The sequence below is a fragment of the Aliirhizobium wenxiniae genome (genome assembly GCF_014201355.1).
In the GTDB taxonomy this organism is placed as follows: domain Bacteria; phylum Pseudomonadota; class Alphaproteobacteria; order Rhizobiales; family Rhizobiaceae; genus Neorhizobium; species Neorhizobium wenxiniae.
Genome location: NZ_JACHEG010000011.1, coordinates 57672 through 115342, shown reverse-complemented (window position 1 = coordinate 115342; position 57671 = coordinate 57672). Strand labels below are relative to the sequence as shown.

At 57.8% G+C, this 57671-nt stretch carries 48 protein-coding genes and 4 pseudogenes (2 of these 52 cut by a window edge); 7 read left to right on the top strand and 45 right to left on the bottom strand.

Annotated features, from left to right (window positions below; translation table 11 throughout):
• From HNQ72_RS27700 to HNQ72_RS27690, 3 genes are all read right to left on the bottom strand, one after another.
• A protein-coding gene (locus HNQ72_RS27700; RefSeq protein ID WP_210319738.1) for an ABC transporter substrate-binding protein crosses the window boundary here: on the bottom strand, positions 1-525 show its beginning. It extends 1020 nt beyond the left edge of the window; 525 of the gene's 1545 nt are visible here — the first part of the coding sequence; the start codon lies at positions 523-525; the stop codon falls past the left edge of the window.
• A gap of 57 nt (positions 526-582) precedes the next feature.
• Positions 583-1902, bottom strand: coding sequence for an NtaA/DmoA family FMN-dependent monooxygenase (locus HNQ72_RS27695; protein ID WP_183997443.1), 1320 nt, complete (start codon positions 1900-1902; stop codon positions 583-585).
• 103 nt (positions 1903-2005) lie between these two features.
• A complete protein-coding gene (locus HNQ72_RS27690) occupies positions 2006-2629 on the bottom strand; it encodes a glutathione S-transferase N-terminal domain-containing protein (RefSeq protein ID WP_183997441.1) in 624 nt (207 codons plus the stop codon).
• A 430-nt stretch (positions 2630-3059) separates the two neighbouring features.
• On the opposite strand from HNQ72_RS27690, the gene HNQ72_RS27685 reads away from it, so the two are divergent.
• Both HNQ72_RS27685 and HNQ72_RS31030 read left to right on the top strand, forming a co-directional pair.
• Entirely contained in the window at positions 3060-3932 is an 873-nt protein-coding gene (locus HNQ72_RS27685; RefSeq protein ID WP_244654613.1) for a LysR substrate-binding domain-containing protein, read from the top strand.
• The gene (locus HNQ72_RS31030) at positions 3923-4255 is read left to right on the top strand and encodes an aldo/keto reductase (protein WP_183997480.1); all 333 of its coding nucleotides are present in this window, start codon (positions 3923-3925) and stop codon (positions 4253-4255) included. The genes HNQ72_RS27685 and HNQ72_RS31030 overlap by 10 nt, the downstream gene beginning before the upstream one ends.
• Positions 4256-4360: 105 nt before the next feature.
• Here HNQ72_RS31030 and HNQ72_RS27675 read toward each other — a convergent pair whose 3' ends face one another.
• From HNQ72_RS27675 to HNQ72_RS27655, 5 genes are all read right to left on the bottom strand, one after another.
• The gene (locus HNQ72_RS27675; protein ID WP_183997437.1) at positions 4361-5791 is read right to left on the bottom strand and encodes a c-type cytochrome; all 1431 of its coding nucleotides are present in this window, start codon (positions 5789-5791) and stop codon (positions 4361-4363) included.
• A 1-nt stretch (position 5792) separates the two neighbouring features.
• Complete coding sequence (locus HNQ72_RS27670; protein ID WP_183997435.1) at positions 5793-7388, bottom strand: GMC family oxidoreductase; 1596 nt, start codon at positions 7386-7388, stop codon at positions 5793-5795.
• Between the two features lie 70 nt (positions 7389-7458).
• The gene (locus HNQ72_RS27665) at positions 7459-8001 is read right to left on the bottom strand and encodes a sorbitol dehydrogenase family protein (protein ID WP_183997433.1); all 543 of its coding nucleotides are present in this window, start codon (positions 7999-8001) and stop codon (positions 7459-7461) included.
• 237 nt (positions 8002-8238) lie between these two features.
• Entirely contained in the window at positions 8239-9234 is a 996-nt protein-coding gene (locus HNQ72_RS27660) for a LacI family DNA-binding transcriptional regulator (RefSeq protein ID WP_183997431.1), read from the bottom strand.
• Between the two features lie 52 nt (positions 9235-9286).
• Positions 9287-9655 (bottom strand): winged helix-turn-helix transcriptional regulator, encoded by a 369-nt coding sequence (locus tag HNQ72_RS27655; protein WP_183997429.1) that lies wholly within the window; start codon positions 9653-9655, stop codon positions 9287-9289.
• Positions 9656-9768: 113 nt separating this feature from the next.
• On the opposite strand from HNQ72_RS27655, the pseudogene HNQ72_RS27650 reads away from it, so the two are divergent.
• Positions 9769-10829: pseudogene (locus tag HNQ72_RS27650) on the top strand (SDR family oxidoreductase).
• Positions 10830-10903: 74 nt separating this feature from the next.
• Here the strand turns inward: HNQ72_RS27650 and HNQ72_RS27645 are convergent.
• From HNQ72_RS27645 to HNQ72_RS27625, 5 genes and pseudogenes are all read right to left on the bottom strand, one after another.
• Positions 10904-11860 carry a quinone oxidoreductase family protein gene (locus HNQ72_RS27645; RefSeq protein WP_183997427.1) on the bottom strand — a complete coding sequence of 319 codons (957 nt, stop codon included), beginning with the start codon at positions 11858-11860 and terminating at the stop codon, positions 10904-10906.
• 149 nt (positions 11861-12009) lie between these two features.
• Complete coding sequence (locus tag HNQ72_RS27640) at positions 12010-12702, bottom strand: type 1 glutamine amidotransferase domain-containing protein (protein WP_183997478.1); 693 nt, start codon at positions 12700-12702, stop codon at positions 12010-12012.
• A 262-nt stretch (positions 12703-12964) separates the two neighbouring features.
• Positions 12965-13087 (bottom strand): annotated as a pseudogene (locus HNQ72_RS27635) (PfkB family carbohydrate kinase); the annotation flags it as partial.
• Positions 13088-13495: 408 nt separating this feature from the next.
• Entirely contained in the window at positions 13496-14728 is a 1233-nt protein-coding gene (locus HNQ72_RS27630; protein ID WP_183997423.1) for a M24 family metallopeptidase, read from the bottom strand.
• 33 nt (positions 14729-14761) lie between these two features.
• Entirely contained in the window at positions 14762-14923 is a 162-nt protein-coding gene (locus tag HNQ72_RS27625) for a hypothetical protein (protein WP_183997421.1), read from the bottom strand.
• A gap of 628 nt (positions 14924-15551) precedes the next feature.
• On the opposite strand from HNQ72_RS27625, the gene HNQ72_RS27620 reads away from it, so the two are divergent.
• Positions 15552-16421, top strand: a complete 870-nt coding sequence (locus HNQ72_RS27620) for an IclR family transcriptional regulator (protein WP_210319737.1) — start codon at positions 15552-15554, stop codon at positions 16419-16421.
• Between the two features lie 57 nt (positions 16422-16478).
• Here HNQ72_RS27620 and HNQ72_RS27615 read toward each other — a convergent pair whose 3' ends face one another.
• The 22 genes and pseudogenes from HNQ72_RS27615 to HNQ72_RS27510 form a co-directional block, all read right to left on the bottom strand.
• A complete protein-coding gene (locus HNQ72_RS27615) occupies positions 16479-17432 on the bottom strand; it encodes a 2-hydroxyacid dehydrogenase (RefSeq protein ID WP_183997419.1) in 954 nt (317 codons plus the stop codon).
• 55 nt (positions 17433-17487) lie between these two features.
• Positions 17488-18138: a bifunctional 4-hydroxy-2-oxoglutarate aldolase/2-dehydro-3-deoxy-phosphogluconate aldolase gene (locus tag HNQ72_RS27610; protein ID WP_183997417.1), complete on the bottom strand. Its 651-nt coding sequence runs from the start codon at positions 18136-18138 to the stop codon at positions 17488-17490.
• A gap of 27 nt (positions 18139-18165) precedes the next feature.
• Positions 18166-19467 (bottom strand): MFS transporter, encoded by a 1302-nt coding sequence (locus HNQ72_RS27605; protein ID WP_183997415.1) that lies wholly within the window; start codon positions 19465-19467, stop codon positions 18166-18168.
• Between the two features lie 30 nt (positions 19468-19497).
• Entirely contained in the window at positions 19498-20490 is a 993-nt protein-coding gene (locus tag HNQ72_RS27600) for a 2-dehydro-3-deoxygalactonokinase (RefSeq protein WP_183997413.1), read from the bottom strand.
• Between the two features lie 537 nt (positions 20491-21027).
• Positions 21028-22383, bottom strand: coding sequence for an NADP-specific glutamate dehydrogenase (gene gdhA / locus HNQ72_RS27595; protein WP_183997411.1), 1356 nt, complete (start codon positions 22381-22383; stop codon positions 21028-21030).
• 343 nt (positions 22384-22726) lie between these two features.
• Entirely contained in the window at positions 22727-23128 is a 402-nt protein-coding gene (gene rnk, locus HNQ72_RS27590) for a nucleoside diphosphate kinase regulator (RefSeq protein ID WP_183997409.1), read from the bottom strand.
• 479 nt (positions 23129-23607) lie between these two features.
• Positions 23608-23745 (bottom strand): annotated as a pseudogene (locus HNQ72_RS27585) (twin-arginine translocase TatA/TatE family subunit); the annotation flags it as partial.
• A gap of 20 nt (positions 23746-23765) precedes the next feature.
• Positions 23766-24749, bottom strand: coding sequence for an FAD:protein FMN transferase (locus HNQ72_RS27580; protein WP_183997405.1), 984 nt, complete (start codon positions 24747-24749; stop codon positions 23766-23768).
• Entirely contained in the window at positions 24742-25302 is a 561-nt protein-coding gene (locus HNQ72_RS27575) for a nitrous oxide reductase accessory protein NosL (RefSeq protein WP_183997403.1), read from the bottom strand. Before HNQ72_RS27575 ends, HNQ72_RS27580 begins: the two co-directional genes overlap by 8 nt.
• The gene (locus HNQ72_RS27570) at positions 25299-26126 is read right to left on the bottom strand and encodes an ABC transporter permease (RefSeq protein WP_183997401.1); all 828 of its coding nucleotides are present in this window, start codon (positions 26124-26126) and stop codon (positions 25299-25301) included. Before HNQ72_RS27570 ends, HNQ72_RS27575 begins: the two co-directional genes overlap by 4 nt.
• Entirely contained in the window at positions 26123-27028 is a 906-nt protein-coding gene (locus HNQ72_RS27565; protein ID WP_183997399.1) for an ABC transporter ATP-binding protein, read from the bottom strand. The genes HNQ72_RS27570 and HNQ72_RS27565 overlap by 4 nt, the downstream gene beginning before the upstream one ends.
• Complete coding sequence (locus tag HNQ72_RS27560; protein ID WP_244654605.1) at positions 27025-28404, bottom strand: nitrous oxide reductase family maturation protein NosD; 1380 nt, start codon at positions 28402-28404, stop codon at positions 27025-27027. Before HNQ72_RS27560 ends, HNQ72_RS27565 begins: the two co-directional genes overlap by 4 nt.
• Positions 28401-30320 carry a TAT-dependent nitrous-oxide reductase gene (gene nosZ, locus HNQ72_RS27555; RefSeq protein WP_183997395.1) on the bottom strand — a complete coding sequence of 640 codons (1920 nt, stop codon included), beginning with the start codon at positions 30318-30320 and terminating at the stop codon, positions 28401-28403. Before nosZ ends, HNQ72_RS27560 begins: the two co-directional genes overlap by 4 nt.
• A gap of 31 nt (positions 30321-30351) precedes the next feature.
• Positions 30352-32655 (bottom strand): NosR/NirI family protein, encoded by a 2304-nt coding sequence (locus tag HNQ72_RS27550; protein ID WP_373289513.1) that lies wholly within the window; start codon positions 32653-32655, stop codon positions 30352-30354.
• Between the two features lie 270 nt (positions 32656-32925).
• Positions 32926-33354, bottom strand: coding sequence for an RrF2 family transcriptional regulator (locus tag HNQ72_RS27545; protein ID WP_183997393.1), 429 nt, complete (start codon positions 33352-33354; stop codon positions 32926-32928).
• Positions 33355-33463: 109 nt separating this feature from the next.
• Positions 33464-33721 carry a hypothetical protein gene (locus HNQ72_RS27540; RefSeq protein WP_183997391.1) on the bottom strand — a complete coding sequence of 86 codons (258 nt, stop codon included), beginning with the start codon at positions 33719-33721 and terminating at the stop codon, positions 33464-33466.
• 527 nt (positions 33722-34248) lie between these two features.
• Complete coding sequence (locus tag HNQ72_RS27535) at positions 34249-35016, bottom strand: SDR family oxidoreductase (protein ID WP_183997389.1); 768 nt, start codon at positions 35014-35016, stop codon at positions 34249-34251.
• Positions 35017-35030: 14 nt separating this feature from the next.
• Positions 35031-36230: a mandelate racemase/muconate lactonizing enzyme family protein gene (locus HNQ72_RS27530; protein ID WP_183997387.1), complete on the bottom strand. Its 1200-nt coding sequence runs from the start codon at positions 36228-36230 to the stop codon at positions 35031-35033.
• Positions 36231-36355: 125 nt separating this feature from the next.
• Entirely contained in the window at positions 36356-37393 is a 1038-nt protein-coding gene (locus HNQ72_RS27525; RefSeq protein ID WP_183997385.1) for an L-idonate 5-dehydrogenase, read from the bottom strand.
• 137 nt (positions 37394-37530) lie between these two features.
• Positions 37531-38484: a DUF4862 family protein gene (locus HNQ72_RS27520; protein ID WP_183997383.1), complete on the bottom strand. Its 954-nt coding sequence runs from the start codon at positions 38482-38484 to the stop codon at positions 37531-37533.
• Positions 38485-38555: 71 nt separating this feature from the next.
• Positions 38556-39935, bottom strand: coding sequence for an MFS transporter (locus HNQ72_RS27515; protein WP_183997381.1), 1380 nt, complete (start codon positions 39933-39935; stop codon positions 38556-38558).
• 164 nt (positions 39936-40099) lie between these two features.
• Positions 40100-41131, bottom strand: a complete 1032-nt coding sequence (locus tag HNQ72_RS27510) for a 2-hydroxyacid dehydrogenase (protein ID WP_210319736.1) — start codon at positions 41129-41131, stop codon at positions 40100-40102.
• Positions 41132-41686: 555 nt separating this feature from the next.
• On the opposite strand from HNQ72_RS27510, the gene HNQ72_RS27505 reads away from it, so the two are divergent.
• Positions 41687-42493, top strand: a complete 807-nt coding sequence (locus HNQ72_RS27505) for a FadR/GntR family transcriptional regulator (protein ID WP_183997379.1) — start codon at positions 41687-41689, stop codon at positions 42491-42493.
• 271 nt (positions 42494-42764) lie between these two features.
• Here the strand turns inward: HNQ72_RS27505 and rtcR are convergent.
• A pseudogene (gene rtcR, locus HNQ72_RS27500) lies at positions 42765-44348 on the bottom strand (RNA repair transcriptional activator RtcR); the annotation flags it as partial.
• A gap of 249 nt (positions 44349-44597) precedes the next feature.
• Between rtcR and HNQ72_RS27495 the strand changes: the two are divergent.
• Complete coding sequence (locus HNQ72_RS27495; RefSeq protein WP_183997376.1) at positions 44598-46016, top strand: RtcB family protein; 1419 nt, start codon at positions 44598-44600, stop codon at positions 46014-46016.
• A gap of 165 nt (positions 46017-46181) precedes the next feature.
• Here the strand turns inward: HNQ72_RS27495 and HNQ72_RS27490 are convergent, their stop codons facing one another.
• The 7 genes from HNQ72_RS27490 to HNQ72_RS27460 all read right to left on the bottom strand — a co-directional run bounded on the left by HNQ72_RS27490 (position 46182) and on the right by HNQ72_RS27460 (position 53015).
• Positions 46182-47015 carry an inositol monophosphatase family protein gene (locus HNQ72_RS27490; RefSeq protein WP_183997374.1) on the bottom strand — a complete coding sequence of 278 codons (834 nt, stop codon included), beginning with the start codon at positions 47013-47015 and terminating at the stop codon, positions 46182-46184.
• Entirely contained in the window at positions 47012-47842 is an 831-nt protein-coding gene (locus tag HNQ72_RS27485; RefSeq protein WP_183997372.1) for a glycerophosphodiester phosphodiesterase family protein, read from the bottom strand. The genes HNQ72_RS27490 and HNQ72_RS27485 overlap by 4 nt, the downstream gene beginning before the upstream one ends.
• Before the next feature lie 22 nt (positions 47843-47864).
• The gene (locus HNQ72_RS31190; protein ID WP_183997370.1) at positions 47865-48695 is read right to left on the bottom strand and encodes a glycerophosphodiester phosphodiesterase family protein; all 831 of its coding nucleotides are present in this window, start codon (positions 48693-48695) and stop codon (positions 47865-47867) included.
• Positions 48692-49816 (bottom strand): ABC transporter ATP-binding protein, encoded by a 1125-nt coding sequence (locus tag HNQ72_RS27475; RefSeq protein ID WP_183997368.1) that lies wholly within the window; start codon positions 49814-49816, stop codon positions 48692-48694. The genes HNQ72_RS31190 and HNQ72_RS27475 overlap by 4 nt, the downstream gene beginning before the upstream one ends.
• Positions 49817-49820: 4 nt before the next feature.
• Positions 49821-50738, bottom strand: coding sequence for an ABC transporter permease subunit (locus HNQ72_RS27470; RefSeq protein WP_183997366.1), 918 nt, complete (start codon positions 50736-50738; stop codon positions 49821-49823).
• A 3-nt stretch (positions 50739-50741) separates the two neighbouring features.
• A complete protein-coding gene (locus HNQ72_RS27465; RefSeq protein WP_183997364.1) occupies positions 50742-51632 on the bottom strand; it encodes a carbohydrate ABC transporter permease in 891 nt (296 codons plus the stop codon).
• A gap of 72 nt (positions 51633-51704) precedes the next feature.
• A complete protein-coding gene (locus HNQ72_RS27460) occupies positions 51705-53015 on the bottom strand; it encodes an extracellular solute-binding protein (protein WP_373289512.1) in 1311 nt (436 codons plus the stop codon).
• A 181-nt stretch (positions 53016-53196) separates the two neighbouring features.
• Between HNQ72_RS27460 and HNQ72_RS27455 the strand changes: the two genes are divergently transcribed.
• Positions 53197-54357 carry an ROK family transcriptional regulator gene (locus HNQ72_RS27455; RefSeq protein ID WP_183997360.1) on the top strand — a complete coding sequence of 387 codons (1161 nt, stop codon included), beginning with the start codon at positions 53197-53199 and terminating at the stop codon, positions 54355-54357.
• 363 nt (positions 54358-54720) lie between these two features.
• On the opposite strand, the gene HNQ72_RS27450 is transcribed toward HNQ72_RS27455, so the two are convergent.
• The gene (locus tag HNQ72_RS27450) at positions 54721-55521 is read right to left on the bottom strand and encodes a DeoR/GlpR family DNA-binding transcription regulator (protein ID WP_183997358.1); all 801 of its coding nucleotides are present in this window, start codon (positions 55519-55521) and stop codon (positions 54721-54723) included.
• Between the two features lie 144 nt (positions 55522-55665).
• Positions 55666-57671, bottom strand: the 3' portion of a protein-coding gene (locus HNQ72_RS27445; protein ID WP_244654604.1) for an autotransporter domain-containing protein. 1282 nt of this gene lie beyond the right edge of the window; 2006 of the gene's 3288 nt are visible here — the last part of the coding sequence; the start codon falls outside the window, past its right edge — the gene reads right to left on this strand; the stop codon is at positions 55666-55668.

Sequence of the window (57671 nt, the reverse complement as noted above, 5' to 3'; positions counted from 1 at the left end):
ACGACCGAGCAGCAGGGGTATCTGATGGTCGACCTGCGTCAGGTTCAGCGTGACGTCGGTATCACTGTCTGCGGTCACACTGCCGATCGACGTGAGGTCGCCGGCAAGCGCCGAATTTTTCTGGGTTTTCGCGCGCTCGAGATAGAGTTTCACTGCCTCGGCGTTCAACGGCTCGCCGTCCTGGAACTTCAAGCCGGGCCGCAGATGGAAGGTCACCTTGTCGCCAGCCTGATTGTAGGTCCAGCCTTGCGCCAGGCCTGGAGCAGCCTTGCCGTTCTCGTCGATTTCGGTAAGCGAGGCATAGGCAATGGCAGTCTGGTTGAAGTTGTAGCCACTTCCCTGGACGATCGGGTCCCAATGCGCGTTGAGAAGTGCCGCCCACCGCAGCACTTTCGGCTTTTGTGCCTGGGCCGAGGTCACCGTGCTGGTTCTGTTTTGACCGTTGCTGTACCAGACGAACGTTCCGCCGAGCGCCAGTGCGGCGAGGATCGGTACACCAATCAAGTATTTTGTGTTCTTGCCCAAGATTTGTTTCTCCTTCCTGCGCGCAGGATTTTGTTGTCGATCGGTAGTCAGGCTCGATCAGGGATTGGGCACTTTCTTCAGTCCGAGATTGCCGCGCAGGGTCGTGTCTTCGTATTCCCGGCGGAAGTATCCCTTGTCCTGAAGGATGGGCACGACTTCTTTCGCGAAGCGCGTGAAGTTTGCGGGATGGCTGAGACGCACATTAAATCCGTCAAGCGCATAAGCGTCGAACCAGCGGATTAATTCGTTGGCGACGGTCTCGGGCGATCCGACGAAAGGCCCATTCTTCGGCTGCCTGATGTGCTCTATGGTCTGGCGAAGCGAGAAGCCGCGTTCGACGGCCAGATCAGTTATGCGCTTCGCACCAGTAAAGAAGCTACTGCGCGCATATTCGAGCGCTTCCGCCGGGAAGGGTGCGTCGAGGTCGTACTGACGGAAGTCGTGCCATCCAAAAGCGCGACCGAATTCGGCAAGCGCCTGGTCGAAGCTGTGATCCGCAAAATGATAGGCTCGCTCGAGTTCGCGCGCATCGGCATCTGTATCGCCAACAACGATATCCGTGCTCGGCAGAATGACGATGTCTCCCGCTGCGCGACCGTAGGCTTTCGCCCGATCCTTAATATCTTTGTAGAAGTCCTGGCCTTCCTCAAGGCTCGCTGCGTGAGAGAAAATCCCCTCACCGATCCTGGCGCCGAGATCGCGTCCCTGCTCCGAATTGCCGGCTTGGAAGATGACCGGCTCGCCTTGCGGGGAGCGTTCGATGTTCAGCGGCCCTACAACGCGGAAGTGTTCGCCAACGTGATTGAGAGGGTGAAGCTTGGATTTGTCGAGAAATTCGGCTGTTTCGCGGTTTCGAACGAAAGCGCCATCGCGATAGGACTTCCACAGTCCGCGCGACACTTCGACATGTTCCAGCGCACGCCCGTAGCGCGTGTCGTAGTCGTAGTGTTCATCGCGTCCGTAGTTGCCGGCAGTGCCTGCATCGCCGCTGGTGACCACGTTCCACCCTGCCCGGCCGCGGCTGATGAGGTCGAGGGATGCGAGGCGCCGCGCGACGTTGTATGGCTCGTTGTAAGATGTCGTCAGGGTGCCGACCAGACCGATATGCGTGGTCCGCGTGGCAATTCCGGATAGCAGTGTCAGCGGTTCGAGCCGGTTCAGGTAATGCGGCGGAGAATTTTCGGTTATGAACTGGCTGTCGACGATAAAGATGAGGTCGAACTTCGCCTCCTCGGCCTGCCGGGCTACGTCGATATACCAGTCGATATTGACGCTGGAATCGAGCGGTATGTCCTTATCAAGCCACCGATTGTGATTCCCGGGACCACCTGCGCCCGTCGGTACGAGTCCCAGCTTGATCTGCCTTTTTGATGCCATTTACCAAAATCTCCATTCGGGAAGGCGCGGAACGATCAAACGAGCCGCATGTTGTTTGGGCTCAGGCGACGGGTCCATCTTGGACAGCGCCTGCGTAGTGTGTTCAGGCTGCTTTCGGCGCCGGTGCGGCGGTTCGCAACAGGAAGTCGTTTCGAGAGTAGGTCGTGAACCAGGTGTTCAGGTTCGGCCGGCCGTCTCGCCAAATGAAGTCGGGAAAACGCAGGTCGAGATACCCGAGCGCGGAGCCGAGCGTTATCGTCCCGATATCGACGGTTTGTTCAGTGAACGAATGTCCGCTTTCAAGCGCGTCCAGCGCCGAGAGGATCTTGTCGAACTGGCGCTCCTGCCAGAGCGGCCAGCGAAAGCCCTCCGGACGCGCCGTCAACTCGTAGCGGATCAGTAGCGCAGCATCTAGAATTCCATCACCTAGTGCCTGGAGCGTCAGCGCTTTCCAGCGAAGTTCATCGTCTTGCGGGATAACGCGCGCCGCGACGCTCTTTGCATCGAGGTATTCTGCGATCACACGGCTGTCGAAAATAGCCTGCCCATCCGAAGTAACGAGCGTCGGAACTTTTGCGAGCGGGTTACTTCCCACGATCGAAACATCGCGATCGATCGGATGAGGAGACGCTTCGACGAGATCAATCCTGTCGCGAAGGCCTGTTACGATCGAGACGGCTAGCACCTTGCGTGCAAACGGCGAAGTGGGAGAATAATAGAGCTTCAAAATTCTGTCCCTAGTATGCGCGCACTCGCCCAGCCGCCAGCGCGCTGGCCGCGGCTCAAAAGATGCGATCGCTGTTTCTGGGTTTTGGTTCGCCAGCCGAAACGCCCGAACGTTTTACTGGCGGCGGCTTTGGTTCAGTTGTGACGCTTTCGTTGCTTCAGTCGCCCCAAGCAAAAAAACCTCGCGTTAAAAGCCCGGGTGGATGAAGCATTCTGTCTTCCGAGAAGGATCTACACATCGACAATATCCCTTTTGACCGCAGTGCGGTGGGGCCAACCTAATGTCGATCAAGCTTATAGACTATTGCGAGGCGGGCACGCACAAAGTTTTCAAATATCAAACGATACGTGAAAAACATTTTGCATTTATAAAATTATTCGATGCGCTATGATCCGTCTTCCAAACGGATCGGGCTTCCAAGTTGAGCGGCATGACTAACAATTTTGATATCGATGTTTTGCGAACTTTCATCGAAAGCGTTCACCGCAGGAGCCTTTCAAGCGCCGCAAAACGACGGGACAAGAGCCCGTCGACCGTTACCCTGCAACTTCAGCGCTTGGAGCAGCAAGTTGGCGTAAAACTTTTTCAGAAGGTAGGACGGGGTTTGGCGCCGACGGAGCAGGCCTTGCGATTGTTGCCCTTTGCAGAACGCATAGTCTCGGCCAATGACGAAGGTATTCGAGCCATGAGACAAAGCTTGAATCAGGAGACGATCCGCTTGGTAGTGCCGGCGGATATCGCCGAAACATGGTTGCCGCAGCAGATTTCCGCCTTCTCACTCAGTCATCCAGATGTTTTGATCGAGGCTCAAGTCCTTCGAAACAGCGAAATCATCGAAAGCGTTGACATCGGAGAAGCTGACGTTGCGCTGCATTGGTGCCGACCCGATGATGCCAACACTGTGGATCCGGTGGCGACCTTCCCGATCGAATGGATGGCCTCGAGATCGTTCTCACCGGATCCATTGCGCGCACTGCCAATCGTGGTGCTCCAATCGCCTTGCCTCTTCCGGGATCTTGGTATCACCCTCTTGGAAAAAATGAACGCACCCCTGCGGATCACCATGGCAGCAACAGGTGTCACCGGATTGTGGTCCGCCGTTGGGGCGGGTCTTGGGATAACCTGTCGCGTGGCGCTCGGTGCTCCCGACGGCGTGGTCCGCTATCAGGACGAACAGCTGCCGAGCTTAGGCATGGTCGGACTCGTCGCGCGAACAAAAAGAGCCGCGACCCGTAGTTCGATCGAGTTGCATCTGCAGTTGATGACAGCCATCAGAGAGCTAGAGTTTCACGGATCGTCATAATCTCTGCTCTTGATGGGAGACGAAAGGTCGTATCCCGTACCGCGCTTTACGCAGTCGTTAGCAAATGGGCGCAGAGAAAAGAGGTCGCTCCCTCTCAGATCGCGCTTGCATGGCTGCTGGCGCAAAAGCCATGGATCGGACCGATCCCAGGTACGACCAAGATCGCGCATATGCAGCAGAATATTGCCGCCGCCTCGGTTGTCTTCTCCGCAGACGAACTGCGCGAAATCAATTGCGATGTCGCAGCCTTGAAAATCGCCGGCGCCCGCCTTCCGGCGAAGGAAGAAAACTCTGTCGGCGCCAACACGTCGCCCCGCACCTAAACAAGAAGCCCCTGACGACCAAACGTCAGGGGCTTTCAATCGTTTGAGGATCGCCGGCCTGTCTCATGAGCATTTCTGCTCCCCGAAACAGGCCGGTATTCCGCATCATGCGTGCTGCAAGGTATTTCTCTTGCCGCGACGCCAGAAGAAGACAGCGGCCAGCACAAGAACGAAAGCGGCAAGAACTGTACCACCCAGCATCAGCCACGGCGTCGCCTTTACCAGAAGAGGCACCTCGCCGCCGTTTTTCAGCTCCACGACATCCGCCTCGCTGACGCTGAGCGAAGCATTGCCAAACCGTTGCAGCACATAGTTGGACACGGCAGCGATCTGGGCGTTCGACAATTCGTCCTTGAATGCCGGCATCTGCACGGTGAAGTCGTTCGTCTTGCGATGAACACCTTCCACGACCGCCATGACCAGATTGTTCGGCGTCATGCCGCCGGTTGCCCGGTTGCTGGTCAGCGAGGGATAGAACTGGTCCTGCGTTCCTGCACCGTTCAGCTGGTGGCAGGTTGCACAGGCGCTGACATAGAGTTCCTCGCCATCGACAGACGTTCCGTTGACCATCGCCGCGGGGCTGCGGTCGATACCGTAGTCGAGTTTACCAATCCCGGCAGACTTTGCCTTGCTGTGTTCGTAGGCCGGCGCGGTCTGGGCTTCGCTGCGAATGGCGGGAACGGTCTTCAGATAGTTGGCGATCGCCTGCAAATCGTTATCCGGCATGTGGCGGAAACTGTGTTCGACAGCCTCGGCCATCGGGCCTGCGGCCTGCGACTTGCCGACGGCATTGCCATTTTTCAGATATGTCACCAGTTCCGCATCGCTCCAGCCGCCAATGCCGCTGACCGGGTCGGAGGTAATGTTCGGTGCGTGCCAGCCGCCGACATCGCCGCCGCCGAGATATTGAGAAGCGTCTTCAGCCATCAAGGTGTTGCGGGGCGTATGGCAGGCGCCGCAATGGGCCGGGCCATCGACAAGATATTTGCCGCGCTCCGTGCCAGCCGGCGCGGCCAGAGCATTGTCGAACGGCGTGGCGCGATTGAAGAACAGGTTCCAGCCGGCCATGGACAGGCGGATATTGAACGGGAAAGGCAGGTCCGTCTGCGCCTTCGGCGCCTCGTCGACCGGCTTCACGTCCTTCTGCAGATAGACGAACAATGCATGCAGGTCGTCATCGCTCATCGCCCGGTATGCGGTATAGGGCATGGCCGGATAGAGATGTCCCCGCGGCGCAACGCCATCGCGCATGGCCGCTTCGAACTGCGCTTCCGACCAGTTGCCGATTCCGAATTCCTTCGAGGGCGTGATGTTGGGCGCAACGATCGGTCCAAGCGGCGAAGAGATCGTGTAGCCACCGGCGAAAGGCTTGCCCTCTCCTTCCGGAGTGCGATGGCAGGCCATGCAGTCCGAGGCGATGGCCACAGAACGGCCGCGTTCGATCAGCGCGCTGGTGGCCGCATCCTGCGCAAGCACCGAAGATGCCGCAACCGTGGAGAACGCGAGGGCGGAAAAAGCAAATACCGTCTTGCGCATATCAGACCTCCTTCGCGATGATGTCGGCCGTGCGCAGACCGAGCGCGATGCCGGCAAGCGTCGGATTGAGAACGCTCGAGGACGGCAGCAAGCCAGTCGTTGCGAGGAAGAGGTTGTCGTGATCCCAGGTCCGGCCTTCATGGTTGGTGACCGAGGTCTTGGCATCGTCGCCCATCATCACCGTGCCCATGACGTGGGCGTGGTTCTGCCAGCCGGTCTTGTCGTTGATCACCTTGCCGCCCATGGCGCGAACGAAATTGCCATAGTCGTCCATGCACAGATCACGGGCCTTCTCGACATATTCGTCACCGTCGAGGTCGTAGTTGAACGACAGCGTCGGGATGCCGAGCGCATCCTTCTTGGTCGTCGACAGCGTGACGCGGTTGGTGGCACGCGGCAGCGTTTCGAACATGCTTTCGATCACCACCCAGCGGGCCGAGAGATGGCGGATCTGCTCGTCCAGTTCCGGGCCGACAACGCCCTGCTTGATCAGCATTTCCGCGACATCGCGGTTGGGAACGTTGTTATGCGGTGCATGCTTGATCGCAGAATGCTGGCCGCGCCAGTCACCATCGCGCCACTTGAAGATGGCGCCCTGCTGCACCTGGCCACGGCCGGGCCACAGAGGTTCGTCGGCGGTGAAGATGAGGCTGATTCCGGAATGGTCCATCAGGTGACGGCCGACCAGATCGTTGGAGTTGGCCACATCCGAGAACAGCAGAAGTTTCGGGGTTTCGATCCCGTTCGCGGCAACGATGAAAGCCTTTGCCGTCAGGCGCACATCGGCACCCTTGGACGACCGGTAGTGAACGGCGACGATCTTGCCGCCCTCCCCCTTTTCGAGATTGTAGGCCGTGGCATCGGTGATGATCTTGGCGCCGGCATTCTGCGCGTGGCGGGCATGGACATCGCCCGAATACATTGCACCAATCGGACAGACGGGCATGCAGTTATTGTTGCCGGAACAGGCCGGACGACCGTCATAGGGCTTGTTCGTGCGCCCGTTCGGCTCGTGGATGAAGTTGTAGCCTTCCCTGCCGATACGATCCTTCAGGCGCTGGAAGTAATAGGTCTCGCCTTCGGCGGTCACCGGATAGGGCTTGGAACGCGGGGGATGCGCCGCGCCGGCATGGCCGGACTGGTCATCGGTATCGCTGCCGGCGACGCCGAGATTATATTCGGCCAGATCGTACCACGGTTCGAGGTCGGAATATTCCATCGGCCAGTCATTGCTGACGCCATAGAGCGACTTCATCTTCATGTCGTTCGGCAGAAAACGCCAGGTCGCCGCCGCCCAGTGCCATGTCGTGCCGCCGACAAGCGAAAGCTGGTAAGGAACGTAATGGAAGTTGCCGGTATTCTCGATGTAATCGGGGTCGAACGAGGACATCGCCCAGGGGAAGGTCGGATAGGGATCGTTCAGATTGTTCTTTCGCGGCGAGGAGCGGAAGTTTTCGACGATTTTCCAGCGCGGGATCCACTCGCCGGTTTCCAGAATGATCACCGACTTGCCGCGCTGGGCAAGCAGATGCGCGGCATTGGAGCCGATAGCGCCGGAGCCGATGACGATAACATCGGCGTCAAATTCAGTAGCCATGACAATATCCTGCTGTGGCCGGTCCTCGGACGAGGACAGCCTTTCGACGGGTCGTGTGGGGGAGATGGGATTAGTCGGTCGCGAGCGTTGCCGGAGGATCGACCCAGTAGTTGGTGTGGCCCCGCGCATAGGTCGGGACAATGGTGACGTCCTTGGTCGGCTGGTACATCAGCGCGCCGGCGAAGGCGACGAAGCGGGCGTCATCGTGATTGGCTTCGCCCTCAGGGGTTCCCGTATAGCCGAGATACCAGGCCGAGATGATTTTTATGGCAGTCGGTGCAAGTTCGGGATTCGCTGCCGCGAATTGCTTGAACTCACGCATATCCACCAGGCCCGCCTGATCGAGCGCCGCAGTCAGGCGCATAGCGGCCGCGGGAAAGCCAGTATCTTCTGCGGTGAGAGCCGCGAAAGCACGGTCGGAAATCACCTTGTCGAGAATCGCGCGGCCGGTCAATCGCTGCGACAGGGCCTGAAACCCGGCCTGATCCATTGCCTCCTGGGCAACCGCCAGGGTGGGAAGACAGCCCAAAGATGCCACCAGTACGCCGCCAACGGAAAGGCCGATCAGTCTACGCCTGCTGATCAGGCCCTTGCGATCCAAGTTCTCAGTCATCTCATATCTCGTTCTGCTTCCTTCAGGGCAAAAGCAGGCATGCGACAGCCGCAAGGCTTCCGTTGAATGGCGCTGATTTTTGGCTTGCCTGAATGGGCGAGGTTCATTTCGGTGCGTGCGACAGTTTGTCTCTCGCGACCAAGTGACTAATACTTAGAAATGCGTTTTCGCAAGAATGACCTTGACGGGTTTCCATCAAATTGCCGACTTGCCGCAACGCTTTGTCCGTGGCAGCGCTTACAGATTCTCGCGACAATATATCCGCAGTTCCGGGCGTCTCTGGACGAGCGAGACGCCCCCCTCTACCTGATCGCGCGAAATAACTTCAAAAAGAGCGCGCGCAGCCTGTGCCTCCGGATCCTGGTCCAGAACAAAATCCAGCACGTCTTCTCTCAGATATTTCTGATGAACCTCACTTTTCTCATGGGCGATCCAGATCGGCCGATCGGGCCTGCGTTTCAACGTCTCACCGATTTCGATCGAGTTCTGCCCGGTGTCATAGATGCCGATGACGCCTTCCTGATCGAGAAGCCGGGTAACAAGGCTGGAAAGCCGGTGCGACAGGTCGTTGGTCGGATGCACCTGCACCTCGTAATCGGCCCCCACGATCTCGCGAAAGCCGGCGATGCGCTGGCTGTGCTCGACGCGGCGTTCGTGTGGTGGCAGAACGGCGAGAACGCCTTTCTTGCGCAAAAGTCCGCGCATCAGGCGACCGGCAGTGCGCCCGACCGCCATATTGTCGATGCCGGAATGGCTATGCCCTTGAAGCCCCGGCACTTCCGTTGTCAGCGTCACCACCGTTTCGCCGCGCGCCATGACCTGCGAAAGGATGGGCGCCATTTCGGCGCCGCCGTCGGCTGCAATGATCAGTGCGGATCGGGGCGCGGCGGGTTGCAGGATCGCCTTTTTCCAGACTTCCGGATCGTTTTCCTTCAGATGCGTCCGCTGCAGAATGAAATGTCGGGGCAGCGATGCCGCGTGTTTGAGGAAGGCCGTTTCGAGCGAGGCCCAGAACGGGGTGGCGTTCTTCGGCAAAATCAGCTCGATGCGTTTATGGGCATGCCAAAGTTCCGGCAGCTTCTTGCCGAAGCCAAGCGCGATGGCTGCCTCAACGACGCGGCGGCTTTTTTCCTCCGTCACGCTGCCGCGCTGGTTGAGAACACGGTCGACCGTGGCGATGCTGACTCCGGCCTGTTTTGCAATAAGCTCGTGAGTCGAACGCGTCTGCGGCATCGCCTGTTCTCTTTCCTTTTGCTGATCGCGGTCTCTGGCTGACCGGCGGCCGCTATCGCGATTTTCCGACCATCTCGTCAAGTGCATCCGCATTCGTTCTCGCCCAATCATAGAGCAATGTGATCGGCTCCACGAAGCGCCGGCCCAATGGCGTCAAGCTATATTCGACAGCAGGCGGCACAGTGCCGAAGACGCGGCGATCGATCAGCCTGGCAGCCTCCATATCGCGAAGTGTCTGAGTGAGCATTTTCTTCGAAATGCCGGGCAGGCTGCGTTGCAAAACGCCCGTCCGCGCGCATCCTCCAAGCCGGGTTTCCAGCACATGCAGGATCATGCTGGTCCATTTGCTCGAAAAAAGCTCGAGTACGCGGCGCGGCCCGCAATCCTCGCGCCATTCGTGGTCAGGAGATCCTGGCTGCATGGCCGACTTCCATTCGTGTGGTTACCTTAGGGTGCCTATGTCCCGTCCGGGTGCCTTCTGGCGCCGCTTCGCTATTCGCACTAGATGGCTCCCAGATCAACAGGAGACCAATCATGACCAATCACGCACTCGTGGTCGGAGCAACCGGAATAGCTGGAGCAGCGACAGTAGATCAGCTGGTGGCCAAGGGGTGGAAGGTCTCCGCTCTTGCGCGTAAACCCCAGGCACGGGCTGGCGTGATCGCCGTCGCGGCGGACCTTCTCGATCCTACTTCCCTCTCCTCGGCGCTGGCCGGCATCCCCCCACCCACGTCTTTTTCTCAAGCTGGCTTCGCCAGCCGACGGAAGCGGAAAACATTCGCGTCAACGCCGCAATGGTGCGCAATCTGCTCGACGCACTCCAGCCGCACAAATCCGTCCGCCATGTCGCATTGGTAACCGGCCTGAAACACTATCTCGGACCCTTCGAAGCCTATGGTAAGGGCAGCCTGCCGCAGACACCGTTCAGAGAGGAGCAGGGCCGGCTGGATATCGACAATTTCTATTATGCCCAGGAGGACGAAGTATTTGCCGCCGCCAAACGGGACGGTTTTAACTGGAGCATCCACCGGCCGCACACGATTATCGGCAAGACCATCGGCAATGCGATGAACATGGGCACGACACTCGCCGTCTATGCCAGCATCTGCAAGGAAACCGGCCGACCGTTCCGTTTCCCCGGTGTCAACGCCCAGTGGAACAGCCTTACCGACATGACAAGTGCCGACCTGCTCGCCCGCCATCTCTTCTGGGCCGCAACGGCGGCTGAGGCCGCCAACGAAGATTTCAACATCGTCAACGGCGATGTTTTTCGCTGGAAATGGATGTGGAAGCGGATTGCCGACTGGTTCGGCATTGATGCTGCCGAATTCGATGGCAGCGTCACGCCGCTTGAAGGCATCATGGCGAATGACGCTCCGGTGTGGAAGGATATCGCCGAGCGCCACGGTCTTGTCGAACATGATCTCACCCGGTTGGCTTCACCTTGGCACACGGATGCCGATCTCGGGCGGCCGATCGAAGTGGTGACGGACATGTCGAAAAGCCGCCGGCGGGGTTTTCTCGAATATCAGCCAACGGATGACGCCTTTTACGATCTGTTCGCGAAACTGCGTAGGGAACGGTTCATCCCCTGACCCTCAACCTTCGAAAACGCCGTTGTGGCCGCGACCGGAAAGGCGGCGGCCACAACGGCGTCAATCAGGCCTGCTCAGGGCACCATGAGCACCCGGCCGATGCGGCCGCGTTCTTCCGCTCTGCGATGCGCCGAAGCGGCTTCCGACAACGGAAAACGCGCATCGATCGGCACACGCAGATCGCCCTGCTTCGCCATTTCGAAAAGTTCGGAAATGAGACGGCGCGGCACCTCATCACCCATTTCCGGACCAAGAAGGCAACCGATCACGGTATGGCGGTGCTTCAGCAGACGTCCCGCATCAATCTTTGTTGCACGGCCGCCGAACACGCCGATCAGCACGGCATTGCCACCGTCTTTCAAAACGTCCAGGGCATCGACAAGAGCGTCACCACCGATCGTGTCGATGATGACATCGACCTTGTTGCCGCCCAGTAGCGCGCGGATCTGTTCGCTGGCCGGTCTTTCACCGACGACGATACCATCGTTCAGTCCGTATTCCCGTATCCTCTCAAGCGATTCAGGCCGGGTGCCGGTGCCGATCACACGAGCGCCGAGCTTGGCAGCAAGTTGCACAGTGGCAAGGCCGACGCCTCCGGCCGCACCGAGAACCAGCACCGTCTGTCCGGGTGCCAGCTTCGCCAGATGCAGCGCCCAGGCGGCAGTGCCGGGGCCGACTGGAATGGTCGAGGCAATACCGATGTCGAGACCATCCGGGATCAGAAAACTGTTGCGGGCGGGCGCCGCACGCAACTGTGCATGCGAGCCCTTCCAATGGAAGGTCGTGACTTTCTGGCCGAGGGAAAAGCCTTCGACATCCTTGCCCATCCCGACGATCTCACCGGCTGCGGAATATCCGGGAATCTCGTTCTTGCCCGGCGCCAAGTCACGACGGCCAACGAGATCGCCGCCTTCGATGCTGATGGCTTCGACACGGATCAGCAATTCATCGTCTGCGGGAACAGGGTCTGCAACATCTTCGTAATGCAACGTATCCGGACCGCCGGCCTCATGATAAAGCGCAGCCTTCATGAAATAATTCTCCTTCAGTATCGAAACCATTCCGCCTGCGGCCTTCTATAGAAGAGCATGGCAGGCAATTTATGGTCCGCAGGCGGCAAGGCCTGCGGACCATTGCTGATATGGGATTTTTTATCGTCGCTGCGAGCCAGAAGGCAGGCTCAAGCCTGCCTGGCCGCGGCGAGAGCCGCAACGAGTACGCCCGCGGTGGCTGTCGATGAACCCGGATTTTGACCGGTGATGAGATTGCCGTCCGTCACGACATGAGACTGCCAGTCACCGGTCTTCGAATAGATCCCGCCGTTTCCCTTCAGCATGTCCTCAACGAGAAAAGGTACGATATTGGTAAGCTGTACGGCTTCTTCTTCCGTGTTGGCGAAGCCGGTCACCTTCCTATCGGCAACAATCGACCTGCCACCAGGTGCCTTCACGTTCTTCAGAACGCCCGGTGCGTGGCAAACGAAGGCGACGGGCTTGCCGTCGGCATACATTGCCTCGATCAGCGCAATCGACGTCTTGTCCTCAGCGAGATCCCAGAGCGGGCCATGGCCACCCGGATAAAACACGGCATCGAAATCTCTCGGCGAAACGGTCGAGAGCCTGACTGTATTGGCCAGAACGGCCTGGGCAGCGGCATCCCGATTGAAGCGACGGGTTTCGTCCGTCTGGAAATCCGGCTCGTCGCTCTTGGGATCGAGCGGCGGCTGGCCGCCTTTTGGCGAAGCCACGACAATCTCGGCACCCGCTTCCACGAAGGCATAATAGGGAGCGGCAAACTCTTCCAGCCAGAAACCGGTCTTCTTGCCCGTGTTGCCGAGTTGGTCGTGGGAGGTGAGAACCATCAGGATTTTCATGTCGATCTCCTTGCCGCTGACGTCGCCCATCCATTCTCTATCGATATCGGATGTTCGCCATCAACGCGTTTGTTGTTGATGGCTCGTTATGCCTTGGGGGAAGAAATTCCAGAAATTTATTTATCTTATTTCAGATGTTCACAACGGCTATATCTGAAATCAGACATAAAAATCCGTGCCGCTGATACGGCACGGATCTGATGTGAATGCGTCTGGAGAAAATAACCCGTCAGCGTTCCGAGCTTACCAGAGCTGCGGCGGCCTAGTTTGCCTTACCGAGCGCTGCCTCGATCCCACGCCCCCACAACAGTTCCGCCGCCAGAACGCCGATGAATTCATCGCCTGCGCCATGTGTACTGACAAGCTTGACCACGATCGTTGCGATCACTGACAGCGAGGTTTCGCCACTTGTCTCCATCGCGGATAAGACGGCATTCGTGTCGACGGGAAGCCAGACTTTCTTTCACACTTTGGCACCTGCGCTGGCGATTTCGCAAGTGTTGTGCGGGCTCTTGGCCAATCGAGACCGATCGCCTTCGGTCGAGGCGCTCACGAATGCAGACCGATACCTCCAGCCACTCAACATCTATTCGACAACGATCCCGCGGCGGAAGATCTGATATTCATCAGAATAGCTGGGCCGGCCTCGATCTTGAGCGAAGTCGAACCATCGGTATGTGTAGGGGTTTTGCAAGTTGTCGATCAGGCGGAGATACGTCGCCGGCATGCGCTGACACACACAACCGGCACGCTGCAGACTTTTGACCCACCGGTTTTTCCGCGGCCGACTGATCTAGTGATTGCTCACATCGACCAAGGCGCGAGGCAAGCAATTCATGCACTCGGCCCCTGAACCGGTTACCAGAAACTGGTCCTCGATCATCAAAGCGCCAAGCCCCTGACCATAGAAAGGCGCTTCCAGGGCCACAACCATGTTCGGCTCGATGATCTCCTGATTATTTGCGGAGAAGAACGGCCATTCCTCGATGCCGACACTGCCGCCGACAGCGTGACCGAAATGGCCGCGATAATATTCTGAAAAGCCATCCTTGCGCATCGATTGAAGCATGGCAGCATGGACCGATCCGAAGGAATTACCGGGCCGGATCTGTTCCAGTCCAGCGTGAAATGCCGTCTCGAGCGCCTTGAAGACATCCAATGCGAGCCCGGACGGACGACCAAATGTATAGGTTCTTGCGCCGTCCGAAGAATAACCGTCCACGAGCGTGCCGACATCCGCCTTGATGAGATCGCCCGACGCCACGACGGCCGCCATGTCGGAAAGATCAGCGCCGACAGAGATGTAATCCCAATGCCCGCTGAGGGAGAAGCCGCCCTTGGCGGCGGCGGCCTGCGCACCGGCCTTCCATGTGGCCGATAGCGCCGGCAAGGCCACACCCGGCCGGATCGTCTGCGCCATAGCTTCCAACCCTGCCTCGGCCGCGTGAGACGCTCGACGCAACCGTTCTATCTCGACCGGCGTTTTCACCGCGCGCATTCGCCGTAGGACGGTGGAGCCATCCAGCCAATCGACTTGCGGCAATCTGTGCTTCAAAGCGTCAAAATCCGCGGCTGGCATAAATTCGAGATCGACACCAAGGCGTGCCCCTGCCAGGCCGCGCTCGTGAAGAAGATCTTTCAGAAGATCGAAAACCGCGGACCGATCGAAGGTTTCCGGGCGCGGCCCACCGGTTCCCGAACGTCGATAAGCTTCACCGATCTCCTGCACAGTCTTGGCGCCTGTCACGTCGAGCATGTCGATCCAGATACGATGGGTTCGCACCTCGACATCGGATGCCTTGCTGCGCACCGTCGCCGCCGCATGATCGCTGACGATGGCTGCAAGAGTTGCATCCGACTGCGCTGGCACCAGTGCGATGGCGCCCCCGGCCCTGCCCCACATCGTCGCTACGCCTGCCGGCGCACCGACCGCATAACGAAAAGATTCCGGCTGGAAAAGGACGAGCGCATCGATACCGGCCTCATCCATCAGCCTGGCCGCGCGGTTCCTGTCGATGTCGCTCATGTCCGGTTCCAATCTCTGATTCATGTGAAGGACTTAATCGGACTGACGACGAAGTTCCAAAGTCGAAATAGTTTCTCTTGTGCCTCGATCCAGAAGCACCGCATTCCCTTCAGGGAACGCATTTTCCACAATGATGATGGAAACATCGTCAACGAGATTGACGCTCTCGCCTTTGGCGCGGGCCGATACGATCACTCTCCTGCCTCCTTCGTTTATCGGCCTCTACGAGAAAATGGAAATTCTTGCAGCGCTCCCAGTCACTGTGATCGCCCGCCGCGATCTATTCGGCCTAATCTGGCGCGGAGATTCCGTGATCACCAGCGCGGTGAAAGCGGTTTTTCAATCACTTCGAACCATGTTGAGTAAAAGCCAGTCGACAACATCCCCTCAACCACTGGCCTGCAGTGACCTAACCTTGGAGTATTATTACTGCATTAGCCCACGCGAAACGATTTCTCCCGGTCATTCGCTCTTGAAAGGATCGAAACCACTGACCCGAATCCTGATCCGAGGAAGGTGGCGGGCGAATAGCTTCACCTCTTTGGTTACGCGGAGCTAACCCAAGCGCGCCAAACAACACGAGAGGGCAATTAGGCAAGAACGAGGCTGGAGACTTCAAAGACGCAGAGCGTCAAGAGACCGGGTTGCGACCCGTTGAGGGCACATCTATCCGGCCTACAATGCGCCAATTGGCCCCATATTAGTCGCCAAAGAACGTTGTGCTACACTACCTTTAACTGCCAGACTGTCATGGTCGTCATTCCTTGGCTTCGGTCTGATGAACATGGTAGCTGGTGTCAGCCTATCAAATTGGAGAGTGTTTTTGACGCGCCAGCCCACCCAGCATCGCCCCTCGCGCGTTGAAGAAAAAACTCCTCCGGCCGGCGGCAAGCCGCCCACAGGAACGCAGACCTTGCTTCGAGGACTGAACCTGCTGGAACATGTCGCGCAGGGCATTTGCGATGTGAAGCGACTGTCTGAGAGACTCGGCATGCCGCGCAGCACCACCCATAGGGTGCTGAGCAATCTCGTGGCCGAAGGCTACCTGCATCATGTTCCCTATCAGGGGTATACGCTCGGCTACAAACTCATCTATCTCGGCACCCGGGCCCGCGAGCAGCGACCTTTGACCCAGCTGGCGCGGCCATTTCTCGAAAAACTTGCCGATTTCTGCGGGGATACCATCCACCTTGGCCAGATCGAGGGTCCGCATGTGCTCTATCTCGACAAGTTGTCGGGGCAGCGTGGACTGGAAATGCGATCCCGGATCGGCCAACGCATGCCGTTGGCGTCGACCGGCGTCGGGCGTGCCTTGATGCTCGGCATGACGGAAGAGCGGTGGCAGGAGGTCTATGACGAGGCGGTCCTGCTACGAGAGCGAACCACCGGCGAACGTCCTCCCCTGCCCGCCTGGTCGGACTATCTCGCCGCCATGCGTGATTATCGCCAGCGTGGCTGGGTCATGGAGTTCGAGGAGAACGAGATCGGCATCCGCTGCGTGGGTGCGCCAATACGCGATGTGAATGGCGAGGTGATTGCGGCTGTTAGTATCGCAAGCGCCAGCTTTCATATGTCCGAAGAAAGGATGCTGGATCTGGGGCCGGTTGTGGCCGCCACCGCGCAATCGATATCACAGGCACTCGGCGAGGCACCGGCGGAGATTTCTTCCGGCCCCCTGTCCATGCGCGGATGACAGGAACCCGTCAATGGTGGGTTTCGGCCGAACATGCCCGGCCGAAACCATAACCTGTCAGTAAGGATTGACCGGATTCTTTAACGGCTGGCCAGAAAAATGGGCCGCAATATTCTCGAAAACGAGATCGCCCATCGCCTTGCGCGTTGCGTGAGTAGCGCTTGCCATGTGAGGCGTCACGACCACGTTTGGCCGGCCATGCAGCGCGGATGGGACATCCGGTTCGCATTCGAACACGTCGAGCCCCGCACCGGCGATGATCCCGGCATCGAGGGCCGCGATCAAAGCGGTCTCGTCGATCACCGTGCCTCGGGCGATATTTATCAGGATACCTTCCGGGCCAAGTGCCTTCAGGATTTCCGCATCGACCAGGGCGCGCGTCTTCTCGCCGCCGTTGACGCACATGATCAGGAAATCCACCTCGGCAGCCAGCGTCGCAAGATCGCCGACGAAGGTGTACGGCAAGCCGGGAATGGCCTGCCGGTCCGTATAGCTGATTTCCATCTCGAAACCGGCGGCACGGCGTGCAATGGCCTGACCGATACGGCCCATGCCGGCAATACCGAGCTTGCCACCCGATACTTTTTTGGTCCAGGTGAAGCCGCCCTTTGCCCAGTCGCCCCGCTCGATGAAGCGTTGCGCCTCGACGATCTGTCTCGATGTCGCCAGAAGCAGCCCCATCGCCATGTCCGCCACATCGTCGGTCAAAACGCCCGGTGTATTGCTGACGGCGATGCCGCGCGCATGGGCGGCTGCCACGTCGATACCGTCGTAACCGACGCCGAAATCGGCGATCAGTTCCAGCTTGGGAAACTGCGCGATGAACTCGGCAGTGACGATCGATTCACCGTTTACGGCAAGGACGCGGGCGTCTTCGGCCGCGGCCTTGCGCTCAGTTTCGTTCAGCAGGTCCCAGTCTGCAAGCGTGCAGGTTTCGTCCAGGCGCTTGGCAAGCGCCGGGGGAAGAAAGGCCGCCTTGACTACCTTTGCTTCGGTTTTGTCGAACGTCATGATCTTAACTCCAGTATTTACCGTTTCGTGACGGCGCGATCGGCAACCGGCGCGATTACGCGCTGGTCCGTCCGGCTGCAAAGGCAGCGACGAAGCGGCGCGCCTCGGCTGTCAGTTCCTGCCAGTTTCCGGCCGCGATCAGGTCGCGGCGGATGAGATTGCTGCCGACACCTGCAGCAAATGCGCCGGCGCGAGCAAAAGCCTCCAGATTGTCCAGGCCGACACCGCCGACCGGGATGAGAGCCGCTTCCGCAAACGGCCCTCTTAGATCCTTGATGTAGCCCGGGCCGAGACTGCCAGCCGGAAAAAGTTTCAGCAGATCGCAACCCAGCCGATAGGCTTTTACGACTTCGGTCGGTGTCGTAACCGAGGGGATCATCAACCGCTGCCGTTCATGGACGGCGGCGATGACGTCCGGCTCAAAATTCGGCGCGAGAGCGAAGTCAGCGCCGGCATCGAGTGCCAGTGTCGCGGAAACGGGATTGACGACGGTACCGGCGCCAATCCGCATGTCATTGCCGAGCGCCGATTTCAGCGCCCGGATGCCCTCATAGACCGAAGGGCTGTTGCAGGTGATCTCGAATACCTTGACGCCACCCTTCAGCAGCGCTTCGGCTGTCGGCACCACGTCTGCGGGAGAAAGCCCGCGGGCGATGGCAATAATGCCGCTTTCCCGAATGGTGGCGATAACCTCTTGTTTCAGCATTGGATCAACCTTTCTGGATAATGTTGGTCAGGCCTCTGCCGCGATCGGCTTGCGGACGATGAACCAGTAGCAAATGGCCGAGCAGGCAGCGATGAAACCGCCGCTGATGAAGGCCAGTGCATAGGAGCCGGTGGCATCGGCGATCATGCCGGTGACCAGCGGCGACAGCGAACCGGCGAAGTAACCGCCGAAATTCTGGATGCTACCGACCGAACCGACCATCGAGTTCGGGGCGACGTCACCAGGCAAAGCCCAGCCATTGGCCGACAGCGAAGACAGCATGGCCATGCCGATGGTCAGCAGTATCAGGGTGCCGCCGAGGCTGGTGAAGAACGGCGCGATCATCAGCGCGAAGCCGCCTGCCAGTGCCGAAACGGCGATGACGCCACGCTTCGCATTCAGCGGCGAAGCGATATTCTTGTCGACGAGCCATTTGGAAATGTAACCGCCGACGAAGGCGCCGACGATGCCGCCGAAGAAGGGGATCGAAGCCATGAAGCCCATCGTCTTCATGTCGAGATTCTGCGTCTTCAGGAGATAAAGCGGCACGAAATAGGTCAGGATGTTAAACATCCAGATGTAGCAGAACCAGCCGAGGATCATGCCCCAGACGGTGCGATAACGGAAAAGATCGCGCCAGCGAATGGGGTTCTTGCCCTCGCCCATGGCGTCTGCGGATCCACCGCCATCAGCCTTGATGTAATCGAGTTCGTCTTTCGACAACCAGGTGGTCTTTTCAGGCTGGTGGTAGACAACGATCAAAAGCAGGCCGAACAGAATGCCGAAACCGCCTGCAATATAGAAAAGCTCACGCCAGCCGAAGCTGACCATCAAAAAGACCAGGAGCGGCGGCGCGAGGGCCGGTCCCCATTTGGAGGCGGCGTCCCAGATGCCGGTTGCCAGTGCACGCTCCTTCTTGGGGAACCATGCGGCAGTGATCTTGGCCGCACTCGGCCAGCACGGAGCCTCGGTAATGCCGAGAACGCCGCGCGCAGCAATAAGTCCCGCCTTGGAGGAGCAGGCGCCGGTCAGCGCCGTCGCACCGCTCCACAGGATGACAGCCCCGGTATAGACGCGCTTGGCGCCGAACTTGTCGATCAGCCAGCCCGCAGGAAGCTGGAACAGGGCGTAGATCAGCGAGAATATCGTGCCGAGCAGACCGATATCGGAGTTGGTGAGCTCAAGCTCCTTCATCATTTCCGGCGCAGCAACGGACAGCGCCGTGCGGTCAATGAAGTTGACCATCCCCCCCAAAAGAAGGATCGCGACGATGATCCACCTGCGATTGCCGACCTTCTTGGCCGCCCCCGCAGCTTGTTGAATAGACATTTTCTCTTCCCTTTACTTCTTCCGAATTCGTCAGATCAGTCCGCGAATGCGCGCAATCTCCATGGCGCCCAGAGCGGAAATCGAATGTATGCCGTCCGGCACGGCCTCGATCGGGCCGGTGAAATACGGATCGGCGGCAAGCAGCGTCATCAGTGCGTCGCGCAAGCCGCCCTTGCCGGCAACGATGATGCGGCTTTCGGGAGCCACTTTCAGCGAGTGGCTGCTCTTGAGTGCGCTGATATCGCTGGCAAGAACCGCGCCGAGCAGAAAACTCGCCCGGCCATCACGGTCCAGATCGCCGAAGAGATCGAGAAGCCGCACCAAGAAAGCGGACCGGCCCACGCCAAGCCGCTCTCCAAGTTCGGCGCCTTTGAGCAAGGCTTCCGAATTGATCGTATCGGCGAAGCGGTGATCGACGGATCCGGCAATCAGCGTATGGCGGCTGATGACGTCGAGCAGTTCCCCGGAAATGGTCGTGATCGACCCGGTGATCCGTCCCTGCTCATCGATCCCGACGATTTTGGAATGCGAACCGGGAAGAATCAGCACGGCTGGCTCGGCAAGGCCAAGCGTGTGCAGCACGCCGATGGCTTCGGTTTCCTCCCCGCGCATGATGTCCATGTCATCGCAGTCATCTAAGGAAATTGCGCCTGCACGGTTCTTGATGCCGGGGATAAGCCAGATCGGATAATCGGCAACGCCTGGAAGCTCGACCGACTGCATGCCGGCGGCCAGTTCGGCCTTGCCGGCGGGTGCCGGCAGATGGGGGATTTCGCGCAACCCGTTATTGGAGGTGATCATCCCGGAACCGAGATAAAGGCTCTCCTCGCCCGGCGCGACATTCGCCCCGGCAAGCGCCTCCGAGAGTGCTTCGCCAACGGCGGCCTTCAATTTGTCTGTGCTGCCGGTGATGGCGGTGTCACGCACGCCGACGGGCCGCCCGGCCTCTGCAACAGGCAAGCCATTTCGCCATGCAACAACACGTGTATTTGTGGTGCCCGTATCCAAAGTCACGATCAGCATCGAAAACCCCTCCCGCGGTTCGGCTGTCAAAATTCTCAAGGCTTCGCGCCGGCAAAAGCGGTGGAAGCAACATATCGAAAGATATTATCTCAAATATTGAGATTATGATCCCATATTTAGATACACCCACAGCAAGTCCGGGTCAAAGGCAAAAATGCCGCATTGCAACATGAAAAAGGAAATGCCTCTCAGTCAAAACCGGCATCTCTGGATGGGATGGGTGAAATTATGTTGTGAGACCAGTAGGTCTCAACATTTTATGATACGAAGAAGCATGGTCCGTCGATTTTTTTGGCAGGACAATGCCAGGTCAATTCTATGTCGCAATCAATTTGCTGACGCTGCGAGCGCTGTGGCTCGAATTGGAAGTTGAACCGCCAGAGAATTGACACGTCATCTGCAGCTTTCGGACAAGACAAAATAGGTTCGGCTGCAACTTGAGCGGAATAGATTCCGTGACCCGCCAATTTCACCAGCGAACGGAATAAGACCCCGGGCTGCGCCCGAGGTCGTTACAATTCGGAAGCTGTCCGGGTGCTAGATCACGCCCTGCGCACGCATAGCCTCTGCCACGCGCGTGAAACCGGCGATGTTCGCTCCCAGCACGTAGTTACCCTTGGCACCATATTCCTCAGCGGTCTCGGCGCAACGGTCGTGAATGCCTTGCATGATTTGACCCAGTCGATCGCGCGCAGTTTCAAAACTCCAACTGTCACGGCTGGCATTCTGTTGCATCTCCAGAGCCGAAGTTGCCACCCCACCGGCATTCGCCGCTTTCCCCGGGCCGAACAATACATCTGCTTGCTGAAACGCACGAACGGCCTCGGGCGTTGATGGCATGTTCGCCCCTTCCGCCACGGCGACAACTCCATTTGCTATCAGGGTCTTCGCGTCGCGTCCGGAAAGCTCGTTCTGCGTGGCGCAGGGTAGCGCGACCTCGCAAGGTACATCCCAGATAGACCCCTTGTCTGCGGCAATGAAGTGCGCGCCCTTCGTCTTTATGCGAACATATTCCGAGAGCCGTTCGCGACGAACTTCCTTGATAGCCTTTACCAGTGCGAGATCGATGCCGTCCTCATCAAAGATGTATCCACTACTGTCGGAGCAAGCGACAACCTTTGCCCCGTATGCAATGGCTTGCTCCATGGCATATATCGCCACATTACCGGAGCCTGATATCGTCACGCGCTTGCCGTCGAAATCAGTGCCTTTGCTTTCAAGCATTGCCCTGGTGAAATATACGGCCCCGTAACCGGTAGCTTCCCTTCTCACAAGAGAACCGCCATAGCTGAGCCCCTTGCCGGTAAAGACACCGGCCTCAAACCTGTTGGTCAGCCGCTTGTATTGGCCGAACATCCAGCCGATCTCCCTCCCGCTGACGCCGATGTCTCCGGCAGGTACATCCGTGTGCTCTCCAAGGTGGCGATGCAGCTCGGTCATAAAAGACTGACAAAAACGCATAATCTCACCGTCCGAACGCCCCTTGGGATCGAAGTCGGATCCTCCTTTCCCGCCGCCGATCGGAAGACCTGTCAATGCGTTCTTGAACGTCTGTTCGAAGCCAAGGAATTTGATTATGCCGAGATTAACGGAGGGGTGGAACCGAAGTCCGCCCTTGTACGGTCCCAGGGCGGAATTGAACTGGACGCGAAAGCCGCGATTGATACGCACTTGGCCCACATCATCAACCCAAGGCACGCGAAATATAATCTGTCGCTCCGGTTCGCACAGTCGTTCGATCAGTGCATCCGCGAGATAGCCGGGATGTTTCGAAACGACAGATCCGAGGCTTTCTAGAACCTCACGGACGGCCTGGTGGAACTCCGGTTCGGCTGGATTACGTTGCAAGACCTGAGCCAGGATGGGTTCCAGTTTTTCATCTACAGTCGCCATACGACTCCTCCTTTATGCTTTTAGAAATAGGCGGGTATGATGGAATAGGGCTACCCCGCGCATGGGACATCGGCTCGCCGCTAAGTGTGGGTGAAGGGCAAAGCGATCGAGAGACTGAGTTGCCGTGTCCACATCACCGGAAAACGGCAAAGCAGCCCACGCGGCGGCCGGGAACTGGATCGTCAACCGATCGGACGCCTCAGACCTGGTGGAGATCTGGGCGGTGAAGCTGGAATGTTCTGACAATATGAACCTGAAAATACGATGAGGAACTGGCGGCCTAATCGACAATTGCCTGCGCAGCTTGGTCTGGCTTAAAGAACGACTTCCTCTAGGCGGCTACCTATGTTGCCACGACTTTCGTGATCGTTAGCGAATGTACAAGTCCATCCCGAGCGATCCAATTTATGGACTGATTTTCGGAAAGGCCAAGCAGTGCCACTCCTATAGGTGTCATTATCGATATCCGGCTGGTCTCGATGTTTGCTTCGCCAGGGTAAACGAGGGTGACTGTGCGCATGTGACCGGTTTCGGTCGTGTACGTCACCGTGGAGCCCATCTGTACGGTTTGCAAAGCTGCCGCATCATCGACAACCACCGCGGCCCTCTCCAATTCACCCATCAACTCCTCGCCTAAAGCGAGATCTTTATCCATGGATGCCTGTGCCAAGGCGGTAAGCCGCCCATAGTCAGAGCCTCGTACGATGATGTTTGGCTTGCCAGCAGAGATGGTTTCGCTGTTCACACGCGTTCTCCCGACACGAGGACTTTAATAAGCCTCTCGCTCTATAAAAATTGCTCGTGGAGTCGCGCAAAAAAACGAAAAACTGTCTTGCCCCGTGACCCGGGGCGCGACGGCAACCGGGTACGGGCTAATGTCCGTCCAGGGGACACATACGGTAGAGAATATCGAAGACGTTCTTGCTCATAAGGACAACATCGCTTTGGGTATCGAGCCTGTCAAGCCGGATCCTGATCAGACGGTACGCCGCGCATGGGGCTCAAACTGAAAATTGAAATCATCGCAGGAAACCATCAAGCCGACAGTTCACCGCAAATTAGCGCATCAACGCTTTTCCCGGGTTGCTTCAATTGAAAACGTTTCTGCGCTTAGTCACTCGCGGAGCTCCAAGGTATTGAAAGACCCCACTATTGCGACGCACTCGTCTGAGTGCCTCATCGCACCGATAGTCCGTAGCATGCCTTGTTTCACTCGATCGTCTAGTCATCCTTCACGCCGTTGCGAAACTCCCGGATACCCCTGCCGATATCGGACATCAGCTCGGGAATTTTACCGCGACCGAACAGGATGAGGACAATTGCCAGAATTATGATCCAATGCCAGATGCTAAGAGATCCCATGATTTGTGGTCCTTATCTCGTTACTTTGCGTGGCCGGATGATGCCCAATCCGCCTCTATGTCGGGGTGCCGCGCCAGCACGTTGCTTATTGCCGCCGTCTCCATCAGCGTAAACGCGGTCGAGAGCGCGTCTGCGCGCGTTGCATCGGGTGCGATGACAGTCATTCTGCCATAGCGCTGCACTGTGGGCACGCCTTGGGGAGAGATGATATGCCCCCAATGTCGTGCTTGGTCGAAGTGAAGTCCGTTGGAACTGGATGTCGCCACAGCCTTGTTGGTCACCAGCACCGAATGGTTAATGTCAGTATCGCTCTGGTTTTCCGAAATACCGACCTTCCAAGGCGTTCCATCCGGTTTTGCACCTATCGCGCGGACTTCTCCCATATCGACAAGGCTGCTTTCGACACCGCCAGCGCGCAGGAGAGCGACAATCCGATCTGTTATGTGACCCTGCGCGATGCCATTCAGCGTCAAGCCCATACCGCGTTGCGACAGAGCAATACGATGTGCGTTGAAACTGACGTGCTGGAAACCGACGAGTGTACGAGCGCTTTCAAGCGCAGATCGATCCGGGCCTGACGGGTTCGCCCCGCTCCGGGAGAAATGGTCGGCATACAGTTTCCACAAAGGCTGCACGGTGGGGTCGAACAATCCGCCTGTCGCTTCCCAGACGGACTGACAGACCGTCAGCAGATCCACGAGTTCCTGCGGCGGAAATGCCAGAGCGCCGGCCCGGTTGAGTTCGCACAACGCAGATGACGGGCGATAAAGGCTGAAGATATCCTCCAGCCTGTCCACCTCGGCAACCACCTGACGTACAAGGCCTCGCGCTTGATCAGAATCGGGGTAGTTAAGGATCAACGTCGTCGGAGCGCCGAGCGCCTGCCCTCGCCATATGACGGGTTCAGGGTGGGAAAACGCTTGTGTCGCATTCAGGACGAGCGGCAGACCGGCTCCAGCCGCCATGATTCGCAATGCCCTGCGACGTGTGATGGCTTCAGCCATGGTGATGCCCTCCTGCCCCATGGGGCTCAGCAGGTTGCCCTTCATCGGAAGGCTGACCTTGCGAACCCAGAATGTAGTTCTCGGGGATATCCTTGAAACCGACAACACGGCCGCCATTTTTCGACGCGAAAGCGCTGGCGTCCTGTTCCAGCGAAAATGGAACGGCCTCCGCCGCGCCCATGCCGCCAACGCGGGAGCTTTCGATCACGTAATGGGCCTTGCGGGCGTCGACCCAATTTTCAGCGCCGGGCTTTTCCCAACTTGGTGCCTTGCTCATGTCGGATACATAGATTGCCGCGATGTCGCGCGGTTCTTCAGGCAACATCGTAAAGGCAACGGTATCGCGGGCCGACGAGAACCAGATGACTTCCTCCGTTTGCTGCATGATCACCTGCCCCTTCGGCCCGTCATGTTCCATGACGTTCATGCCGCAATATCGCCCCATGGCCTCCGTGGTCATCGCAGCGGGAGCAGGCATGACTGCATGCTCTTTGGGGCTGCAGCTGGCGAGAAAGATGGAAGCCAGTGCCACGGTCGCAAATGATAACTTCATGCTTCTCTCCTTGCGAAAACGATATTGGCAACACCGAGCGGCACGATTGCCCAGAGCAGCAGCGCCAGTGTCAGGATCGGCGCAGATAGGCTGCTTCCCGCGGCAACACCGCCCATGCCGGACAGAGTACTGGCGGCACCTGACCCGAGATTGAGCAGACGATAGGCATCCGTTGGATTTGCCAGCAGCAGACCATCCAGCAGTAGTGCCGGCACCGCACGCCCTTGTGCCGCGACAAGACCGCCAAGCAGCGCCATGTCATAGATCAGAACGAAAAACAGCCAGATGCCGATGGCGACACCGCCCGCGGTGCTGCGCTCGCGCACCAGCGTGCTGATCAGATAACCGATCGACAGAAAGACCGCGCCGAGAAGGATGGAGGCTCCGAGCATGGTCGCGAAGGCACGCCAGCTTGCCGGAGAGATCACGGTTCCGGAGGCGACAAGCGCCACAGCAGCGGCACCAAAGCCGATTAGCGTCGAAAAAGCGAGAATGGAAAGATGGCCTAAAAACTTGCCGATCACGATCTCGCTGCGACCGACCGGGTAGCTGAGAAGCAGTATTAGCGTCCCGCGCTCGCTCTCGCCCACGATCGCGTCATGCGACAAAAGCAGGGCGATCAGCGGCAGCAGGAAGATGGCAAGGCTCGATAGGCTGACGATCACAACATCCAGCTGGTTGACACCCACATTGCCGGTCGGCGCGCTTCCCAGAAAAGTCAGCGTCAATGCGAGGCCGGCTAGAAGAAGCGTGGTTGCCAGAACCCAGCGGTTTCGCCGCCCTTCCTGAATTTCCTTTCTGGCGACAGTGAGAACATTCATCATTCGGCCGCCTGCCTTCCTAGAAAATGCGCATAGAGTTCATCGAGCGTCGGTTCTGCAAGCGTCAGGCTTTCAAGAAGTGACGGCTCTGCGGTCAGGCTTTTCAGAAGGTCGATCTTGTCGGCAGCATCGACGCCAATTTCCCACCCGCCACCGGATTGTCTGCACCAATCACCGGACCATTGTGGCGCGGCTTCCATATCCGACAGTTTTATCATCACCCGGGTCGGCAGACTGGCGATATGGCGCAATTCGTCGAGCGTACCGTCGGCAATCTTGACCCCACGGTCGACAATGATCACCCGGTCAGCACGATTTTCGAGTTCTGTCAGGGCGTGCGAAGACAACAGCACGGTCGTACCATCGGCGCGAAGCGCGCTGATGATATCGTAGAAATTTTGCCGCAGCGCCGGATCGAGGCCACTGGTCGGCTCATCCAGCAACAGAACCTGCGGTGTTCCGAGCAGAGCCTGCGCCAACCCCAAGCGCTGACGCATGCCTTTAGAATAGGTGCGCACCGGGCGATCAACGGCATCCGCGGACAGCCCTACCCGCTTGAACAGAAGCTCGGCATCGGAAAACTCGACGCGCTTGAGGCGAGCGTAAAAGGTAAGCGTCTCACGCCCCGTCAAAGCCATGTGGAACGACACGCTTTCGGGCAGATACCCCACGCTCTGCCGGACATGAAAATCACCACGAGCCGGATCGCCGCCAAGCATCGTCACCGATCCGCTTGTGGGGCGGATGAGCCCGAGCATCAGCTTGATAAGCGTCGTCTTGCCCGCGCCGTTATGGCCGACGAGCGCGATCGTTTCACCCGATTTCAGATCGAAGGAGACATCCCTGACCGCGGCAACTCTGCCATAGTGTTTTGAAACATTGCTGGTGATAACCGATGATGTCATTGGGTACTCCTCTCGACAGAGGTTGGCGTCATCAGTGGATGACTATCGACCACACCTCCGGGCAACAGCGCCGGAAACTGCGCCTGTGCCCAGCGAATGACCTGAACGGCCGGGCTGGTCATCAGCAGCTTTGCCTGGGGTGCAGTCCACAGGACCTGATCGATGAGGTCATTTGGCCGATAGGGATTGTCGGCAATTCCATCACCGTTCAGGTCAAAACCGGGATTGTCGCTCCAGTAATTGCCGCGGCCCTCATGGGACCAGTCGAGATAGCGTGTGCCGACATACTTGACCTGATTGCGGTTATTGATGAAGGCGTTACCGCTCATGCTGTTGCCTTCGGATCCGGCAGTGAAATGGATCCCTATGGCGCAGTTTTCGAAATGGTTGTCCATGAAGCGGTTGCGGTTGGCATTGTAGATGAAAACGCATTTTTCCGGGCCGAGGCGCTGACCCTCGGACAGCTTCGCCACATCGTCGGGATCACTCGCAGGCACGCCGTGTTCGGTGGAACGCGTGCCACCAGCCGTCCAGCGTTCTTCCGGCTGGAGATGTCCCAAGACCTTGTTTCCGGTAATGACAGAGTAATTCGCATAGTTGAGCAGCAGACCGTGATCGCGATCTCCATCCGACAGGTTGTTTCGGATGTTCAGCTTGTTGGAGAACATGATCGCGTAACCGACCGAATTGCCGATCGACACGTTGTCGCTGATCTCGCTGTCATGCGTGTACATGTAATGGATGGCGAAACGCAGATCCCTGAAGCGGTTACCGCTGAAGACGTTACGCTTGCTGGCGTTGGTGGCGATGCCGTCGCGCCCCAGGCTGATATCGTTGCCGTTTACCTTCGCGCCGGGTGAATTCCACAAGGAAACACCATTGCCGGTTAGGCTCATGTGAAGAGATGCCGTCCCGGTGATGATGTTGTCGCAGACACAGGAATCGTCCGCGCCGAACAACCATACGCCGTGCAAGTTCCCAACGATCCGGTTTCTCTCGATAACGGCGCGTTTGGCAGTTTCCTCGACAAAGATACCGGAATCCTGCGTATCGAGATCGCTGCCCGAACCACTGATGGTCAGACCGGTGACGATGACATCCGCGGCCTTGATCCTGATGACGCTGCCGATATCGTTGCCAACGATGCTCGCACCTTCTTCGCCACGCAGAGTGATGGAGCGATCGATGACGAGAGGGCCACGAAATTCTCCCGGCTCCAGCACCAGCGTATCGCCAGGCGCGGCGGCATCTATCGCCTGCTGCAATAAGGAATGGGAGGCGGCGGAAAGGCTGATTGTCTCAGCCCCGGCAAGGGTCGGGATGGTGGCGACGAGCGCCACCATCCACGATATTGCCGCACCGTAACGGTGGATCATGCCTTCTTCGGCTCCACCATCATGCGACCCTTCATCTCCATGTGCATCGCATGGCAGAACCACGAGCAGTAATACCACCATACACCGGGCTTATCAGCCTTGAAGGTGACCGACGCGGTGGACTGCGGCGCCACTTCCATGTTGATACCGTAGTTGATGATGGCAAAACCGTGAGTGAGATCTTCCACTTCATCGATATTGGTAACGTAGACGGTGACCTCGTCGCCCTGCTTCACGGTAAAGCTTTCCAGACCGAAGGCAGGTGCGGCCGACGTCATGTAGACGCGAACCTTGTTGCCGTCGCGGATGACTTCGCTGTCGATCAGGAGGTCGATGTTGTCCGCCTTAGCCTGCGCAACAGCATCTGCGAAGAACCGGTCTTCGCGGCTCCAGACGCTAACCGGATTGATCTTCGACGCATGGACGATGGCCGCATCATGCGGTTCGGCAAAGCTCGGGCTGTCGTGAACCAGAACCATCTCGTCGCCGGAAATGTCGATCAACTGGTCGTTTTCCGGCTTAAGTGGACCGACGTTGAGATAACGGTCCTTCGAGAACTTGCTGAGAACGATGAGCCATTTGCCGTCGGCTTCCTTGGTCTTGCCCATGGAAGAGTCGAGATGGCCTGGCTGGTAGTGCACATCGAGTTTCTGGCGAACCGGATTGACCTTCTCACCCTTGAAAGCGCGCTTGGCGTCTTCGATGTTCCACTTCACGACCTGACTGTCGATGAACAACGTCGTGTAGGCGTTGCCGCGACCGTCATAGGCAGTGTGAAGCGGGCCAAGACCCAATTCCGGTTCGGCTACGACCGTATCCCGCGGCTTGATCTTGTCGTCGAAAAGATCGTCGAACTTGCGAGTATCGAAAACGGTGACCGTCGGCGACAGCTTGCCGCTGACCGTCAGGTGGATACCATCGGGGGCGGAAATGATGCCGTGAGGGCTGTTGGCGACTGGGATATAGCGTGTGTAACGCGAGCCGTGGCGACCATCGAGAACCTTGACGCCGTTGATTTCCTTGAAATCACCGTTCTTGATGCCTTCTTCGATGCGCGGGATGTTGAAGATAACGATCCAGTCCTGATCCTTCGCCATCATCTGCTCGAGGTTGACACCTTCCTCGGAGTTGTAGCAGGTCGAATAGGCGTATTTACCGCTATAATCCGTATCGAGGATATCGAGGTTACCATCGACCATGACCTGCCATGCGACGGTCATTTCCTCGGCATTCACGCCGGTGAAGACGGCATGGTACTGCGAATTGTCATCGAGGATGCTGCCGTCGTTTGGAAGCGGCACGCGGTCTTCGCCGTTGCAGAAGACGTAGTTGGTCTTCGGATATTTCTGCAGGCAACGGCCATGAATGGCGTGTGCGTTGGGAATCTGCAGTATCTTGTCGGTCTTCATCACGTCGAGACGGACACGGGCGATACGTGTGTTCGCCTTGTCGTTGGCAAACAGGTAACGACCATCGAACGTTCCATCCGTATAGGACGGCGTGACGTGATGCAGGTCGCCGTTGAGATAGATCCCGCCCTTGTCGGCCAAGTACTCCTTGTTTTCCGGCAACAGTCCTTCCGTCAGCACTTTGCGGCTTTCGTTCGTCTGTCCCCAGCCGGTGGCGCTGCAACGGTTGAGCACCGGAATGCGCATCAGTTCGCGCATGGACGGCACGCCGACGACACGAACTTCGCCCGTCTGGCCGCTGGAAAAGAATGCGTAATATTCGTCCAACTCGCCCGGCTTAATTTCGTAATTGTTGCCGGAAGCCGGCTGTGCGGCAACTTCTGTTGCAGTGCCGCCGCTAAGGCTGAGCGCACCACCCACAGTGGCAGCCCCTGCCGCTGCGGCGAACGCCGTCGAGCCGAGAATTTGACGCCTGTTCAGGCGTAAGGAGTTATTCTCACTGGTCATTGTTTCCTCGTTTCCTCTCCTAGTTGATTGATTAGGCGGGATTTTCCGACGGTTCCCCGCCTTTCTGGATCGGGGCGCCGTTGTGGGTGACGACTGTCCTGGCCGGCACCTCGCCCCGGGACGCGGGAGATGAAAGGGCCATGAATTTTTCCCTTTTCCGGCGCACCTGGATCATGTGCGGACAGCGCTGATCATCGTGGTAGAGCTCTTGGCAATGCATGCAGTAAATGCATTCGTTGACATTGATCTTGCCCTCGGGATGGATCGCGTTGACGGGACATTCCTTGGCGCACAGGTGGCAGGGAGAACCGCATTCTCCCCATCGTTTGAGCCATTCGAACATGCGGATATGTCCAGGGATGGCGAGCGCTGCGCCAAGCGGGCAGAGATAGCGGCAATAAAAACGTTCGATGAACAGCCCGGCACTCAGCATGGTCAGGGCAAAGATGACGAAGGGCCATTCGCGCGCAAACTTCAGAATGATCACGGTCTTGAACGGCTCGACCTCGGCGAACATTTCAGCGAGCGCGACGGAATAGAGCGACAGTCCGAAGAGGCCGAGGAAGATTATGTATTTCAGCGGCCACAGACGTTCGTGCAAGCCCCATGGCAATTTCAACTGTGGCACTTTCAGCCATTGCGCGATGTTGTTGGTCAGTTCCTGCAGCGCTCCGAACGGACAGAGCCAACCGCAGAATGGCCCCCTCCCCCAGAACAGAAGACCGGCGGCCACCGCAGCCCACAGGATGAAAATCAGCGGCGCAGAAAGGAAAAATTCCCAATTGAAGCCGGTGACGAGCGAGTTGACGAAGGTGAGGACGTTGACGACCGACAACTGCGCATTAGCGTACCAACCTAGCCAGACCAATGCGAAAAGCAGATACCCCGCACGCAGCCACCGGAAAAATACGGGGCGTTTCATCAGCCAGTCCTGGAAGAAGAAGATCACCGTCAAGGTCAGCAGAGCGAAGACCGTGATACCGATCTTGATACGGTTCATATCCCATATCCGCATCCACAATGCCTGCTCATCGACAATCGCTACTTCCGGACGGATGTCGGCTGGCTGATCGATCGTGGCCTGCGCGGGAGCGGGCTGTGCGACTGCGGCCTTTTCGACTTTTTCGACGACCACGTAGCTGTCAGGCAGAACGTACGAAAGATTGTAGGGTATGATCGCCTTATCGCGCCCCTCGGTATTGCGCTGGACCAGCATCTGCAAATCGAACGGCTGGGTGACGTCGAATGTAAACTCTTGCGGCACCACAAAAAGCGCGATCTCACGAAGCCTTGGCGCCCCTTCGGCTGCCAATACCGGAATGCGGGTGTGATTTCGGTCACGGAAACGATATCCCTGACCTTCCTGCAGCAATTCGATGCGGTCGAAGATGCCGCCGCGCACATAACCCGAGCCCTTGAAGGAATAGGCACCGTCACCGGCAACAAGAATGGCAGACTGACCCGGCTTCAAACGAGACGCGAGACGCTCGTATGAAACATCACCCAGCAAGGAACGGCCGATTGACGGAACACTGACAGGGGCGAGATAGAGATCGATAAACCTGTCATTGGGATCATGCGTTTCTGGCTTGTCTGCGGCAACTGTCTTTCCTGCTTTTCGAAAATCTTCGGAAACTTCGCCAACGGTCATCCGCAGGCTGCGCACGGAGCCGTCGCCCACCAGCGTCTCCCAGTCGCGGACCTCCGATTTCGAAGGGTCGAGTTTGCGGATAAATGTCGGCTCTGCTGCAGTCACTGCGACATCGCCACCAAGCCGGCTGGACCGGATAAGCTGGACCGCCGCTCGCGAAATGCTGTCGCCCATGACAAGAACGGTGACCGTGGCGCCACTGACGATATCGACTTGCGGCGGCATTTCCGCGCCGGATGCGACCCGCCCAAGATCCTTGTTCAGGAGCGCATTCATGGAGGCGACAACCTTCGCCTCCGGGATGCCGATCAGGACGATCGGCTCGTCATGGTGAACGAGCTTGAACCCGCGGATCACTCCCTTCTGGTCAATGCCGACTACGATGTGGATAGGCTTGCCCGAATACCCGATGGAACTGGAGAAATCGGAATTGAGATAGGCGAAGCCGAGAACCTCGTCACCACGAAGGACAGGAGCGATGGGAGGCTCGCCCACGGGTGTCCCGAAACGATCCGCGTCCGCAAACAGTTCGCTCGGCTTCACCTCTTCCAGATAGGTTGGCAAGCGGTTTGCTGCATGGCCGGGAGCAGCCCAGGAGAGCGTTAGAACAAGACACGCGAACACCGCCAGCATGAAAGTTTGGACCGAGAAGTATTCCAGCGGATTTCGAGACTGCGCGCACATAAGGCTCTTCGCTTCCTCCACGTTGCCTTGGTGTTGCGAACGGGTTTAGAGCGGGCCTAGAGAAAGCTCGTTGATCCAAATCAAGTATTCTATATGCATCTTTTAGAGCGCTAACTGAAACAGCTTTTCTTCATCGGGGGATCAAAAAATCCTCCTACGAAACAACGGTATGGATCTCATTTACCGGGAACACGCATTTTCAGAATTTGATTATGATAATGCAACTACAGCGTTGATCCGCAGGTAAGGCAGGCAGTGATGCTGTGGGGGTCAGGCGACTCTAAGAAAATCGAAATCTTCCGATCGGGATACCATGTCGGCAAGCGTGTAACGATCAAGCACCTGCAGAAAAGCCTGCATCGCCTCCCCCAGTACGCCGCGCAAGCGGCAGACCTGCCCGATTTTACACCGGCCTCCCTCGCCGAAGCACTCGACGAGATCAAATCCCGTTTCAGTTGCCTGAACAAGGCTACCGAGTGATATCTCTTCAGCGGAGCGCGACAGAGTGAGGCCTCCGGTACGGCCTCGCGTGGCTTCCAGGAAACCTTCCCGCACCAGAAATTGCGCCACCTTCATCAGATGCGCTCGCGAGATATCGTAAGCGTTTGCGGCTTCCTCGATCGTGACGCGCCGCCCATTGGACATCGCGACATACATCATCAAACGAAGACTATAATCCGAAAAAAGCGTGAGCTGCATTTGCCTATGCTACCACATTGGTGTGTTTCAGCCAGGAGCCATTCGCCGCAACCCCACAACGTAAGCAAGACGCCTCGCTCCTTTTTACTACGACCATCGTCGCGTTTGCTTAAATGGATCTGTCTTTCGCCATTCTGTTTGATCTGGCACATGGAATAAACACAAATGCGCCGATCGCTAACGGCTCGGTGAGCGCGTCGAGTTCATGCCGGTTCTCGCATATACTCTCCATTGCCCGAGCGAGAACCGCGCGTGAACGCGAGCCACCCGGATTGCCGTAAAGTGCCGGATTCGGATCCTTGTCATTGCGGTAGAGTGGCGGTTGGATCGCGCCAAAGCCGAGGCTGCGTTCCAGGGCGGGCGTCAACCTCGTCGCCCGCGTCAGATCGCTTTGGTCGGATCCCCCAGAACCGGCGGACAACTTCGACTACGATCTCCTCGGCTGCCCTTCCCGCTATCAGCATCGCCAGCAGATCCTCGCAATACCGGAGCGTATCGCTGCTGGATGCCGTAAAGCCAATTTGGCTGTAACCATCACCTCCGGGAGTGTTGATGTTCAAACCATGGATCAGATCAAGCCGTGGATGCACGACAGCATTGCCTCTATCCTCGCGGCGATGATCCTGAAGAAGCGGTTCGAGGGCTTTAAGCGCTACGATTCGGCTAATTGGACACGAAGGCCAAACGAAAAAAGCCCTTCGACATCCATGCGGAGGAGCTTTCTATGAAGCGAGCAGCGGCGCCTGATTGCGTATCAAAACCAATAATTACAGCAGTCCAGAGTTTTCATACCGAGGTCGCCACGCCCATAATAAAGGCGGGCGACCCGTAATCGCATGGCTATTACACAAGTAGCCTTCTTTGTTTGTGCCTGCGTCGTGTCAGGTGTTCAGGTCAATAAACAGCCATGATACCACCATCAACGAAGATCAACTGCCCGTTGACAAAGCTTGAGGCGTCAGAGGACAGGAAGACGGCAGTGCCGACAAGATCGGCCGGGACACCCCATTTGCGCGCAGGGGTACGCTGCTTCACCCAGGAATCGAACTTCTCGTCTTCGACAAGAGGCTTGGTCATATCGGTTATCAGGTAGCCAGGACCGATCGCATTGATTTGGATGTTATGTTCGGCCCACTCCGCCGTCATCGCCTTGGTCAGCAGGCGAATGCCGCCCTTGGCCGCGGTGTAAGGCGCCGTCGTGACGCGGGCCTGCTCACTCGTCAACGAACCGATATTGACGATCTTGCCGCCACCATTCTTGACCATCCGCCGAGCGGCTTCGCGGCCGACCAGAAAGGCACTGGTGAGGTTCGTGTCGATGACCTTACGGAAATCGCCTGCAGGAAAATCGAGCAATGGACCGCGAATCTGGATACCCGCGTTGTTGACGAGGATGTCGACATGCAGGCCCTGTTCGTCGAACTTCGCGAATGCAGCAGCCACAGATTCTTCGTCTGTAACGTCAAGAACAGCTTCATGCACGGTGTATCCGTCCTTGCGCGCCTCCGCTGCGGCTTTGCCGAGACCCTCCGCATTGATATCGCTGAGGATAATGGCTGCGCCCGCATCGCCGAGTCCGCGCGCAATTGCGTTGCCAATACCCCGAGCAGATCCGGTTACCAGGGCCGTCTTGCCGGTCAGGTCGAACATTTTGGTGGTCATTTCAATATCCTTTCTTAGAGAGCAGTGCGCCGGACATGCAGGTCCGACCGTTCGAAGACCTGTGGCAGCAATTCAGTGCCGAGCCCCGGTCCCTGCATGGGCAGGACATGGCCGTTTTCGATGCGGGGAAGTTCGGTGACGAGCTCCTTGTACCAGCCGGTATAGAAGGCCCGGACAGACTCCTGGATCATCGTGTTTGGCTGGGAAAGCGAGGAGTGGACGGCCGCCACATAGGCAACCGGGCCGGTGCAATCGTGCGGCGCATAGGGCCTGTGGTAGGTGTCGGCGAGAGCGGCAATCTTGCGCCCTTCTGTCAAGCCGCCGGTCCAGACGAGGTCGGTCATGACGATGCCGATCGCACCGGCTTCCAGCATGTCCTTGTAGGGGAATCGTGAGCCCAGTGTCTCGGAGGCGCAGATCGGCACGGAGGTTGAACCCGCAAGTTCGGAGAGCGCCTGAATGGAGTTCATCCGGATCGGATCTTCGTACCAGGTCGGCTCATAAGCTTCGAGAACCCTGGCGATCTTCTTGATCGTCGGAAGGTTCCACAAGCAATGGAACTCCACCATGATCTGCATCTTGTCGCCGACGGCCTTGCGGATCTTTTCGAACGGCTCCACCGCGCGGCGCATCTGCTCGGCGGTGATGAAACGCCCGTCGTTCTCGATTGCAGCCGGGTCGAATGGCCAGATCTTCATGCCAGTGATACCCTGCTCCAGCAGGCTTTCAGCCAGCGCGCCCGCATCGGTCATGAAGCCGTTGAGGTCCTCGTAAGGGCCTTCTGCATCTTTGAAATTCCAGGTATCGACCGGCTTGATCTTGTTGGAGCGCACGTAACCGTAACCGGCGCAGGTATTGTATACCGGCACTTTGTCATGCGCGAGACCGCCGAGCATCTGGTGCACCGGCATATCGCAGACCTTGCCGAAGATGTCCCAGAGCGCGAGATCGATGGCAGATGCCGCACGATATTCGGCCCCCGTCGAAGACTGAGCCATGGGCAAGTTGACCAGTTCGCGCGCAAGCGCCTCGATGCGCAACGGGTCCTTGCCGAGCAGGCGGCCGGCCAGAACGTCGTGGATATGCGCCTCTACAGAGGCCGCACCGTAGAAGGTTTCACCAAGCCCGATAATGCCGGCATCGGTATGGACCTGTACCCAGACGACGTTGGAAAACTCGTCGGTGCGAAGTGTTTCTATACTCGTGATTTTCATGGGATATCCTGTCTGTCTAAAGAGCAAAAAACGTCCGGTGGCGAGGTCGCGGCGTAGGGTGTAAACCTTCTGCCGCATCTCATTCAGGTGGACTGCCGGCGGCGGGAGAGGCCGCCGGACAGTCTTCAGAACACGATCTGGACTTTCATGTTCTGCGATCGATCGTGTGCGGCCTCAAAAGCCTCATTCGCTTTTTCCATGGGGAAGCGGGCTGTGGCCAAAGGCGAAAGGTCGACGCTGCCGTCGGCCAGATTTGCGACTGCCCAGCCGAATTCCTCGTTGAAGCGGAACGATGTCTTGAGCGTTGCCTCCTTGGCGAGAAGGCGATTGATCGGGACCCCGGTCAGTCCCGGTGGCAACATGCCGACCTGCACCATCGTGCCGCCGGGACGTGTGCTCAGAACGCAGGTTTCCACTGCCTTGGCATTACCGGATGCTTCGAAAGTGACGTCGAACTGACCGCGATCGACCTGCCAGCTCGTCTGGATCTCGGTGTCCTTGGCAACATTCACCGTCTCATCCGCACCGATTTTGGCAGCGATCTTCAATGGCTGGTCGGCAACATCGGTAATCGCGATATATGCGGCACCGGCGCGTTTGGCAGCAACGGCGATCAGGCAACCGATCGGACCCGCCCCCGTGATCAGGACGCGTTGGCCAAGCAGGCTTCCGGCCTGTGCCACGGCATGCAGCGCGACGGCAAAGGGCTCTGCAAATACGATGTTTTCATGCGGCGTCTTCGGCGCAACCGGGTAGCATTGATAGTCGCGGACCACCAACGTTTCACGAAAACCGCCTTGAACATGCGGGAAGCGCGAGGCACTGCCGAAAAAGATCATGTTAGAGCACAAATGCTGCTGACCGCGCAGGCATTGCGGGCAGGATTGGCAAGGTTTTCCGGGATTGATCGCCACCCGGTCGCCGATGCGCGTAGACGTCACGCCGGCTGCAACCTCAATCACGTCGCCGCTGAACTCATGCCCCAGAATGAACGGTTCGCGGACGGCGAAATCTCCGACGCGCCCTTCAAAATAGTAATGGAGGTCAGACCCGCAAATACCGCCCATGGCGATCTTGACCCGGACTTCGCCGGCCTTCAGCTCGGGCTCTTCGAGCGTTTCAAGGCGCAAATCCTTTTGTCCGTGTAGAACGCATCCTCGCATTTGGTATCTCCTTTTGCATTGGGCTGATTGGGAGCTCAGCCGATTTTTGGATCTAGGGAATGAGGGCAGGCAGGAGCCTGGAGGAAGCAGCGAGTTCGGATCGTGGCCGAACCACGCTCAACTTCCCGAAACCATTGTTAAATTCTTCTGGGCGGCATCGCCGCGAGGGTATTCCGAACAATCCGGAGCCGTTGTTCGACAGTCGCATTCACAGGGCGAATTGCGATCTTCACGCCGTCGAACAGGAGGGTATCTCCGGCCAGTTCCGCCAGTGTCGCAACGTGCTTTCGGGTCATTGCAGATTCCGGCAAATCGTCACTGAGAGGCGGGTGGACATCCGCCCAGGCCGGTCCGTATTCGCTGTCTTTTGATGCCGCTCCCGAGAACATCAATCCGGCAAGCAGACCTCCGGCCTTCAGTGTCCGGGCATGACGTTCAGGCGCATCGACATCACGTTGCTCCAATGCTGATCGGCCCCAGTTGACTGCCATGGAGACTGGCCGGCCAGATTGTGCCAGCTCAGCGACGACCTCCATTTCCAGTTCGAGTGGCAGCAGCCCCTTCTGCCAGGGATGATCGCCGTTGCGCGCATCACAATGCTCAAGCACGACACATGTCGTGCCCCAATCCCAGTCAAGGATTTCAGCGAGCGACTGCCGTAGGGCCTTTTGGGCTTCCTGTGCGTTTTCGGCAGGCACCGAGGGATAGGAGTGAATTTCGACAGCAACGATGTGTTGCCCCTGATCAAGAAACCGGCTCAGATCGGCATGAACGAAACGCACGAGATCGATAGCGGCGCGGCGCCCGTCTTCGTTTGCGGAGGCCAGTCCGAAGGCGCCGTTCTGTGCAACCTGCTGGGCTTGGGCTCCGATAAGCGTCAAGACATGACGTCCAGCCTTGGCACGCGACCCGAATATGCCTTGAAGGATCGGAAGATCATCTTGCCAGGACGGCGATCCCCAAGACATTTCCAGACCGTCGATGTCTGGCTGTGCAAGGATCGCATCCAGATAGGCATGGCGGTCCTTTAGATCCGTGGGTTGGGCTGCATAGGCACCCACAATCCGAGCTGTGCCACTCTTCGACTTCATAGTCTTCTCCAAAAAGGTGTCAGGTGTGAGGGATCGGGGGCCGCCGGATAGGCGACCCCGGAATGCTGGGGTCAGGCTTTGCGACCTGCACCAAGCCTTGCTTCACCCCACTTCGCGTCTTCCGGAAGATTGAGGTCGCGATCTGCCGTCTCCGGCAATGAGTAGGTCACGATGAAGGAGACCAGCATTGTCAGGGACATGTAGATGGCGACAGGGATCCAGGAATTGGCGAACCAGCCGAGAAGTGCTGCGCACAACAATGGTGCGATGCCGCCACCAATGATCGACGAGAATTCGCGTCCCAGTGTCACACCGGCATAGCGGTACCGGCTGCCGAAAATTTCCGGGAAGAAGCTCATATGGACGCCGGTTACACCCTGGGCTGCGAACATGTAGCCGAAGACCAGGACGAAGGTGATCATTGCAGGCGAGCCGGTATTGAGGCCCGGGAAGGTCAGGAACGGCGTGACCACGAGAAGCCCGGTCAGAATAAGCGTCATCTTCCGGCGCCCGACATAGTCGGACAGGTAACCCATAGCGAAGGCCGCAAAAGCCGCGCAGATTGCCGCCGCCAATTGAACAGGCGGGACGAAATGCGTATCGACACCGACGACCGTCACCAGATAGGAAATCATGAACACCTGGTAGGTGTAGGACTGGGTGGAAACGCCCCAATTCATGAATATCACCTTGAGGACATTCTTGGTGCCATGTTTCGCGACCACCTTGAGAGGCGCCTGATCCTGACCGTGCCCCTTCTTCTTCAGTTCAACGAAGACCGGGCTTTCCGCCAGCTTTGCACGCATGATCATCGCAAAGATCGTGACGAAGATACTGCTCCAGAAAATGGCGCGCCAACCCCAGCTCATGATCGCTTCATCGGGAAGCTGCTGAGCGGCAATCCAGGCGATCGCTCCGAGCGCGGTACCGAGTGCCGCGCCTACCATGATGAAGGATGATAGCCGCCCTCGTTTGCCTAGAGGTGCGGTTTCCGTCAGCAGCGTCGCGCCGCCCGACTGCTCTGCCCCGGCACCGAAACCCTGGAGGAAGCGGCACAGAACGAGGAGGAGCGGAGCCCACATGCCCGCCGTTTCATAAGTTGGCAGGCAACCGATCGCAAAGGTCGCGCCGCCCATGAGGAAAAGCGTGGTGACCAGAACCCATTTGCGACCGAACTTCTCGCCATAATGCGAGAAAAACAGTCCGCCGAGAGGCCGGGCGAGAAAGCCGATGGCATAGGCGCCGAAGGCGGCAATCATGCCAGCTGTGGGAGAGTAAGATGGGAAAAACAACTTGCTGAAGACAAGCGCCGACGCCGTTCCATAAATGACGAAGTCATAGTTTTCGAGCATGGTTCCGACGAGGCCGGCAACGGCGGCTCGCTTGACATGCGCCGGATCTGCAGGAGGTGCGTCATCGACCTCAATCGCAGCATTGGTAAGCTCTGTCATGATGTTTGATCCTTGAATGGCCCCCGCCTGGACACAGGTGTCCCGCCATCTGCGATACGCGGACGGTTCGTTGGGCAGCGGCATGAACAGGGCGTGCAAACGCTCTCACGGAGCGTATGCGTCCGAGTTAAAAACCGATCGTAAGAAGCTGTGTGAAGACGGCGTTACTTCGTAAAAACGACGTTCTTCAATGGGGCCCCGGCCTGCAGGTTGCTGATGTTGGCCGCAATATCGCGTACACGCCCCTCGAAGGTCTGACGCGTGACACCGGAAATGTGCGGCGTCATCAACACGTTATCGAGCTCGCCAAACGGGAGGGCAGATGGCTGCGCCTCGGCGCCCTTCTGCGGATATTGATACCAGACGTCGATCACCGCGCCGCCGATCTGACGATCGCGCAAGGCAGAATAGAGAGCATCAGGATCGATCAAAGGTCCGCGGCTGACATTGACCAGAACGGCGGTGTCCTTCATCGATGCGAGCTGCTTTTCGCCGATCATGTGGCGTGTCTCGGGCAGAAGCGGCACGCAGAGTACGATGACATCGCTTTCAGCCAGCAACCGGTCGAGGCCACTCAGGTCTTCCGCCCAGGCCAACCCCTCCTGCTCAACATCGACGGCCTGTGCCGTAACTGCTACGCCTCGTGCGCCGAGGGCGCGCATGACCTTCCATGTCCGCGAACCGATATGTCCATAGCCGACGATACCAACTGTGGCACCATCGATAGCCCCCAACTGGGCCCGTTCCGGTTCATAGACGGAAGAAGCCCAATGTCCCTGTCGCAAGGCGCGATCCTGCTGCGCAAACTGGCGGCGGACAAAAACGGACGTTGCGGCAACATACTCCGCGATCGACGCTTCATGATTGAAGGTGTTCGCGCATATTGCACCCGCAGGCAGCGCGTCCATTTTGATGCCATCATATCCGGCCCCGCCCACATGAACCAGACGAAGGCTGTCGGCTGCCTTGCCCATGCCGGGCGTGAACTGCGGACCAACAAAAACGTTGCATCCCGGCAGATCCCTGATCGCAGCAGCTTCGTCAAAGCGCTCATGCCAAGTTACACTTGCTCCCGCGGGAAGGTTCGCCTCCAGAAGAGCACGATGCGGCAGCAGATTGGCGTCCGCCACGATGATCCGCAGCGCCGCATCCAATGCCTGGGCATTATTACGATTAGTTATTTCGACAGAATTCATTAAAAACTCCTCCTTGACGTAAATAGTCGGCCAAACAGCCGTCAGCCCTTGGCGTGATATCCGGACTGCACCCTCGGCACGCCGGACCCAATTGAAATTTCCTCTACGCGGGCATGAAACTTTTTGATCTACCGCAGCAACCTACGCGGCGCTCTCTGCTCTCCCCGCCTGGCGTTCACGAATGCGCCATACCTCCACCTCTGCAACCAGTTCCACGAACACCCAACTGGTAAATTGGTTCAATGCTCACCAATTAAATATTTTATTGCCGCAACGTCAAGACGCATGACCAAAGTGAATTGCTACATTCGGACGCATGCCGTGGATTCAGAGCATTGCAATTATCCCACAAAGAGCTGCGGCACCCTTCAGATATTGCAATTCCGGATGCACTTAAAAGGAGGTCGCTAGAGCTTGAGGGGCGACAGTTGGCCGGCGAACCAATAGCCATATCGCCATCTGTGCTTTATAATGGAGCGAATTCGAGCACCCAGTTGACGCATTAAACGACTGGTTTATTTTTGACCAATTTAGAAAGGCAAACAGGTATACGCCATGCAGGATGACGACGCCGATTTTTCTCAGCATTTGAAAAAAGTCCGAATTCGCCGGCCTGCAGACATAATCATCGAGCAGATCAGCAACCTAATTGCGCGGCGCATTATAAAAGCCGGCCAGAAATTGCCGTCAGAACGCACACTCGCCGAGCGGTTCGACGTCGGGCGCGGCCCGGTGCGCGAGGCATTGCGCAGACTGGAATTTTTCGGGATCGTAAAAACCTCGCCGCAAAGCGGCACAGTCGTGGAAAATCTCAGTGAACATGTTCTGATTGGTCTGATCAGCAATATTCTTCACGCAGACGACATGAGCCCGGAAATGCTGATCGAGGTGCGCGGCGCGCTGGAAGCTCTTTCTGCCAAGCTTGCGGCGGAGCGCGCGACGCCGGAACAGATCAGCGCGATCGAAAACGCCCATCGTCATATGAAGGAACAAGCAAATGCCGGCGCATTCACTCTCGAAGAAGACTTGCTGTTCCACCTCAAGATCGCAGAGGCCACCAACAATAACCTGCTGCGTTCACTGATTGCACTCATGGGTCCAGACGTCCTGCATTTCTCGCATCTTCATGCCACCTACAAGAATGGGCGCATGCACGAGGCTGCCGACGAGCATGACGAAATACTGAAGGTCATTTCGCAGCGAAGAGCAGGCGATGCGGAGGAACTGATGAAGAGGCACATTAGCAAGTCCTATGAACATTTTCGAGCAACCGGCGATCTCGATGGCCCACAACTGAAAAAAGAGGCAAAAGCCGACGCGCCGAAAAAGCGCGGCCGTAAGCCGAAGGTTTTGACGACATGAGCCAAGCCTGGACAAAGCCCAAAGGTACGCGCCCTTCGTGCATGGAGCATTGCTCTCAGATTACACTTTTTGTATGCGCAAGATCTTGAAAGGGTACGAACCAGCGACCCGCTCCCATCCGCGAAGCTTAGGATGTTAAGTAGCTGAAAGAAAAAGCATTATGACTAGGAGATGATTTGGCTGAGCGTCAGGGATATCTCTGCTCGCCAACATCGTTGAATGCGTCAGAGCGATCCGGCCGAAACCTGCTATATGCCTGCCGGATATCATCAAATTTCAGACCGAAGCGGGCCAGATATTTACTGAGACGATCGGCGTCGTTGCTGCTTTTTTTCTCCAGCATGGATTTGGCGAACAATGCTCGCCCTGCGGCGCTGGCCGTCGTGTGGTCACCACATACTTTAAATACGGCAGCCAGCTGCGCGACGTCGAAAAGATCCAGTTGATCCAGCGCATCCTGCCCCAAAACTTTCACCACCAATTCGTTATTAAGCGAATATATCGGCGTGCCTTCCCAGGCCATCTTGAGGCGTTCGATTTCGTCAGCCACGACATGGACGGTGATGCGGCCCTGCGGCGCGAGCGTCGCCATGCGAGTGACAGATGCGGAGAGATCCCGAAAGTTAGCACTCCATGCCGCTTCAGGCCCAGTCGCAAAGACAAGATAGCGTTCGCGGGCCTCCCTGTTGAAGGTCACGTTCTGCCCCTCGCGCTCGAGAAAACGGCGAAGTTCGAAATCGAGATTGGGCTCGATATCCTCCCTGCGTTCACGAAGGGCGGGAAGCCTAAACGTCCATAGATTGAGGCGCGCCAAAAGATCCTCACGAAACCGCCCTTTCTGCACGTCCAGGCGCAAATCCCGATTGGTGCCGGCGAGAAGCTGGAAGTCTGCCGAGACCTCCTTGTCTGCCCCCACAGGCAGAAAACGCTTTTCCTCGATGGCACGCAGACACATGGCCTGTTCGTCCAGCCCCAGATCGCCGATTTCATCGAGAAAGAGGACACCTTTGTCCGCAGACCTCATAAGACCGGCACGCTCGCCGGACGCACCGGTAAAGGCGCCCTTCACATGACCGAACAGGGCCGACATTGCCTGATCGCCACGCAATGTGGCACAGTTTACCTCAACGAATGGCCCGGTGATCTTTCGCTGCGATTTCTTTAGCTCATAAATCTTCTTTGCCAGCTGTGATTTTCCCGCACCCGTTGGGCCGGTTAGCAGGACCGGCGCAGTCGAGCGCATCGTCACGCGTTCGATCTCGTCGATCATATGGTTGAAGGCAGTATTGCGTGTTGAAATGCCCGATTTAAGAAATGAAGCAGCCTCATCCCGTTCCGACGCAAAACGGGTAGCAATCTCATCATATCGCGACAGGTCGAGATCGATGACCGCATGCGTACCAGCATAATCTTGCTCCGGTTCGCGATCGCGCGGCGGAGACAGTTGCAGCAACTGGGCGGGAATGATGCGGGCCTCGGTCAGGAGGAACCAGCAGATCTGCGCAACATGCGTGCCAGTGGTGATGTTGACGAGATAATCTTCCGTATCCGGATCAAAATCGTATCCGCGGGCGAAATCCCTGAGCTTCGTATAGACCTCGGAGAAATCCCAAGGATTGGTCAGATTGATATGGTGCCGACGCACTTCGGTGGCGGGAGAGACGGTTTCAATATCGCCTACAACAATTCTGGCCAACCATTCGAAATGGGTGTCATGGATCAGTTCGACGCGATCAAAGAAAAGGCCCGGCTGTTGGGCGAGGCCGACATTGGGGCGCCACCGGCTCCAACGATCTTCGCGCTTGCCGAAGTCAAGTGCCGTTCCAAGAATGCTAATGGCAACGCGACGCTTCATGGATTATCCATATTTATAATTTCGATATTATTGGATAATATATCGCCTCCTCCTTTTCGCGACAACTCGATACAACGTGAAAATTCAACACCATTTCTATTCAACGAAATCAATAGGATAAGATATTTTCTAGACCCGCTGGCCTGTTTGCAGGTGAATTGGCACGCAACTTGAAATGCATGGAGGGCCGGACCGAGGTCTTCGTCCGGAAAACCAATGTATAGAAGGACTGCAATCGCAGAAAAGAAGATGATTGAGATCGTAAGCGGACAGGATTTGATCGACGCTGGCATGCCGCAGGGCAAGTGGTTTCGCCCGGCACTCGATGCTGCCAACAAGATACTGGGTGAAGGTGGCTCGATGGATGCGGCCATGGCAGCAGCGCGGACATTCCAGCCGGCTCCGACCGTTCCGCTACGAATAGAAGGTGACTTCGAAATCTATTCGAACATCCGCGCCGAAAATGCTTTCGAGCAGGACAACGTCGAAAAGGTGAACGCCACCATGCGTGCGCTGGTGCGCACTCCGGTGGTGCGTGCCGCTGCCATCATGCCGGATGCCTGCCCGGCCGGACCGGTCGGAACCATCCCGGTCGGCGGGGTCGTCGCTTCGGAGGCAATCCATCCGGGCATGCATTCGGCCGATATCTGCTGCTCGATGGCGATTTCCGTTTTCTCCGGTGTCGATCCGAAGGCGCTATTGGACGCTATCCATTCCGTGACCCACTTTGGTCCGGGTGGTCGTGAGCGGGGGCGGCAGATCAAGCCGTCGGACGCGACACTCGCTGCCTTTACTGAGAACCCGTATCTCACTGGTGCAGCGCTCAATGTCGCGGTCGAGCATTTCGCCACGCAAGGTGACGGCAACCATTTCGCCTATGTCGGCACGATGAAGTCCACTGGCGAGACGGCGCTCGTCACACATCATGGATCGCGCGCACCAGGCGCCCGGCTCTATGAGCGTGGCATGAAGGTGGCGAACAAGTTCCGCGAGCTGCTTTCGCCGGAAACGCATCGTGACAACGCCTGGATCACTGCGGATACGGAGGAAGGCGACCTCTACTGGTCAGCTTTGCAGATCATCCGCCAGTGGACCAGGGAGAACCATTACGTTCTGCACGATATGGCGGCTGAAAAGCTTACCGCGAAAGTGTCGGACCGTTTCTGGAACGAGCATAATTTCGTGTTCCGGAAGTCGGATGGGCTCTTCTATCACGGCAAGGGTGCGACGCCGGCCTTCGATGGTTGGGCGGATGATGCGACCGATCTGACGATCATTCCGCTCAATATGGCGGAACCAATCCTGATCGTGCGCGGGTCAAACGCCGCAAATGGTCTCGGCTTCTCACCGCATGGTGCGGGACGAAATCTTTCCCGTACTGCCCATATCCGGCAGTTGGCGGACAAGTACGGCGCAGACTCACGGGGGTTGAGCCCGAACAACATCGCCGACATCATGGCGAAGGAAACGGAGGGGCTCGATGTCCGGTTTTTCTCCGGCAATGCGGATATTTCCGAATTGCCGGGGGCTTACAAATCGGCGGCCAGCGTTCGCGCCCAGATCCAGCACTACGGTCTGGCCGAGGTGGTCGACGAGGTCATCCCGTTCGGCAGCATCATGGCCGGCGACTGGCAGCGCGACGCGCCTTGGCGGAAAAAGCGTCGGTAGAAGGCAGAAAGGGCGGTATTGACCGCCCTTTCTCACGCATACCGAATGCACCGGTCATTAGAGATGGATAAAATATATACCTAATCAGGTGCTTACAGGATTTTTCAAGGTAAGATAGGTTATGGAAATTGCATTGTTCGACATCCTAGTTGTCGAGAGTGCCCATCAAAGAGACGAAGTCAGAGCGTCGCAAACGAGATTCCATGACTTCTCGCTGGGGGCCGTCAGCAGATAACCTTCCGTCATCGTCGGCCGATACGCCTCACCAGCTAGAGTCGCAGCGTAACCACCCGCTTCAGCGTGTATAAGGACCCCGGCAGCGTGATCCCATGGCTTCAGGCTTTCGTTGAGGCAAAAGCTCATCGCGCCCGTTGCCAGCATCCGGTATTCCCAAGCCGAGCAACGCCAGGTCGTGATACGCAGAAATTGCAAAACGCGTGATGCGAGCTCGGAACGCATACCAGGTTCAAACATATGCAGGGGGATGAAACCGTGCATCTCGTTGATCGGGCTTGGCGCGGCAACCGAAAGGCGCGTCTGCGAACCATCTGCTGCCACATGCCACGCACCCTGCCCCGGCCGTGCCACCAAAAAATCGCCCAGAACCGGATAATGGATAATGCCGGCAATGGTTTGTCCACCCGAAACGATGGCCAGAATACTGCCGAACATCGGCGTGCCATGCGCAAAATGCCAGGTGCCATCGACAGGATCGATCACAGCCGCCAGATCGGCATCGGCAAGTTTTGCGAGGATGGAACCGTCTTCGGACACAGCCTCTTCGCCGATAATGGTGATGTCCGGCAGACGCGCCTTCAATCTCTCGCTGATCACCCGTTCGGAGGCGATATCGGCATCCGTCACGATATCGTCGGCCATCGTCTTGGCGCGGATGCTGTCCGATGTCACCGACCGGAAGCGCGGCAGGATTTCTCCTTCCGCTGCTTCACGCATGTAGTCCACCAGTTCATCGAGAAGTTCGTCGCTGACGGTTTTCATGCGCGGCGTGCCTCCAGATAGGCATTGAGTGCTTCCGGCTCATCGGTCTGGAAGACGCTGACACCGGCTTCCATCAACGTACCCCAGATGCGGCCGGGATCGATAAGTGCCGTCTTGTCCACCCATTCACCACTGGCTTCCATGTTGAGCGTATTCGTCCACAGCGCCATGTTGGCGTCGCGAAACATCTGGCGGTTTGCCTTGATGGTTTCGAGGCTGTCGAAACGCATTTCGCACATGAAAGGCCTGATTTCCGACAGCAGCGCCATCGTCTCATGGATGCTTTCTGCCGTGAATTTCGACATCGCCATGAAGGCCACGCCATCGATATTCTGGGCGCGGACCCAGTCCAGTTCCTCGCGGGTCATGACGCGGGTCTTCAGGTCTACGTAGGATGCGGCATTCATCTCGCGGGCGCAGGCGGCGACTTCGGAGAAGAGGCCGCGATCTTTCAAATCGAGATCCGCAAAAATGCGGCCGCGGATGATTTCCAGTGCCTGTTTCAGCGTCGGGATGCGCTGGTCCGTCGTCGCACGATGTTCACCGCCATCATCTTCACGCAGCGCAATGGCCCGCAGCTCCGCAATGGTGAAGGTCTCGGCATCCCGATCGATACCGGCCATGCGCAACAGCGTGTCGTCGTGCATGATAAACAGTTCGCCATCGGCGCTCTTGCGGATATCGAGTTCGACCACGTCAGCTCCGACAGCGATGGCACGCTCGATGGCGGCGAGGCTGTTTTCCGGCGCGCCGTGCCATGCGCCGCGATGGGCAACGATAGCGGGATCGCGTTTCTGGTCGGCGATATAATCTACGTAATGCGTCATTTCATTCTTCCTTGGAGAGCATTCAGGTGCGGCGGGTCGCGAGATAGGATTTGAGGGCAGCGGCCTCATCGGTCTGGATGACCGAAATGCCGGCATCGATCAGCCGTCCCCAGACGGCATCGGGATCGGCAAGGGCCGCGGTATCGGTGAAACCGGCGCAGGCGACGCTGTCGAGCGTGTTCACCCAGAGCGCCATGCCGGTGTTGCGCGTGAGGTCTTTCAGGGCGCTCAGTTCTTCCAGCCCGTCAAAATAGATTTCGCAGACGGTGGGGGAGAGATCATGCAGCAGAGCCAGCTGGGTGGCCGCACCCGGCACATTGAGCCGGGTTTTGGCCAGAAACAGCACGTCATGCGGCAAAATAGTTTCACGGATCCAATTCAGATCTTTTTCGGTTTTCACCGCGGCCCAGAAATCGACCTCATGCTCGACGCCCATGGCCTTTGCGAGAGCGATCACATCCGGGATCACCTCGCGATCCTTGACGTCGAGATGCAGAAAAATGCGCCCGCGCGTCAGTTCGAAAACCTCTGCGAGGCTCGGCAATTTTTCCAGCGTGAATTCATTGCCTTCACCGCCGTCACGGTCGCGCAGGCGCAGGACCGAAAGATCACTCGAAGCCAGCGCTTCGGGCCTCTGATCGAGACCCGTCATGCGCTCCAGCGTGTCGTCATGCAGCAGAAAAAGACCACCATCCGCGCCGCGGCGAATGTCGATCTCGACGACATCATAACCGGCATCGATGGCACGCTGGATGGCAGATAGACTGTTTTCCGGCGCATTGCGCCAGATGCCGCGATGCGCAACCACAGCGCAATCGCGGGCCTTGTCGGCAATAAATTCGCTGTAACTCACTGGTATTCCTTCACTGAGGCCGGTTGCGCGTCGCCGAAGGCATTGGCAATGGCGCGGCCGCTTTCACCTTCGAAGAGATGCAGGCGTGTCTGCGGGAAGGAGAGCGACAAGGTCTGCGTCGTATCGATCTCGACGCCGAAGGGCATGGCGATGCGCAGATTCTGCTCGGCGATCTTCGTTTCGAGAATTTCGTGCGAGCCCAGATCTTCGCGATATCGGATTTCCGTCTTGATCGAGCCGCCTTCGTTGACGGCAATATCTTCCGGGCGGATGCCGAGCTGGAATTTGCCCTTGCCCGCATAATTCGCAACCGCCTGACCATCGGCCAGCCGCAGAACCGAGCCATCACCTTCGACCTGCAGGATGTTCATCGGCGGCGAGCCGATGAATTTGGCGACGAAAACGGAAGCCGGATGGTGGTAGATCGCCTTCGGCGTATCGAACTGCTCGATATGGCCCTTGTTGAGAATGAGAATACGGTCGGCCAGCGTCATCGCCTCGACCTGATCGTGGGTGACGAACACGCTGGTGGCGCCGATGCGGCGATGCAGTTCGGCCAGTTCGACACGCATGTCGTGACGCAACTGCGCATCGAGGTTCGACAGCGGCTCATCGAACAGCAGCACGCCGGGTTCGCGGATGATGGCGCGGCCGATCGCGACACGCTGGCGCTGGCCACCGGACAGCTGTCCCGGCTTGCGGGTGAGAAAATCGGCAAGGCCAAGCATCTTGGCGACCGTGCCGACGCGCTCGGCGCGTTCGGCCTTGGAAACGCCGGCGACCTTGAGGCTATAGGCCATGTTTTCGGCAACCGTCATATGCGGATAAAGCGCATAATTCTGGAACACCATGGCGCAGCCGCGATGTTTGGGTTCCAGATCCTGCACCTCACGACCGCCGATGACGATCTTGCCGCCGGAGACGCGCTCCAGACCGGCGATCATCTGCAGCAGCGTGGACTTGCCGCAGCCCGACGGGCCGAGCACGACGGTGAACTCACCGGGACGCAAGGTCACGTCGATCGGCGGAATGATGGTGTTTTTGGCGTCATAGGATTTGGTGACGCCGATCAGATCGATCTCGGCCGCGGCGGCGCGGATGGCAGTGTCGATGGCGGTCATGGGATCATTTCTCCGAAAGAACGAGGCCCTGGACGAGAAAGCGCTGCAGAAGGGCGATCATCGTGAGGGGAACGAGTGAGACGAGCACGGCACCGGCCATGATCATCGGAAAATCGGGCACCTGGCCGTCGGCATCCGGCACGAGGCGGGCAAGGCCGACAACGGCGGTCTGCATGTCGGGCGTCGAGGCGCCGACCAGCGGCCACAGATATTGCGTCCAGCCGCTCAAAAAGGTGAGCACGAACAGCGAGGCAAAGCTGGTGCGAGCAAGCGGCAGAAGGATATCGATCAGGAAACGGATCGGACCTGCCCCATCCATGCGCGCCGCCTTGAACAGATCTTTTGGCAGGGTCAGGAAAAACTGGCGGAACAGGAACGTGCCGGTACCATGCGCCACAAGCGGTGCGATGAGGCCGAAATGGGTGTCGAGCACGCTGAGTTCGAGTTGGACAGGCGCGCCAAACATCGTCTCGATCAGGCTGTTGAGGCCGGTGAAATCGAGCACGGCATTCAGTGGCGAAAAGATGTTGGACGCCACCTGATAGGTGGTGATGACGCGGATATCGAGTGGCAGCATGATGGTGGCAAGGATCAGCGCAAAGGCCACGCCCGCCCAGCGAATGCGGAAATAGACGATCGCATAGGCCGACAGGAAGGACAGGATGCAAGTGGCGAGCGCATTGGAGAAGGCCACGATCATGCTGTTGAGCATCTGGATCGGGATGCGCGTATCGTGAATGACCTTGCCCATATTGGCAAACAGTTCGGTGCCCGGCACCCAGGCCAGACCGTTGCGCAGCATATATTCATAGGACTGCGATGCGGTGGAGAGCGTCAGATACAAAGGCCCGACGATATAGAGAATGCCGATGGCGAGCAGGATGCTGGCGGCGATGTTGATGGAACGTGCGTTTTCGACCATGGCTCAGCGCTCGTAATTGATGCGCCGGCCGAGGAAATAGAACTGGCAGGCTGCAAGAAGAAGGACGAAGACCATCAGGATGGCCGTCTGGGTGGAGGCGCCGGAAAGATCGAAACCGCGGAAACCATCGACATAGATCTTGTAGACGAGCAGGCTGGTGGAGCCGCCCGGACCACCGCCAGTAATGGTGTCGATCAGCGCGAAGACCGAAGTGATGCTTTCGGTGAATTCCAGAACGAAGGTCAGGAACAGCTGCGGCATGATCAGCGGCAGTTGCACATCGAAAATGCGGCGCCAGGGACCTGCGCCATCCATGGCGGCGGCCTGATACATGGTCGGCGGGATCGAACGCAGACCGGCGAGCAGGATGACGAAGTTAAACGGAATACCGCTCCAGACATGGGCCGCCACCAGCGTGGTGAACGCATCCGTGCCATCGATGCCGGGGTTCCACAGGCCCGGAAACAAAGCATTGAGCGGCGCCATCAGCCCCACGAACGGATTGAAGATGAAGGCGAAGACGACACCGATCGAGGCGCCGGCAATGCCTTTCGGCCAGACCAGAATGTTGCGGGCCGGATAGGACATGCCTATCTTGCGGTCGGCGGCGATCGCCAGCATCAGCGGCACGACGACCGCAAGCGAGGAAGCCGTCAGCATGAAGACGACTGTGCGGCCAGTGGCGGCCCAGAATTCGGGATCACCAAGCACGCGCTGGAAATTTTCAAAGCCGACAAATTCCGAACCGCCGCCAAAAGGCTGCTCGAGGAAAAACGACCAGTAAAAAGCCTGGAAGACCGGCACATAAAAGAACAGCAGAATCAGCAATATCATCGGCGCCAGCAAAAGAGCCGGCAGCCAGCGATGGCTGAACAGGGAGGATTCCGACGACATGAAGACAGTTCCGTCTAAGAGAAGGCACGGGGCGGAGACCGCCCCGTGCTTGAGAAAATCACGAGACGCGGATCAGGGAAGCTGCTTGCCCTTGTAGGTCTGCTCGAAACGGCGCAGCAGCTGGTCGCCACGCTTCTTGGTGTTGTCGAGTGCAACCTGCATGGTCTGCTGGCCGGCAAAGGCTTTCTGGGTTTCTTCCATGAAGACTTCGCGGAACTGCACGTAGAAGCCGAGGCGGACGCCGCGCGTATCGGCGGTGGCCGGCTGGTTCATGGATTCGACGCCGACCTTGGCGGTGGCGTATTTCGGCGAATTGGCCTCGTCGCTCTTGGCGATCACGTCGAGAACGTCGGTCGTGACCGGCACGTAACCGGTATTGGCCGTGAAGAACATCTGCTGTTCCGGCTTGCGCAGGAAGTCGAGGAAAGCCTTGGCCGCTTCGATCTCGGCCTTGTCGTGGCCCTTCATGACATAGATGGAAGCACCACCGACAAAGGTGTTGTGGCGCTCATACCCCTCGTACATCGGCGCCATCGAAACGGTCAGCTCGTATTTGCCGTCAAAAGCCTTGGCGGCGGCGGCATAGGAACCGGAAGACTGTTCCATCATCGCGCATTCGCCGGCATTGAAGGCGGCGGTGTAATTGCCGGCCTTGGTATCGGCGGCAAGGCGAACGAGACCTTCCTTGCGCCACTCGACCAGATTGGCGAGGTGCTTTGCGGCAAAGGTGGTGTTGATCAGGTATTCGGCGTCGAGGCCATCATAACCGTTGTGCTTGGTCGCGATCGGCAGTCCATGACGGGCCGAGAACTGCTCCAGCACACGCCAGGTATCGCCATCGGTCACGAACGGGCAGGCATGGCCGGCGGCCTTCAGCTTGCGAGCGGCTTCGATAACGCCTTCCCAGGTTGTCGGTGTTTCGGTGATGCCGGCTTTTTCGAGCTCGGTCTTGTTGGTGTAGAACAGAAGCGTCGAGGAATTGTAGGGCTGCGCGAACAGCTTACCCTTGGACGTTTCATAATAGGCGCGGGCACCGGCAATATACTGGTCCCACTTGACGTCAGGCATCAGGTCCTGAACAGGCTCGACGGCATCCGACAGCATCAGGTCGAGCGTGCCGGCATCGAAGAACTGGATAAGAACCGGGTGGTTCTTGGCACGGTAAGCGGCAATCGCCTTCTGCATGGAGACTTCGTAGGAGCCCTGACCGACGCAGTTGACCTTGTGCTCGCTTTGGGACGCGTTGAAGGCATCGCATTGCGCCTTGATCGCGGTTTCCACCTGGCCGGTGTTACCGTACCAGAATTCGATATTGGTGGCCTGTGCGGACCCCGTGCCCGCCATCACGGCGGCTACGGCCGCCAGAGTAAACTTGTTCATCATCGCCCTCGTTTGTGGGGTGGACCGAGCCTCGCTCAATCTTTGACGGCGGATTACTACGCTTTATGTGTAACAATTACATGACGGCGAAAACTGCTTGAATCGCGATACAATCGCAGGTAATCAGGCTTAGCTTGCACTGAGTTAAACGCAATTATTACACTTTTTGGGTAAGGTATTGGGCGTGCCAGATGTTTACATTCCGGAAGCACTGATCGCGCGGCATTTCCTTCGAGACAACGAGACGACGGTCGTCTCGTCCAACGAGCGCAAGCTGCTACAGCTGATCTGGCGTAATCCGAGCATTTCACGCTCGGAGATTACGGGCCATACCGACCTCACACAGCAATCTGTTCATCGCATCCTCGATCAACTGGCAGACCGCAACATCATCCTGCTTGGCGCAGCCAAGCCCGGATTGGGGCGCGGCCAGCCGAGCCCGATGTTGCGGTTGAACGGCAGTCACGCCTATGCCTGCGGTATCTCTGTCAACACCGACATCATCGGCATCTGCATTACAGATTTGGCCGGCGGAATTCTTGGCGAACGGGAAGTTGCGCTACGTGAATTGACGATGCATCAGGCACTTCAACTGGTGAAGCAGCAGGTTACCGAACTTCAAAGGCAGAACGATCTCGCCGAAGAGGACTTGTTCGGCATCGGCTTTGCAATTGCTGGCTATCACGTCGATGGAACGCGCCACAATGCGCCTCTGCCGCTTCACGAATGGTCGATGATCGAACTCGGACCGATTATCACCGATCTGTTTGACCGGCCGGCATGGGTGATCAATGGCGGCAAATCAGGTGCAATCGCAGAATCGATGTTCGGCGTCGGCCGTTTTATCCGACATTTTGCCTATCTCAGCTTCAACTACGGTTTTGGCGGCGGCGTGATCATCGACGGAGACCTGCTGCAAGGCGGCAACGGCAATGCCGGTGAATTTTCTGGACTTTACGACGAGGTCGAAACTGATCGACGCCCCGCGCTCCAACATCTGATCGACCGGGTAAGCAGCAATGGTGTCAACGTTCCCTCGATCCACTACATGCGCCGTCATTTCGATCGCAACTGGCCGGGCGTATCGGACTGGGTGGAAGACGTGACACCGGCCTATATCCGTCTCGTGAACGCCATTCGCGCCACGCTGGATCCGCAGGCGATTGTTTTCGGCGGCCAGATTCCGCCCTCCCTGGCATCTATGCTGATCGAGCGTACAAAGATTTTCGACCGCCCGCGTTACGGGGTGCATCGGGGCGGTCCAAAACTAATCGTGTCGGAGATTGCAAGCGATGCAGCCGCCATGGGCGCGGCGATTTTACCGTTTCGTCGAATGTTCTATTAGGTTTGTGAGAGCGAAATGGATTGTGGGCTTATCCAATCGACCTAACACGATCTGCATGGCGTCTTCATGCTTTCGGTAAGTACCAACCGTTCGATATGCCGATAGCACAGTTCGCACCTTCGAGAGTTGGCGATGCTCCACCGCCCCCAGATTCGGACAACTGGATCCTGTGCCGTGGTCATACGACCAAAATGCTATCCGCCCTGCGTCGTCGTCGCTACGGAAAGTTCGAGCGCCGCTGTTGCTCTAATAAAGTACGTCACGGTGCGCTATCGAATATATGAGTTTCCTGCCTGTCGTGCCGGCCTTGTCGCTCAGCGTAGCGAACATGGCCACTCTTCCTATAGCTATGCAACGTTGGGATTAACCATCAACATCGGCCACATAATAAGTAGTTTTTTCTCCTTTAAGCACTGCTAACAAGCATTCCGGTGGCGGAGCATCGCATACCACCAAGTCCATCTCCGAAATCGAACCCAGCCGAACCAGTGCACGTCGCTCGAACTTGCTGCTGTCGATGGCAAGGATGACACGTCCAGCCTGCTGCATGGCAGCACGGACAGCTCCAACCTCTGCGTAATCGTCATCACCGATATCACCCTCTTCGTCGATACCGCTGACCGAGATGATGACATAATCGAACTTGAACGCGCGGATGAAGCTCTGTGCATTCTCGCTGAAAACCGCAGCATCCACGTTGCGGATAAACCCACCGGGAACGGCAACAGTGAAGTCTGTATTATCGCTGAGTATGGTTGCAACCTTGAGACTATAGGTGACCACACGTAACTTCTCGCGCGCTATCAGGGCTCGAGCGATCGCCTCGCAGGTCGTTCCGGTATCGAGAAACACCGAGGCATTGTCCGGCACCAATTCTGAAACCTTGCGAGCGATTGCGGCCTTGGCATCCGCGTTCGCTACGCGTCTCTGATGATAGATACCGGTCTCCAGCGGAAGGGAGATTACCGCCCCGCCATGGGTCCTTCTGAGTTTTCCTTGCTGTTCCAAGGCCATGATATCGCGGCGCGCCGTCTGGCGGGTAACCGAGCAGAGGGAAACGATATCGTCCAGCGTTATGTAATTATGCTGTTCGATATAGCGGATGAGAAACGCCTGCCGGCGTTCCTTTTTTCCTCCGTCATCATCACTGCCTGCAAAACGCATCGCGCCGTTTGTCCTTTTAGAAACGCTTATAAACGAAAACCCGCACAACGCTTATCAAGCGGCGCGCGGGCTGGAAACAGCCTGTATAAAACAAGCTCTCCGGCCCGAACAATCGGACCGGAGAGCAGATCACACCTGCAGCTATCAGAATTTCACGCCCAGATATCCGTTGATGCCATTCTGGCTGGCACCTGAGCCGAACCTGCCGGTATAGGACAAGGATACAGCCGCCTTTTCGCTGAGATTGAAGTTGACGCCGGCATTGAGGACAGCAACGTCTTCGGCGAGTGGCGCACCACGCACTTCAAAGGAACTGCCCCCGGCCAATGCCATCTTCGCATCAGGTGTGACATCGCCGTTAGTGTGACGCCAGCTCACCGAACCGTGTAGCGTTCCGGTTGCCTCCTGGAGCGTGAACTCCGTCACTGCGCGCAGGCCGATCTCAGTGAAAATCGCATTCTGACTGCCATCCTCGACAGAGAGCGCGCCTGCGCCCCCGCGTTCGGAGAAACCGTCATTCTGGAAATTCACGTAGGCGAGATTGGCGAAGGGCTCGAAGGTGGCCCCGCCGATCTGCTGCTGATAACTGATCTCGCCGAAGATTTGCGATGTAGAAGCATCATAACCGGCGGTCAGTCTCTCGGTTACACCGGGAATGAAGAGGGAACGTTCGCTGTCGATATTATTCCAGCTGTGCGATGCACCGAAACGTAGTCCAACAGGGCCGAGATAGGTGCCGGCATAAACCCCGAGATCAAACTGATCCGTTGTGCTTTTCGATGCCAGCCAGTCGGTGGATACGGATGTGTGACCATAACCGCCGAAAGCGCCGATCCGCCAGTCGTTGCCGACCATGCCATCAAGGCCGAAAAGCACGCCGCCCGTTGACTGATCAATGCCGTAGGCGTTGCCGTCGCCGTCGTTGTCCGCCCAGGTTCCATAACCCTTTGTCCAGAACCCGAATGCACCGGCATCTGCGGCACCCGGCGCCAAACCGTTTTCGCTGATAGAAACCTCGGTCGTGCCGCGATCGTTACCGCCGAGCCGCGACCGCAGGCGGTCGAAAGCGCCGTCGCGAACGATCTGGCTATTGTCAAGCAACGCACCGTAGGTCGATGCATGTATTTCGCCACTGATCTGCGCGAAGGCAGAGCGGGCCGTCCCTGCATCGAGCGCTACAACTGCATCGTAGAGCGTATTTCCGAAGCCAAGACTTTCCAAGCCCAGCGCAGCCGAACGTTGATTGAAGGTCGAGGCGACACCATCAAACGCCGTGTCATTCCGTTCCAGCCGCATCGTCAGCGATCCAGCCCCATAGGTCAGGCTCGGATCGAGAAAGGCGAAGTTCGAGACGATAGCATCAAACTGCCCCTCTATGCCGCCGGCGGAACTGATAATGGAATAGTCGGTCAACGGCTTGTAATCGCTGCCGGCTGCAATATTCATCACGGTACCGCCGGATATGGTGGTTTTCCCGGCCACCGTGACGCGGTCCGTCTTACCCGTCTCGTCGACTTCGACCTGATAGGTCGAACCCTTGGCAAACTCGAGGTTCCCGGCGACATTCAAGGTACCGATCGAATTGCCCGGCGCGAGCGTGCCACCGTCTGCAATGGCAAGGTTACCGACAGTGCCGTTGCCGCCGATCACCCCGCCGTCAAAGACCGTCGTCTTGCCAGAGCTGGCAATCGAACCATTGACAGCGAGACGGCCACCCTTGACGTTGGTATCACCGGTATAGGTATTGGTCGCGGTGAGGTTGAGCGTCCCGCTGCCCGCTTTCGTCAGGCTACCGGTGCCTGAAATTGAACGGTCGATGACAACGGAATTGCCCGCGTCGGCAATATCGAGCGTGCCGCCGCCGGCTTCCAGAATGAGAGACCGATCGAGCTTCTGCATTTGATTGCCGGCGATCCTCAAAGCGCCGTTGTCAAGCCGGAGGGCAGCACCGCTGCTGCCGAGAGCCGCGTCCTCGTCGACGATGACGGTGCCCCCGTCAGCTACCAGAGTCTCGCCGATAAAACTGTGGTCATCGATACAGTATTCAACGATCGCCTGGGCGAAGCGTGGATCTTTGCTCTTGCAATCAAGCAGCGTCTTTTTCTCGGTATCCGTGAGACCGGACAGGATCGCCTTGCCATTTTCGTCGG

Bases quoted from the DNA above. Each gene is read 5' to 3' on its own strand.
- HNQ72_RS27685 (WP_244654613.1), top strand. From the start codon at position 3,060: ATGACTAACAATTTTGATATCGATGTTTTGCGAACTTTCATCGAAAGC.
- HNQ72_RS27575 (WP_183997403.1), bottom strand. From the start codon at position 25,302: ATGAAGTTATCATTTGCGACCGTGGCACTGGCTTCCATCTTTCTCGCC.
- HNQ72_RS27545 (WP_183997393.1), bottom strand. From the start codon at position 33,354: ATGCAGCTCACGCTTTTTTCGGATTATAGTCTTCGTTTGATGATGTAT.
- HNQ72_RS27560 (WP_244654605.1), bottom strand. From the start codon at position 28,404: ATGATCCACCGTTACGGTGCGGCAATATCGTGGATGGTGGCGCTCGTC.
- HNQ72_RS27550 (WP_373289513.1), bottom strand. From the start codon at position 32,655: ATGTGCGCGCAGTCTCGAAATCCGCTGGAATACTTCTCGGTCCAAACT.
- HNQ72_RS27675 (WP_183997437.1), bottom strand. From the start codon at position 5,791: ATGCGCAAGACGGTATTTGCTTTTTCCGCCCTCGCGTTCTCCACGGTT.
- HNQ72_RS27605 (WP_183997415.1), bottom strand. From the start codon at position 19,467: ATGTCTATTCAACAAGCTGCGGGGGCGGCCAAGAAGGTCGGCAATCGC.
- HNQ72_RS27600 (WP_183997413.1), bottom strand. From the start codon at position 20,490: ATGCTGATCGTGACTTTGGATACGGGCACCACAAATACACGTGTTGTT.
- HNQ72_RS27510 (WP_210319736.1), bottom strand. From the start codon at position 41,131: ATGAATTCTGTCGAAATAACTAATCGTAATAATGCCCAGGCATTGGAT.
- HNQ72_RS27565 (WP_183997399.1), bottom strand. From the start codon at position 27,028: ATGACATCATCGGTTATCACCAGCAATGTTTCAAAACACTATGGCAGA.
- HNQ72_RS27530 (WP_183997387.1), bottom strand. From the start codon at position 36,230: ATGAAAATCACGAGTATAGAAACACTTCGCACCGACGAGTTTTCCAAC.
- HNQ72_RS27645 (WP_183997427.1), bottom strand. From the start codon at position 11,860: ATGAAGGCTGCGCTTTATCATGAGGCCGGCGGTCCGGATACGTTGCAT.
- HNQ72_RS27465 (WP_183997364.1), bottom strand. From the start codon at position 51,632: ATGTCGTCGGAATCCTCCCTGTTCAGCCATCGCTGGCTGCCGGCTCTT.
- HNQ72_RS27515 (WP_183997381.1), bottom strand. From the start codon at position 39,935: ATGACAGAGCTTACCAATGCTGCGATTGAGGTCGATGACGCACCTCCT.
- HNQ72_RS27610 (WP_183997417.1), bottom strand. From the start codon at position 18,138: ATGCTGAAACAAGAGGTTATCGCCACCATTCGGGAAAGCGGCATTATT.
- HNQ72_RS27525 (WP_183997385.1), bottom strand. From the start codon at position 37,393: ATGCGAGGATGCGTTCTACACGGACAAAAGGATTTGCGCCTTGAAACG.
- HNQ72_RS27660 (WP_183997431.1), bottom strand. From the start codon at position 9,234: ATGCCGCAGACGCGTTCGACTCACGAGCTTATTGCAAAACAGGCCGGA.
- HNQ72_RS27520 (WP_183997383.1), bottom strand. From the start codon at position 38,484: ATGAAGTCGAAGAGTGGCACAGCTCGGATTGTGGGTGCCTATGCAGCC.
- HNQ72_RS27670 (WP_183997435.1), bottom strand. From the start codon at position 7,388: ATGGCTACTGAATTTGACGCCGATGTTATCGTCATCGGCTCCGGCGCT.
- HNQ72_RS27490 (WP_183997374.1), bottom strand. From the start codon at position 47,015: ATGAAAACCGTCAGCGACGAACTTCTCGATGAACTGGTGGACTACATG.
- HNQ72_RS27535 (WP_183997389.1), bottom strand. From the start codon at position 35,016: ATGACCACCAAAATGTTCGACCTGACCGGCAAGACGGCCCTGGTAACC.
- HNQ72_RS27695 (WP_183997443.1), bottom strand. From the start codon at position 1,902: ATGGCATCAAAAAGGCAGATCAAGCTGGGACTCGTACCGACGGGCGCA.
- HNQ72_RS27570 (WP_183997401.1), bottom strand. From the start codon at position 26,126: ATGATGAATGTTCTCACTGTCGCCAGAAAGGAAATTCAGGAAGGGCGG.
- HNQ72_RS27495 (WP_183997376.1), top strand. From the start codon at position 44,598: ATGATTGAGATCGTAAGCGGACAGGATTTGATCGACGCTGGCATGCCG.
- HNQ72_RS27665 (WP_183997433.1), bottom strand. From the start codon at position 8,001: ATGACTGAGAACTTGGATCGCAAGGGCCTGATCAGCAGGCGTAGACTG.
- gdhA (WP_183997411.1), bottom strand. From the start codon at position 22,383: ATGGCGACTGTAGATGAAAAACTGGAACCCATCCTGGCTCAGGTCTTG.
- HNQ72_RS27505 (WP_183997379.1), top strand. From the start codon at position 41,687: ATGCAGGATGACGACGCCGATTTTTCTCAGCATTTGAAAAAAGTCCGA.
- HNQ72_RS27475 (WP_183997368.1), bottom strand. From the start codon at position 49,816: ATGACCGCCATCGACACTGCCATCCGCGCCGCCGCGGCCGAGATCGAT.
- HNQ72_RS27485 (WP_183997372.1), bottom strand. From the start codon at position 47,842: ATGACGCATTACGTAGATTATATCGCCGACCAGAAACGCGATCCCGCT.
- HNQ72_RS27615 (WP_183997419.1), bottom strand. From the start codon at position 17,432: ATGACGTTCGACAAAACCGAAGCAAAGGTAGTCAAGGCGGCCTTTCTT.
- HNQ72_RS27580 (WP_183997405.1), bottom strand. From the start codon at position 24,749: ATGGCTGAAGCCATCACACGTCGCAGGGCATTGCGAATCATGGCGGCT.
- HNQ72_RS27640 (WP_183997478.1), bottom strand. From the start codon at position 12,702: ATGAAAATCCTGATGGTTCTCACCTCCCACGACCAACTCGGCAACACG.
- HNQ72_RS27470 (WP_183997366.1), bottom strand. From the start codon at position 50,738: ATGGTCGAAAACGCACGTTCCATCAACATCGCCGCCAGCATCCTGCTC.
- HNQ72_RS27655 (WP_183997429.1), bottom strand. From the start codon at position 9,655: ATGCAGCCAGGATCTCCTGACCACGAATGGCGCGAGGATTGCGGGCCG.
- nosZ (WP_183997395.1), bottom strand. From the start codon at position 30,320: ATGACCAGTGAGAATAACTCCTTACGCCTGAACAGGCGTCAAATTCTC.
- HNQ72_RS27450 (WP_183997358.1), bottom strand. From the start codon at position 55,521: ATGCGTTTTGCAGGCAGTGATGATGACGGAGGAAAAAAGGAACGCCGG.
- HNQ72_RS27630 (WP_183997423.1), bottom strand. From the start codon at position 14,728: ATGAGCGACATCGACAGGAACCGCGCGGCCAGGCTGATGGATGAGGCC.
- HNQ72_RS27460 (WP_373289512.1), bottom strand. From the start codon at position 53,015: ATGATGAACAAGTTTACTCTGGCGGCCGTAGCCGCCGTGATGGCGGGC.